At 57.8% G+C, this 54,328-nt stretch carries 60 protein-coding genes and 3 tRNA genes (2 of these 63 running past the window's edge); 31 read left to right on the forward strand and 32 right to left on the reverse strand.

The genetic code is table 11. From position 1 onward, the window contains the following. Both DXY38_RS03470 and DXY38_RS03475 read right to left on the reverse strand, forming a co-directional pair. Positions 1-77: the 5' end (the start) of a DUF3181 family protein gene (locus DXY38_RS03470; protein ID WP_006853691.1), read on the reverse strand. The gene continues 214 nt to the left of window position 1, outside the view; only the first 77 of its 291 coding nucleotides appear in the window; it begins with the start codon at positions 75-77; the stop codon falls past the left edge of the window. After that, the gene (locus DXY38_RS03475; protein ID WP_006853690.1) at positions 74-340 is read right to left on the reverse strand and encodes a hypothetical protein; all 267 of its coding nucleotides are present in this window, start codon (positions 338-340) and stop codon (positions 74-76) included. Before DXY38_RS03475 ends, DXY38_RS03470 begins: the two co-directional genes overlap by 4 nt. A gap of 91 nt (positions 341-431) precedes the next feature. Between DXY38_RS03475 and DXY38_RS03480 the strand changes: the two genes are divergently transcribed. The 7 genes from DXY38_RS03480 to DXY38_RS03510 all read left to right on the forward strand — a co-directional run bounded on the left by DXY38_RS03480 (position 432) and on the right by DXY38_RS03510 (position 7,108). Further along, a tRNA-Arg gene (locus DXY38_RS03480) sits at positions 432-505 on the forward strand. Between the two features lie 94 nt (positions 506-599). Then, the gene (gene glyA / locus DXY38_RS03485) at positions 600-1,889 is read left to right on the forward strand and encodes a serine hydroxymethyltransferase (RefSeq protein ID WP_115070473.1); all 1,290 of its coding nucleotides are present in this window, start codon (positions 600-602) and stop codon (positions 1,887-1,889) included. A gap of 89 nt (positions 1,890-1,978) precedes the next feature. Beyond that, positions 1,979-3,103, forward strand: coding sequence for a glycosyltransferase family 4 protein (locus DXY38_RS03490; protein WP_115070474.1), 1,125 nt, complete (start codon positions 1,979-1,981; stop codon positions 3,101-3,103). After that, positions 3,087-4,394, forward strand: a complete 1,308-nt coding sequence (locus tag DXY38_RS03495; RefSeq protein WP_371410984.1) for a competence/damage-inducible protein A — start codon at positions 3,087-3,089, stop codon at positions 4,392-4,394. Before DXY38_RS03490 ends, DXY38_RS03495 begins: the two co-directional genes overlap by 17 nt. 70 nt (positions 4,395-4,464) lie before the next feature. After that, positions 4,465-5,871 (forward strand): 3-isopropylmalate dehydratase large subunit, encoded by a 1,407-nt coding sequence (gene leuC, locus DXY38_RS03500; protein ID WP_115070475.1) that lies wholly within the window; start codon positions 4,465-4,467, stop codon positions 5,869-5,871. Between the two features lie 73 nt (positions 5,872-5,944). Beyond that, a complete protein-coding gene (gene leuD, locus DXY38_RS03505; protein WP_115070476.1) occupies positions 5,945-6,580 on the forward strand; it encodes a 3-isopropylmalate dehydratase small subunit in 636 nt (211 codons plus the stop codon). A gap of 36 nt (positions 6,581-6,616) precedes the next feature. Next, positions 6,617-7,108 (forward strand): pentapeptide repeat-containing protein, encoded by a 492-nt coding sequence (locus tag DXY38_RS03510; RefSeq protein WP_115070477.1) that lies wholly within the window; start codon positions 6,617-6,619, stop codon positions 7,106-7,108. A 9-nt stretch (positions 7,109-7,117) separates the two neighbouring features. On the opposite strand, the gene DXY38_RS03515 is transcribed toward DXY38_RS03510, so the two are convergent. Both DXY38_RS03515 and DXY38_RS03520 read right to left on the reverse strand, forming a co-directional pair. Next, positions 7,118-10,246 carry a DUF3769 domain-containing protein gene (locus tag DXY38_RS03515; RefSeq protein ID WP_115070478.1) on the reverse strand — a complete coding sequence of 1,043 codons (3,129 nt, stop codon included), beginning with the start codon at positions 10,244-10,246 and terminating at the stop codon, positions 7,118-7,120. A gap of 93 nt (positions 10,247-10,339) precedes the next feature. Continuing rightward, positions 10,340-10,459: a photosystem II reaction center protein I gene (locus tag DXY38_RS03520; RefSeq protein ID WP_006042333.1), complete on the reverse strand. Its 120-nt coding sequence runs from the start codon at positions 10,457-10,459 to the stop codon at positions 10,340-10,342. A 61-nt stretch (positions 10,460-10,520) separates the two neighbouring features. Between DXY38_RS03520 and DXY38_RS03525 the strand changes: the two genes are divergently transcribed. After that, positions 10,521-13,526, forward strand: coding sequence for an alpha-mannosidase (locus DXY38_RS03525; protein WP_115070479.1), 3,006 nt, complete (start codon positions 10,521-10,523; stop codon positions 13,524-13,526). Here the strand turns inward: DXY38_RS03525 and psbN are convergent. Further along, positions 13,514-13,654, reverse strand: coding sequence for a photosystem II reaction center protein PsbN (gene psbN / locus DXY38_RS03530; protein ID WP_006853681.1), 141 nt, complete (start codon positions 13,652-13,654; stop codon positions 13,514-13,516). The two genes, DXY38_RS03525 and psbN, sit on opposite strands and share 13 nt — an antisense overlap. 86 nt (positions 13,655-13,740) lie before the next feature. Between psbN and psbH the strand changes: the two genes are divergently transcribed. Genes psbH through DXY38_RS03550 form a run of 4 tightly spaced genes read left to right on the forward strand, consistent with a single transcriptional unit; the run spans position 13,741 to position 15,138 of the window. After that, positions 13,741-13,947, forward strand: a complete 207-nt coding sequence (psbH, locus tag DXY38_RS03535; RefSeq protein ID WP_006853680.1) for a photosystem II reaction center phosphoprotein PsbH — start codon at positions 13,741-13,743, stop codon at positions 13,945-13,947. 9 nt (positions 13,948-13,956) lie between these two features. Then, the gene (locus DXY38_RS03540) at positions 13,957-14,253 is read left to right on the forward strand and encodes a TatA/E family twin arginine-targeting protein translocase (RefSeq protein WP_115070480.1); all 297 of its coding nucleotides are present in this window, start codon (positions 13,957-13,959) and stop codon (positions 14,251-14,253) included. A 4-nt stretch (positions 14,254-14,257) separates the two neighbouring features. Further along, positions 14,258-14,881: an aminoacyl-tRNA hydrolase gene (gene pth / locus DXY38_RS03545; protein ID WP_115070481.1), complete on the forward strand. Its 624-nt coding sequence runs from the start codon at positions 14,258-14,260 to the stop codon at positions 14,879-14,881. Next, entirely contained in the window at positions 14,881-15,138 is a 258-nt protein-coding gene (locus DXY38_RS03550; protein WP_006853677.1) for a DUF3146 family protein, read from the forward strand. The genes pth and DXY38_RS03550 overlap by 1 nt, the downstream gene beginning before the upstream one ends. Here DXY38_RS03550 and DXY38_RS03555 read toward each other — a convergent pair. The 4 genes from DXY38_RS03555 to rph all read right to left on the reverse strand — a co-directional run bounded on the left by DXY38_RS03555 (position 15,116) and on the right by rph (position 18,284). Beyond that, positions 15,116-15,568 carry a resolvase gene (locus tag DXY38_RS03555; RefSeq protein WP_115070482.1) on the reverse strand — a complete coding sequence of 151 codons (453 nt, stop codon included), beginning with the start codon at positions 15,566-15,568 and terminating at the stop codon, positions 15,116-15,118. The genes DXY38_RS03550 and DXY38_RS03555 overlap by 23 nt on opposite strands. After that, on the reverse strand, positions 15,565-16,695 hold the full coding sequence (locus DXY38_RS03560; RefSeq protein WP_115070483.1) for a DUF3084 domain-containing protein: 1,131 nt from the start codon (positions 16,693-16,695) through the stop codon (positions 15,565-15,567). Before DXY38_RS03560 ends, DXY38_RS03555 begins: the two co-directional genes overlap by 4 nt. A gap of 51 nt (positions 16,696-16,746) precedes the next feature. Continuing rightward, complete coding sequence (gene ntcA, locus DXY38_RS03565) at positions 16,747-17,481, reverse strand: global nitrogen regulator NtcA (protein WP_115070484.1); 735 nt, start codon at positions 17,479-17,481, stop codon at positions 16,747-16,749. A gap of 77 nt (positions 17,482-17,558) precedes the next feature. Next, complete coding sequence (gene rph, locus DXY38_RS03570) at positions 17,559-18,284, reverse strand: ribonuclease PH (RefSeq protein ID WP_115070485.1); 726 nt, start codon at positions 18,282-18,284, stop codon at positions 17,559-17,561. Between the two features lie 134 nt (positions 18,285-18,418). Between rph and DXY38_RS03575 the strand changes: the two genes are divergently transcribed. Both DXY38_RS03575 and dcd read left to right on the forward strand, forming a co-directional pair. Next, positions 18,419-19,027, forward strand: coding sequence for a cob(I)yrinic acid a,c-diamide adenosyltransferase (locus tag DXY38_RS03575; RefSeq protein WP_038013989.1), 609 nt, complete (start codon positions 18,419-18,421; stop codon positions 19,025-19,027). Next, a complete protein-coding gene (gene dcd, locus DXY38_RS03580) occupies positions 19,027-19,620 on the forward strand; it encodes a dCTP deaminase (RefSeq protein WP_006853671.1) in 594 nt (197 codons plus the stop codon). The genes DXY38_RS03575 and dcd overlap by 1 nt, the downstream gene beginning before the upstream one ends. 11 nt (positions 19,621-19,631) lie before the next feature. On the opposite strand, the gene thyX is transcribed toward dcd, so the two are convergent. Both thyX and DXY38_RS03590 read right to left on the reverse strand, forming a co-directional pair. Then, on the reverse strand, positions 19,632-20,357 hold the full coding sequence (gene thyX, locus DXY38_RS03585; RefSeq protein ID WP_006853670.1) for an FAD-dependent thymidylate synthase: 726 nt from the start codon (positions 20,355-20,357) through the stop codon (positions 19,632-19,634). Between the two features lie 34 nt (positions 20,358-20,391). Continuing rightward, complete coding sequence (locus DXY38_RS03590; RefSeq protein ID WP_115070486.1) at positions 20,392-20,937, reverse strand: thioredoxin domain-containing protein; 546 nt, start codon at positions 20,935-20,937, stop codon at positions 20,392-20,394. Positions 20,938-21,083: 146 nt separating this feature from the next. Between DXY38_RS03590 and DXY38_RS03595 the strand changes: the two genes are divergently transcribed. Next, positions 21,084-21,581, forward strand: coding sequence for a hypothetical protein (locus tag DXY38_RS03595; RefSeq protein ID WP_244278989.1), 498 nt, complete (start codon positions 21,084-21,086; stop codon positions 21,579-21,581). On the opposite strand, the gene DXY38_RS03600 is transcribed toward DXY38_RS03595, so the two are convergent. Continuing rightward, positions 21,555-23,630 carry a transglycosylase SLT domain-containing protein gene (locus DXY38_RS03600; protein ID WP_115070488.1) on the reverse strand — a complete coding sequence of 692 codons (2,076 nt, stop codon included), beginning with the start codon at positions 23,628-23,630 and terminating at the stop codon, positions 21,555-21,557. The two genes, DXY38_RS03595 and DXY38_RS03600, sit on opposite strands and share 27 nt — an antisense overlap. 25 nt (positions 23,631-23,655) lie before the next feature. Here DXY38_RS03600 and DXY38_RS03605 point away from each other — a divergent pair, with 25 nt between their 5' ends. Then, positions 23,656-23,859, forward strand: coding sequence for a hypothetical protein (locus tag DXY38_RS03605; protein ID WP_115070489.1), 204 nt, complete (start codon positions 23,656-23,658; stop codon positions 23,857-23,859). A gap of 43 nt (positions 23,860-23,902) precedes the next feature. After that, positions 23,903-25,294, forward strand: a complete 1,392-nt coding sequence (gene glmM, locus DXY38_RS03610) for a phosphoglucosamine mutase (RefSeq protein ID WP_115070490.1) — start codon at positions 23,903-23,905, stop codon at positions 25,292-25,294. 42 nt (positions 25,295-25,336) lie between these two features. Here glmM and DXY38_RS03615 read toward each other — a convergent pair whose 3' ends face one another. The 4 genes from DXY38_RS03615 to DXY38_RS03630 are packed head-to-tail and all read right to left on the reverse strand — an operon-like array spanning position 25,337 to position 29,547. Next, the gene (locus tag DXY38_RS03615) at positions 25,337-26,269 is read right to left on the reverse strand and encodes a BadF/BadG/BcrA/BcrD ATPase family protein (RefSeq protein ID WP_115070491.1); all 933 of its coding nucleotides are present in this window, start codon (positions 26,267-26,269) and stop codon (positions 25,337-25,339) included. Further along, positions 26,266-27,585: an IctB family putative bicarbonate transporter gene (locus tag DXY38_RS03620; protein WP_115070492.1), complete on the reverse strand. Its 1,320-nt coding sequence runs from the start codon at positions 27,583-27,585 to the stop codon at positions 26,266-26,268. Before DXY38_RS03620 ends, DXY38_RS03615 begins: the two co-directional genes overlap by 4 nt. Continuing rightward, complete coding sequence (trmB, locus tag DXY38_RS03625; protein WP_115070493.1) at positions 27,578-28,291, reverse strand: tRNA (guanosine(46)-N7)-methyltransferase TrmB; 714 nt, start codon at positions 28,289-28,291, stop codon at positions 27,578-27,580. The genes DXY38_RS03620 and trmB overlap by 8 nt, the downstream gene beginning before the upstream one ends. Continuing rightward, positions 28,291-29,547 carry an FIST N-terminal domain-containing protein gene (locus DXY38_RS03630; protein WP_115070494.1) on the reverse strand — a complete coding sequence of 419 codons (1,257 nt, stop codon included), beginning with the start codon at positions 29,545-29,547 and terminating at the stop codon, positions 28,291-28,293. The genes trmB and DXY38_RS03630 overlap by 1 nt, the downstream gene beginning before the upstream one ends. A 70-nt stretch (positions 29,548-29,617) precedes the next feature. Between DXY38_RS03630 and DXY38_RS03635 the strand changes: the two genes are divergently transcribed. Together DXY38_RS03635 and DXY38_RS03640 are read left to right on the forward strand one after the other, a co-directional pair. Next, complete coding sequence (locus DXY38_RS03635) at positions 29,618-30,229, forward strand: DUF3177 family protein (protein ID WP_038014073.1); 612 nt, start codon at positions 29,618-29,620, stop codon at positions 30,227-30,229. Further along, a complete protein-coding gene (locus DXY38_RS03640) occupies positions 30,219-30,530 on the forward strand; it encodes a hypothetical protein (protein ID WP_115070495.1) in 312 nt (103 codons plus the stop codon). The genes DXY38_RS03635 and DXY38_RS03640 overlap by 11 nt, the downstream gene beginning before the upstream one ends. A 3-nt stretch (positions 30,531-30,533) precedes the next feature. Here the strand turns inward: DXY38_RS03640 and ileS are convergent, their stop codons facing one another. Beyond that, entirely contained in the window at positions 30,534-33,440 is a 2,907-nt protein-coding gene (gene ileS, locus DXY38_RS03645) for an isoleucine--tRNA ligase (protein ID WP_115070496.1), read from the reverse strand. A 25-nt stretch (positions 33,441-33,465) separates the two neighbouring features. Next, positions 33,466-34,203: a hypothetical protein gene (locus tag DXY38_RS03650; protein ID WP_115070497.1), complete on the reverse strand. Its 738-nt coding sequence runs from the start codon at positions 34,201-34,203 to the stop codon at positions 33,466-33,468. 58 nt (positions 34,204-34,261) lie between these two features. Between DXY38_RS03650 and DXY38_RS03655 the strand changes: the two genes are divergently transcribed. Together DXY38_RS03655 and crtR are read left to right on the forward strand one after the other, a co-directional pair. Next, positions 34,262-34,343 (forward strand) — tRNA-Leu (locus tag DXY38_RS03655). 55 nt (positions 34,344-34,398) lie between these two features. Beyond that, the gene (gene crtR, locus DXY38_RS03660) at positions 34,399-35,418 is read left to right on the forward strand and encodes a beta-carotene hydroxylase (RefSeq protein WP_115070498.1); all 1,020 of its coding nucleotides are present in this window, start codon (positions 34,399-34,401) and stop codon (positions 35,416-35,418) included. A 45-nt stretch (positions 35,419-35,463) separates the two neighbouring features. On the opposite strand, the gene gatC is transcribed toward crtR, so the two are convergent. From gatC to DXY38_RS03675, 4 genes are all read right to left on the reverse strand, one after another. Further along, a complete protein-coding gene (gene gatC, locus DXY38_RS03665; RefSeq protein ID WP_115070499.1) occupies positions 35,464-35,757 on the reverse strand; it encodes an Asp-tRNA(Asn)/Glu-tRNA(Gln) amidotransferase subunit GatC in 294 nt (97 codons plus the stop codon). Further along, positions 35,754-36,542: a creatininase family protein gene (locus tag DXY38_RS03670; RefSeq protein ID WP_115070500.1), complete on the reverse strand. Its 789-nt coding sequence runs from the start codon at positions 36,540-36,542 to the stop codon at positions 35,754-35,756. Before DXY38_RS03670 ends, gatC begins: the two co-directional genes overlap by 4 nt. A 41-nt stretch (positions 36,543-36,583) precedes the next feature. Further along, on the reverse strand, positions 36,584-36,727 hold the full coding sequence (locus DXY38_RS13635) for a hypothetical protein (protein WP_006853653.1): 144 nt from the start codon (positions 36,725-36,727) through the stop codon (positions 36,584-36,586). Between the two features lie 88 nt (positions 36,728-36,815). Continuing rightward, positions 36,816-37,562: a queuosine precursor transporter gene (locus DXY38_RS03675; RefSeq protein ID WP_115070550.1), complete on the reverse strand. Its 747-nt coding sequence runs from the start codon at positions 37,560-37,562 to the stop codon at positions 36,816-36,818. A gap of 152 nt (positions 37,563-37,714) precedes the next feature. On the opposite strand from DXY38_RS03675, the gene DXY38_RS03680 reads away from it, so the two are divergent. Next, positions 37,715-38,338 carry a DNA-3-methyladenine glycosylase gene (locus tag DXY38_RS03680; RefSeq protein WP_371410986.1) on the forward strand — a complete coding sequence of 208 codons (624 nt, stop codon included), beginning with the start codon at positions 37,715-37,717 and terminating at the stop codon, positions 38,336-38,338. Then, positions 38,335-39,384, forward strand: a complete 1,050-nt coding sequence (locus DXY38_RS03685; protein ID WP_115070501.1) for an aspartate carbamoyltransferase catalytic subunit — start codon at positions 38,335-38,337, stop codon at positions 39,382-39,384. The genes DXY38_RS03680 and DXY38_RS03685 overlap by 4 nt, the downstream gene beginning before the upstream one ends. On the opposite strand, the gene DXY38_RS03690 is transcribed toward DXY38_RS03685, so the two are convergent. From DXY38_RS03690 to DXY38_RS03710, 6 genes are all read right to left on the reverse strand, one after another. Further along, the gene (locus tag DXY38_RS03690; RefSeq protein WP_115070502.1) at positions 39,324-40,838 is read right to left on the reverse strand and encodes an NAD(P)/FAD-dependent oxidoreductase; all 1,515 of its coding nucleotides are present in this window, start codon (positions 40,836-40,838) and stop codon (positions 39,324-39,326) included. The genes DXY38_RS03685 and DXY38_RS03690 overlap by 61 nt on opposite strands. A 70-nt stretch (positions 40,839-40,908) precedes the next feature. Beyond that, positions 40,909-41,250: a DUF565 domain-containing protein gene (locus tag DXY38_RS03695; protein WP_115070503.1), complete on the reverse strand. Its 342-nt coding sequence runs from the start codon at positions 41,248-41,250 to the stop codon at positions 40,909-40,911. Positions 41,251-41,435: 185 nt separating this feature from the next. Beyond that, positions 41,436-41,636: a hypothetical protein gene (locus DXY38_RS03700; RefSeq protein ID WP_006853639.1), complete on the reverse strand. Its 201-nt coding sequence runs from the start codon at positions 41,634-41,636 to the stop codon at positions 41,436-41,438. 53 nt (positions 41,637-41,689) lie between these two features. Continuing rightward, positions 41,690-41,842, reverse strand: a complete 153-nt coding sequence (locus DXY38_RS13640) for a hypothetical protein (protein WP_159098310.1) — start codon at positions 41,840-41,842, stop codon at positions 41,690-41,692. A 149-nt stretch (positions 41,843-41,991) separates the two neighbouring features. Beyond that, positions 41,992-42,687 carry a putative 2OG-Fe(II) oxygenase gene (locus DXY38_RS03705; protein WP_115070504.1) on the reverse strand — a complete coding sequence of 232 codons (696 nt, stop codon included), beginning with the start codon at positions 42,685-42,687 and terminating at the stop codon, positions 41,992-41,994. Between the two features lie 502 nt (positions 42,688-43,189). Beyond that, positions 43,190-43,262 (reverse strand) — tRNA-Ala (locus DXY38_RS03710). Between the two features lie 45 nt (positions 43,263-43,307). Between DXY38_RS03710 and DXY38_RS03715 the strand changes: the two genes are divergently transcribed. The 7 genes from DXY38_RS03715 (at position 43,308) to DXY38_RS03745 (ending at position 50,291) form a co-directional block, all read left to right on the forward strand. After that, positions 43,308-43,538: a DUF2555 domain-containing protein gene (locus DXY38_RS03715; RefSeq protein ID WP_006853636.1), complete on the forward strand. Its 231-nt coding sequence runs from the start codon at positions 43,308-43,310 to the stop codon at positions 43,536-43,538. Beyond that, entirely contained in the window at positions 43,528-44,838 is a 1,311-nt protein-coding gene (coaBC, locus tag DXY38_RS03720) for a bifunctional phosphopantothenoylcysteine decarboxylase/phosphopantothenate--cysteine ligase CoaBC (RefSeq protein ID WP_115070505.1), read from the forward strand. Before DXY38_RS03715 ends, coaBC begins: the two co-directional genes overlap by 11 nt. Before the next feature lie 186 nt (positions 44,839-45,024). Further along, positions 45,025-45,846, forward strand: coding sequence for a photosystem II manganese-stabilizing polypeptide (gene psbO, locus DXY38_RS03725; protein WP_115070506.1), 822 nt, complete (start codon positions 45,025-45,027; stop codon positions 45,844-45,846). Between the two features lie 103 nt (positions 45,847-45,949). Then, positions 45,950-47,119, forward strand: coding sequence for a sulfate adenylyltransferase (sat, locus tag DXY38_RS03730; protein ID WP_115070507.1), 1,170 nt, complete (start codon positions 45,950-45,952; stop codon positions 47,117-47,119). A 45-nt stretch (positions 47,120-47,164) separates the two neighbouring features. Continuing rightward, positions 47,165-49,018, forward strand: coding sequence for an ATP-dependent zinc metalloprotease FtsH3 (gene ftsH3 / locus DXY38_RS03735; protein WP_006853632.1), 1,854 nt, complete (start codon positions 47,165-47,167; stop codon positions 49,016-49,018). After that, positions 48,993-49,643, forward strand: coding sequence for a bifunctional 4-hydroxy-2-oxoglutarate aldolase/2-dehydro-3-deoxy-phosphogluconate aldolase (locus DXY38_RS03740; RefSeq protein WP_115070508.1), 651 nt, complete (start codon positions 48,993-48,995; stop codon positions 49,641-49,643). Before ftsH3 ends, DXY38_RS03740 begins: the two co-directional genes overlap by 26 nt. 39 nt (positions 49,644-49,682) lie before the next feature. Beyond that, positions 49,683-50,291: a hypothetical protein gene (locus DXY38_RS03745; RefSeq protein ID WP_115070509.1), complete on the forward strand. Its 609-nt coding sequence runs from the start codon at positions 49,683-49,685 to the stop codon at positions 50,289-50,291. 14 nt (positions 50,292-50,305) lie between these two features. Here DXY38_RS03745 and aroC read toward each other — a convergent pair whose 3' ends face one another. The 4 genes from aroC to DXY38_RS03765 all read right to left on the reverse strand — a co-directional run bounded on the left by aroC (position 50,306) and on the right by DXY38_RS03765 (position 53,674). Then, on the reverse strand, positions 50,306-51,394 hold the full coding sequence (gene aroC, locus DXY38_RS03750) for a chorismate synthase (RefSeq protein ID WP_115070510.1): 1,089 nt from the start codon (positions 51,392-51,394) through the stop codon (positions 50,306-50,308). Positions 51,395-51,485: 91 nt separating this feature from the next. Beyond that, positions 51,486-51,962: a cupin domain-containing protein gene (locus tag DXY38_RS03755; protein ID WP_244278990.1), complete on the reverse strand. Its 477-nt coding sequence runs from the start codon at positions 51,960-51,962 to the stop codon at positions 51,486-51,488. Between the two features lie 5 nt (positions 51,963-51,967). Further along, positions 51,968-52,828, reverse strand: coding sequence for a methyltransferase domain-containing protein (locus DXY38_RS03760; protein ID WP_115070512.1), 861 nt, complete (start codon positions 52,826-52,828; stop codon positions 51,968-51,970). Between the two features lie 3 nt (positions 52,829-52,831). Continuing rightward, the gene (locus DXY38_RS03765; protein WP_006853626.1) at positions 52,832-53,674 is read right to left on the reverse strand and encodes a class I SAM-dependent methyltransferase; all 843 of its coding nucleotides are present in this window, start codon (positions 53,672-53,674) and stop codon (positions 52,832-52,834) included. Positions 53,675-53,949: 275 nt separating this feature from the next. Here DXY38_RS03765 and DXY38_RS03770 point away from each other — a divergent pair, with 275 nt between their 5' ends. Further along, a protein-coding gene (locus DXY38_RS03770; protein ID WP_115070513.1) for a glycine betaine/L-proline ABC transporter ATP-binding protein crosses the window boundary here: on the forward strand, positions 53,950-54,328 show its start. It continues 761 nt past the right edge of the window; only the first 379 of its 1,140 coding nucleotides appear in the window; it begins with the start codon at positions 53,950-53,952; its stop codon lies off the right edge, out of view.

A 54,328-nucleotide genomic window follows, 5' to 3' on the forward strand; every position in this document is an offset into this window, starting at 1 on the left:
CATCCAGCCACTTGGATGTAAAGACGGTCCGCCAGTGTTGAGGTGAGGGCCCGTAGATCAGCTGAGTCCAGAGTCATCTTTCGTTTGTGTCTGTATCGGTGTCTGCATCTTTGCCTGGGCGCAAACGGATCACCACCAGCAGGTGAACAATCAAGACCCCAAGCCAAGCTTCAGTCCATAGGTCGAGATGGCTCCAGGGGTGACGCATCTCTTGCACAAACCAAAGGCCGCTGCTGACAGCGGCAAATCCCCCGGCGTGGAGGCAGAAATTCACCACCCTGTTGAAATGCCTGTAGGTGGCATTGTTGGGATCGGCGGGTCCGTACCAGCGGAGCGGCATGGGATGACCCTCGTGACTTCATTGATTTTGACGTGTTGATGTCCGTTGGTTGACGAAGGGTGCCTTGATACGGTCAGATGGTGGCTTCCAAGCGCTTGTAGCTCAGCGGATTAGAGCATCTGACTACGGATCAGAGGGTCGGGAGTTCGAATCTCTCCAGGCGCGCTTCTGAAAACTGCCGATAAGGCAGTTTTTTTTTGAAGATTCGTATGGGCAAGGGACCTATTCCCTACGATTCGTGCACTGATGTCTGAAACGCATGACAGATCGCTCCGCAGCCTCGATTAATGCATCTCTGAAGGCTGCAGACCCTGCCATTGCTGGTTTGATCGATCAGGAGCGGATGCGTCAAGAGACGCATCTTGAGTTGATCGCATCGGAGAACTTCACCTCCAAGGCGGTGATGGAAGCTCAGGGCTCTGTTCTGACGAATAAATACGCAGAGGGGCTACCTCACAAGCGTTATTACGGCGGTTGCGAGCACGTGGATGCCATCGAAGAATTGGCCATTTCAAGGGCGAAGGACCTCTTCGACGCGGCTTGGGCGAATGTTCAGCCCCACAGTGGCGCTCAGGCGAACTTCGCGGTGTTTCTTGCCTTGCTTCAGCCCGGTGACACGATCCTTGGGATGGATCTCAGCCATGGTGGGCACCTCACCCATGGCTCTCCAGTCAATGTGAGCGGCAAGTGGTTCAACGTGGTCCAGTACGGCGTTGATAAAGAGACGCAGCGCCTCGATATGGAGGCCATTCGCCAGCTGGCTCTCGAGCACAAGCCCAAATTGATTATTTGTGGCTATTCGGCCTACCCACGCGCCATTGATTTTGCTGCGTTCCGCTCGATTGCGGATGAAGTGGGTGCGTACCTGTTGGCAGATATGGCCCATATCGCCGGCCTCGTGGCTGCTGGGGTGCATGCCAGTCCGGTCCCTCATTGCGACGTGGTGACCACCACCACGCACAAAACGCTGCGCGGCCCCCGTGGTGGTTTGATCCTTTGCCGCGATGCTGAATTCGCGCGCCGATTCGACAAGGCGGTGTTCCCAGGGTCGCAAGGTGGACCGTTGGAACACGTGATCGCGGCCAAGGCTGTGGCCTTCGGCGAAGCTTTACAGCCCGGTTTCAAGGCTTACAGCCAACAGGTTGTAGCCAATGCTCAGGCCCTCGCCTCCCGTCTTCAGGAGCGATCGATCGATGTGGTGAGTGGTGGTACTGATAACCATGTGGTGCTTTTGGATCTGCGCAGCATCGGGATGACCGGCAAGGTGGCTGATCTTTTGGTGAGTGATGTGCACATCACGGCCAACAAAAACACCGTTCCCTTTGATCCTGAGTCTCCCTTCGTGACGAGTGGTTTGCGTTTGGGAACGGCGGCCCTCACTACCCGCGGCTTCGACGAGAAGGCCTTCCATGAGGTTGCTGATGTGATCGCTGATCGGCTTCAGAACCCTGAGGATGACGCCATTCAGGCGCGTTGTTTGGAGCGAGTGAGTGACCTCTGCAAACGGTTTCCGCTCTATGCCCCTGCTCTGGAACCAGCTCTTGCATAACCGCCTGAGGTGCCGTGTCCCTCGGCCTATTTCTGCCTAATATTTGTTCTTAAAAGATTCTTTTTGGTGTCGTTCCGCCGGAGCTTTGTGTGACGTTTGCGAGCACTCCTCTCGCAGTCGCTTCGGCGAGTCTGGTGGTCGCGGCCGTCATTACGACGTTGCTCGTCCCCCTCGTGCGGCGGCTGGGGTTGAAATTGGGTCTTACAGATCAGCCCGATCCCCGCAAACAGCACACCACCCCCATGGTCCGATTGGGGGGCATCGCCTTGGTACTGGGTTTTTGTTTGTCCCTGGTGGTGACTTGGTGGATGGGCGGTTTTGGGATGTTGGCTCCAGCCCGTGACCAGCTCATTTGGACCACGCTTGCGGGGTCTCTCTGCTTTTTTGTGATCGGACTTGCGGACGATCTGTTTGCCCTGTCTCCTTGGCCTCGCTTGGCGGGTCAGATCGCTGTTTCGGTGGTTGTTTGGTCCCAGGGAGTCCGTATTGGAGCGATTGATCTGCCCTGGTTAGCGAGCAGCTCCGAAGCCTTGCTGCTCCCGGATCTGCTCAGCTTGCTCGCCACGGTGATCTGGTTGGTGGGGATCACCAATGCGATCAACTGGCTCGATGGTCTTGATGGCTTGGCTGCAGGTGTGGCTGGAATCGCTGCGGTTGGCTTGGTGTCCGTGAGCTTTTCGCTTCATCAGTCAGCGGCTGCTTTTCTTGCTGCCGCGTTGGCTGGAAGTTGTCTTGGCTTCCTCCGTCACAACTTCAATCCAGCGCGCATTTTTATGGGCGATGGCGGATCGTATTTTTTGGGATTCACCCTGGCCGCTGTCAGCATTGTTGGCCCGGCAAAAGGGCTCACAACCGTGAGCTTGTTGCTGCCGTTATTGATTCTTTCCTTGCCCTTAGCCGATATGTCGGCTGTGATCATGGGGCGTCTCAGCGATGGTCACTCCCCTTTTTATCCGGATCGCCGTCATCTCCATCACCGACTTCTACGTGCTGGGTTTAGCCATCGACGCACGGTTGTCTTGATCTATGTGTTCACGCAGTGGTTGGCGTCCTTGGCGATGGTGGTTGCCAACGTGGAAATGCGTTTTCTCTGGCTTGGATTGGCGACAGCCATCCTCGTTGCCACGGTCGTGACCATCAACCGTCAGCGTCATCTTGAAGCGGTCACCGAGCCATCAGACCTGGAATCTTCAGCCAATGACCGCCATCGCTGATCGCTCGAAGCGCTCGGGTGTTGAGATTCTCTGCGTTGGGACGGAGCTTCTGCTTGGCAACATCCTCAATGGCAACGCGCGTTGGTTGTCGGAGGAGCTTGCTTCTCTTGGTCTCCCTCATTTTCGCCAAACGGTTGTGGGAGACAACCGTGATCGCCTGATTGCGCTGGTTCAGGAAATCGCGCAACGCTCCAGCGTGTTGATCGTGACCGGTGGGCTTGGACCAACCCCGGATGACCTCAACACGGAGGCGATTGCCGCTGCGTTTTCTGTTCCTTTGGAAGAGCGAGCCGACGTTTGGTCTGACATTCAAGACAAGGCCCATAGCCGCGGTCGTACCCCTGGCCCTGAAACTCGCCGTCAGGCGCTCTTGCCAGTTGGGGCCGAGGTTCTATGGAATCCAACGGGAACGGCCCCCGGCATGATCTGGACCCCGGTGCCTGGATTCACAGTGCTCACGTTTCCCGGTGTGCCCAGTGAGATGAAGGCGATGTGGAAGGCCACGGCCGCGCCCTGGTTCCGTTCGTCCGGCCTCTCGAAGGGTGTGTTTGTGAGCCGTCTCCTTCATTTCTGGGGAATTGGTGAGTCCACGTTGGCTGAACAGGTTTCTGATCTATTGGAGGGGGTGAACCCCACGGTTGCTCCCTATGCCGGTCGTGGAGAGGTCAAGCTCCGGATTACGGCCTGCGCTGATGAGCCGGCGCAGGCTTGGACGCTGGTGGATCAAACCGAGCAGGAGTTGCGTCAGCGCACGGGCAACCTGTGCTTTGGCATGGATCAAGATTCATTGGCTTCTGTTGTGTTGAAGTGGCTGGGGCAAGCCGGCCAAACCCTGTCTGTGGCGGAATCCTGCACGGGTGGCGGGTTAGGTGCTGAGCTCACAGCGGTGCCCGGCGCCTCTTCCGTGATGCTTGGTGGGGTGATCTCCTATGCCAATGCCGTTAAGCGAGATCTGTTGTCCGTGCCTGAAGCGTTGCTCGAGCAGCACGGTGCCGTCAGTGCGCCAGTGGCGGAGGCGATGGCGCTGGGTGTTCGTCGTCTCACCGGATCGGACTGGGCGCTTTCGGTCACGGGAATCGCTGGCCCTGATGGCGGAACGCCGGAAAAACCCGTGGGATTGGTGTTTGTTGCTGTCGCTGGACCCGATGGATGCAGCAGTCAGCGGTTGCGCTTGGGGAACACTCGCGGCCGGGAGTGGATCCGGACCGTCAGTGCTGGGGAGGTTTTGAATGCCCTGCGCTTGCGCTTAATCGCCAACGCTGAGAACGAGTGCTCGGAGCGGGAACCCTGAAAAGCGAGATCCAGCGGATTGGATTGAACGCCATTTGCCTCTAGGGTTTTGAGTGAATTGTCGAGTGGGAATGAGCAGCGGAACCCTGTACGACAAGGTTTGGGATCTCCATCGCGTTGCGGAACTCTCTGGCGGCTCTACCCAGCTGTTGATTGGGTTGCATCTGATCCACGAAGTCACGAGCCCTCAGGCGTTTGTGGCCCTTGAAGACAAGGGGTTGAACGTGCGTTGTCCGGAGCGAACGGTGGCGACCGTGGACCACATCGTTCCCACGACCAATCAGGCCAGACCCTTTGCTGATCCGTTGGCGGAGGAGATGCTCAGCACTCTGGAGCGCAACTGCAGCAAGCATGGAATCGTGCTCAATGGGATTGGCAGCGGTCGTCAAGGAATCGTGCATGTCATTGCTCCGGAGCTGGGATTGACGCAGCCCGGCATGACGGTGGCCTGCGGGGATTCACACACCTCGACGCACGGGGCCTTTGGGGCGATCGCCTTTGGGATCGGCACCTCTCAGGTTCGTGATGTGCTGGCCAGCCAAAGCTTGGCGATGAACAAGCTCAAGGTCCGCCGTCTGTGGGTTGAAAATCAGCTGAGTCCTGGGGTGTTTGCCAAAGATTTGATCCTGCATGTGATTCGGTCGCTTGGGGTCAAGGCTGGGGTTGGCTATGCCTATGAGTTCGCCGGACCGGCGATCGATGCTCTCTCGATGGAGGAGCGGATGACCCTCTGCAACATGGCGATTGAGGGGGGAGCCCGTTGCGGGTACGTCAATCCCGACCAGACGACCTTTGACTACTTGGAGGGCCGTCCGTCCGTACCGACTGGTGAGGCTTGGCACCGGGCGACGCGGTGGTGGAGGTCACTGGCATCGAATGCCGATGCCGTCTTTGACGACGAGCTGCACTTCGATGCAGCGACGATTGCCCCAACGGTGACCTGGGGGATCACACCCGGTCAGGGGATCGGCGTCGATGAGCAGGTTCCAATGCCTGAGCAACTGGATCCTGCCGACCGACCGATTGCTCAAGAGGCTTATCGCTACATGGATTTAACGCCGGGCCAGGCCATCGCCGGCGTGCCGGTGGATGTCTGTTTTATCGGCAGTTGCACCAATGGTCGCCTCAGTGACCTGCAGGCCGCCGCCGCTGTGGCCCGGGGCAGGCAGGTGGCTGCTGGGATCAAGGCCTTTGTGGTTCCTGGCTCCGAGCAGGTGGCGCGTGCCGCTGAGGCTGAAGGCCTGGACCAAGTGTTTCGCGATGCGGGGTTTGAGTGGCGCGAGCCTGGCTGCTCGATGTGCCTAGCCATGAATCCTGACCGCCTTGAGGGGCGTCAGATCAGTGCGAGCTCCAGCAACCGCAACTTCAAGGGGCGTCAGGGATCTGCTAGCGGTCGTACGTTGCTGATGAGCCCTGCCATGGTTGCTGCTGCTGCCGTGACCGGCCATGTCAGCGATGTTCGCTTGCTCGAGGTCTGATCTTCGGCTGTGGCGGCAGGGTGCCGCTCCGTTTTGCGTGTTTTGGTTGCTGTTTTCTTCCTTTTGATCCTTCATGTCGCAAACCCACGATTTCCCTCAAGGCCTGATTACCAAGATTGAAGGCCGCGCCCTTGTCTTGCGGGGTGATGACATCGATACCGACCGGATTATTCCGGCTCGATTTCTGAAATGCGTGAGTTTTGAAGCGCTCGGAGCGCAGGCGTTCGCTGATGATCGCAAGGAGCTAGAAGGACGCCATCCCTTTGACCTCCCTGAGCATCAGGGAGCCTCGATTTTGGTGGTGAATGACAACTTCGGTTGTGGATCGAGTCGTGAGCACGCGCCTCAAGCCTTAATGCGTTGGGGGATCCGGGCGCTGATTGGGGTGAGCTTTGCTGAAATTTTTTACGGCAATTGTTTGGCCTTGGGAATCCCTTGTGCGAAGGCCAGTCAGGACCAGGTGCGCGCTTTGCAAGATGCCATGGCCCAAGCCCCCTCAGCAAATTGGACCTTTGACTTGGAGACCTCAACCTGCAGCAGTGATCTGGGGCAATGGTCGATTGAAGTGGATTCGGGCCCGCGCGACATGCTCCTCTCCGGTCGTTGGGATGCGACGGGGCAGCTTTTGGCTCGGGATACCGAGCTGCAGAGCACGCTCGATCGGTTGCCTTACTTGAACGGGTTTTGCGTGGATGCGGCAGACACTTGATTTAGTGTCTATGAAGGAAGAAGCGGCATCGACGTCATGACAGTTCTTCTTAAGCGCATCTGGTGTGCTTTTGGCTCGATGGCCCTGGTGCTGGGTCCCTCTCCCGTCGTCGCAGGCTCCGTCACAGCGATTGCCGTGGAGCCTTTTGGCACCCCGCTTGAACGCTTGCTTGAGAGTGGCGCTTGCCAGGGATGTGATTTACGGGATGCGGATCTCCGCGGCCATCATCTGATCGGGGCGGATTTGCGTGATGCTGATTTGCGCGGGGCCAAGCTCCATGGGGCGAACCTTGAAGGAGCGGATTTGAGTGGTGCCAGGCTTGATGGTGCTGGCCTGCAAGGGGCGATGCTCAGCAATGCCGATCTCTCAGGCACTGATCTGCGCCGTGCCGATTTGCGCGATTCGGTTGTGATCAATGCCTATGCGCCTGGGGTGCACACCGAGGGAATGCAGTTTGCAGGCTCGGATCTCACCGGAAGTCATTTGATCTATGGCGGTGGTCCTGATGACGAAGCCATTGATTTTTAGAAAGAGGGTTTAAAAGGGTCGGTTGTCGAGCTCGTTTGAAGGGTTGTAGGGGACAAAGGGAACGCCAGTTCCCGTGAAGTTGAAATCATTGAGGCGGAATCGGAATCCGCCGACCCCTTGATAGGGATTGAAGTAGAAGCCAAAGTCGTAGGCACGACGTTGCCAGCGCAACTCAATATTGGAATCAATCACATCACCGTAAAACGGTGATGTGGGATCAATATTTAAGCCAAGACCTGCATTGATCACCAAGGGTCCTGCGATCTGTTGTGTGACCCCAAGGCCCAAGGTTCCGAGGTCAATGGCTTGGTCAAAATCGAACGGACTTGAACCTTGCCTGAGAGTGCCACCACCCGTAACGGATAGCTGGGTGTAGTCCAGGAACGGTTTGCTAAAGGTGCCTAATGTGAGGCTGGGACCTCCGCTTAGGCTGATCGTGGTTTGACGTTCACCATCTCCGTAAGCGGCTAAAAGTGTGTTGATGTTGGTGTTAAATGTCAAGCCTGGAACGATGGCAACTGGAGAATAGCGATAGGCGGCTTGAGGCGTTAACGCCGCGTGGTTACCCCTCCAGATTGGAAAACTGCTATTTAAAGAACCATAAAAATTAGCTCGCCACAAATCCGTAAGATTTTCACTTTCAAATTGTTCGGCTTGATAATTTCCAGCTCCGATGCGCCAAACGTAGTTATTGGTAAGCTTGCCAACATTGAAATCTCCCCTTTTTTCGAGGAAGCTACCAAAAGCGGAATAGACATCCGTTTCTCCTAACGAGCCGTTGTAGGCCTTGTAGCGATAAGCGGAAAAGAGCCTGGCCTGGATGTCGCCCAGAAAAGGAAGATCGATGGTCTTATTTAGTTCACCCCAGAAGCGACTGCCATTTGCGAAGTTTTCAGGATTAAACGTACTGATATCAGCATTGACTTTTGCTGTCCATCCCATGATCTCACTGGAGACTTTCGCTTCTAGGCCAAATAAATCGCCAGCTGTTGTTGGTTGACTGATTTTTTCGCTGCCAATTGATTTCCCTGGGGCGATATAGCTATCAGTAGTGCCATCAACAGCTCGTTGCACAAGAAGTTGAGGTTGGAGGCTTAATAAAGTCTTTTGGTTGAGTTCAATCGGTTTGAGTGATCTCCCGATAAAAAATCCGTCCCTGTCATCATTGTCGATTCCAAATTCCCAGCGGTTTTCAACTTCCTCTTCCTTTGTGATTCGTTGGGTGCGGCTCACCGGGATAGGGAGACGCTCTTCCACGATCAATTGATTGCGCGAACTCTTGATCAAAATGTCGCCATTGGGCTGTTCCTTCGCGACAACGTTTTCGGTGTCGATTCTGGTTTGTGCCGGTGTATATGGGTCATTGGTGAATCCCATGCGATCGGAAGTCCATCCTTCAGGTGTGATCGCAACTTGGGCTGCTTGGATACGCCAACGACTGATTTTCCCGTCAATTAGCTGCGTTTTTCCATAAGAAGGAAGCTGTCTTGGCCGAACTTTTCCATATTTTGTTTGTGCTTGGAAGTCACTATTTGATAGGTCTACAAACTCATCGTTACTGCCAAACCGACGATCGATCGTGAACCTTTGCTGGAGCTGGATGCTGCTAATCCTTTGGTCGATCATGGCGATCGATTGTTCGCGCAGCGCCTCCTGTTCCGCTGGTGACATCCCTGAGAAGCGCGACTGGGCCAGGGGTTGAACGGTCTGAGCTGATTGCTTCCCGCCTGTGCCGAGCGTGATTTCTTCGAGTTCCTCGTTAAGCGTGAGTAGGGGCTGGCGCGTGGCGCGATCAGGATCGGGGCAGCCCAATGGAGGCGGAACCACGGCGATTTTGGGAGCTACGGGATCCTCACCCCAGCGGTAGCGCAAGCCGAGAAGGTACGCATTGCTCCCTTCCTTGACTCCGCTGTAGGTGCCGAACGCACCAGAACGGTGGTGAATCCTTCCAACAAAGGAGAGTTGATCAGAGACCGAAGCTTCGAGCTCGAAGGCCAAGTAGTTCAGCAGTTGTGCGTAGTTCTCTCGATAGGTGCGTTCGTAGTTACTCACCGTGGAGTTAAAGCTGACTCCTTCCACAAACCCAAAGCTCAGCCAAGGCTGCAGCCAGAGTCGTGCACCCAGTCCAAGGATGGCTTCTCCGAACTGTTGGTCTGGTGTGTCGGCATTGGGAACATCCTGGTTGAAAGGCCCACCGGGTTGCTTGAACGCCTGATGCCCGAACAGGTCGGCCTCCAATTCGATCGCAAAGGGACCAGCACGCCAAATCCGCTTTTGCATGCTGACCCCTAAGAGATACTCCTCTCGCATCCGCCCGTTGAACAGGAAGGTGTCTCCAAAATTGGAATCAATCATTTGGCCGCCCCACGCGGTCACCGCCCAAGGGTGAGGGTGCCAGTCAGGGATCGGTGGAAGCGGTACCGGACAGGCCATGCCAGCGTCGTCCGTTGACGTCGATGCGTTGGCTGCTCCGTCCGGGACTTCCCAGGTGGGCGTTGGCGCGAGCTCTGTGTCCCAGATGCTGTCTCCACTCGGCTGATTACTCATCCGGCCAGCAGTCCTGCCACCTAGCTCCATATCAAGAGCCGTTGGGAAGCCAAGGCCTGAACTCTCGAGCACAGGAAGGGTCTGTTTGGACGGTGGCTCTACAGCCTGTGCTGAGGATTGGAAGCCTTCAGACAGCTCGTCAAGCTCAAGAACGCCATAGACGTCTTTGAGTTCACCGCTGTTTTGAATCAGGCTGTAGCGGAAGGTGCTCGCTTGGAAATACTGCGATCCACGGCGTAGACGCACGCTGCCGCGGGCGAAAAGGGTATTGAAATTGGAGTCAAATTCAATGCGATCGGCCTGAAGCAAGCCCCCTCGAAGCGAGGCTCGGACGTTGCCTTCGGCGACAAAAACTCCACGGCGCGCATCAAATGATTGGAGATCAGCCTTGAGGCTGATTGCTTCTGGAGGCTTGGGAGACTCTGCAATGGGTTCAACATCAAGAGCGGTCTGTTCCGTGACCGCATCAGTGACCGCATCGGTCTCATCAGCCAAAGAGTCCACACGCTGAGAGTGGACGGGAACTCCCGTCAGCGCAGCGGCAACAGCCAGAGATCCAGCGATCCTGGTGATGGGGCTAAACGCCGACAAAAGAATGCAGCAGTGGCCGGTGATCCTGCCATGTGCAAAGGCTCTTGAACGAGAGGGCTAACCAGTGCGAGGCGTGACCCTATTGATGCGTGATCAATCTTCGAGATCTTTCCGGCTAGGGGTGCGGCTTGGGTCGCTGGCAAGGAAGCCAAAGACAAAGATGCCGAGAAAGAAAAAGACGACGGAATAAACCGAAATCTTGAGGGCAAGCATGGCAACCGACCGGCGTCTGAAATTTGATAGCCATCCTATGGCGGAATGATGAAATATCACGATGGAGAAGCCTCTGCAAGCCCCGGGATCGGAGTGGATTGAAACGTTTCGATGTCGGAGTCGCGTTGATCTGCACCCCGGGTGGTGGCGACGTGGCGATCAGGAACGGCGTCCAGTACTGGCCGATCCATGGGGGCGTCATCACCGTCCTGATTGGGCTGAGCGAGGACTTTTGATTTGGGCGCGAGGGGGCAACTGGTTACGCCTCGAGCAGACCCTGGTCTGCCCAAGCCCTTGGATGCAGGCCAGCGCGTCCTGCGAGCGACTGGTGCTCAGCTGGTGGGCTGATCACGTTCGCCTCCGTATTGATGGGGTCCTGGTGCATGAGGGAGACCTCTTCGATACCCGCTGCCGTTGGCTCCTCCCCGCCGATTGGAGGGGGCGAGGGGGCCTGCGCATCCAGCTGGATTTACGAAGCCCCTGTCATGACGATGGGGCGCTGATTGAAAGCGCACTTGTCCAGGAGCCACTGATCCCCACCTGCGACGCGGACCGGGCCTTGCTTCCTGAAGCCTTGGCCCTGTCCTGGGCCAGCGGAACGACGCTTCCGGATGCGCTGTTGTCTTGCGACCCCATGGGAGCAGAGGCTGTTGGCTTGGTCGACCGCCACTTGGCGACATGCCCTAAGCCCGCAGGTGTGGTGCATTGGCTGGGCCACGCCCATCTCGACCTTGCCTGGCTTTGGCCCGTGGCAGACACCTGGCAAGCGGCGGAACGCACCTTTTGCTCTGCCCTCGATCTAATGGAGCGATACCCGGAGCTGCACTTTGCGCACTCCACCCCGGCTCTGTATGCCTGGGTGGAACGCCATCGGCCCGCCTTGCATGCGCGCATTCAGCAGGCCAGTCGTGAAGGCCGTTGGGAGCCGATCAATGGCCCTTGGGTCGAAACCGATTGTGTGTTGGTGAGTACGGCATCGCTCTCGCGTCAGTTCACGCTTGGTCAGGAGGACAGCCAGAGGCGTTTCCCGGAATGGCGGCATGAGTTGGCTTGGTTGCCTGACAGCTTTGGGTTCGCCGCCGGACTTCCCGCCGTCGCGGTTGCCAGTGGAGTGCGCTGGTTCTGCACGCACAAGCTGGCTTGGAATGCCACCAACCGCTTTCCCCACCGTTTGTTTCGCTGGCGCAGCCGCGGAGGCGCTGAGGTTTTAGCGCTGATGCTGCCAGCGATTGGCACCGATGCTGATCCTGTCGCGATCGCAAAAGAGCAGCGCGCTTTTCAAGCTGCAACTGGGGTGGAGCAGGCGATTTGGCTCCCGGGTGTTGGAGATCACGGTGGCGGTCCCACTGCCGAGATGCTGGAACAGCTCAGGCTTTGGGAGGGCCAGCCGCAGGCAGTGACCCAGCAGCCTGGAACGCTGCGCGCCTACCTCGATCACTTGGAGCCTTGCCGCTCCGCCTTGCCGGTCTGGCGGGATGAGCTGTATCTCGAGCTGCATCGGGGTTGCGCGACTAGTCGGCCTGATCAGAAACGGCATAACCGCAGCCTGGAAAGGCTTCTTCGTGAGGCTGAACTGGCTGCCGCGCTGCTTGGGACTCGGGCTGATCAGCTTGTGCCCAACCACGCCCAGGACAGCGATTGGCGCCCTCTGTTGTTCCAACAATTTCATGACATCCTTCCTGGCACCTCGATCCCCGAGGTGTTTGAGCAGGCTGAACCGATCTGGTGTGAGGCTCGGCGGCGTGCGGTGCGCTGTCGAGACCAGCTTTTAGGCCATCTGCTTACGTCCCATCAGGAGGTGTTGGATTCCGATCCCCATCGCTCTCGTTGGACTTGGTGCGGCTTGCAGCCCCTGGCGCATTGGTCACCGTTGCTGCGCCTACCCAAGGGGCATTGGTCCAGTGGTGGGCAGAGTCTTCCTGGGCAGGTGGCGCCTTCAGGCGGTGTTTGGGTGCAACTGCCCTGTAGTGAGGGCGTTTGCGCGCTCCCTCTGCAGCGCAGCCGTGAGCCTTTGGGCTCTGCCTTGCCCGTTCGTCATCCGGTGAGCGTGGAGGTGGTGTCGTCGGGACTGTGGAGGTTGAGCAACGGGCTGGTGACGGCGGATGTCGGCGTCCACGGCCTGGTTCAGCTGCGCGACGGCAAGGGGGTGCCACAGCTCAGCGAACCCCTGAGATTGAGGCGCTTTTCCGATCGAGGGGAGTTTTGGGATGCTTGGGATCTTGCCGCTGATTACCGCCAACATGCGCTGCCGATGGCCGAACGTTGGTCGTCAGAATTGGTGGAGTCGGGCCCTCTCACCGCCCGAATGGTGCTGCGCACGATGGCTGGACTGAGCAAGGTGCGCTTGGACCTCATGCTGCAAGCCGATTCCCCCTGGCTTGAGGCCCAGCTAAGCGTCCAATGGCAGCAGACCCATGAATTGCTGAGATTGGAAGTGCCGTTGAAGCGCCCTGCGGTGCGTTGGGCGGCCGATACGAGTGGTGGAGTGATCGAGCGACCAGCACAAGCCTGCACTCCTTTTGAAAAGGAGCGTTGGGAATTGCCTGTGATTTCATGGCTGGCCGCCGAAGCGGAGGCTCCTGGGGGTGGGATGGCTGTCTTGCTGGATGGCCCCCAGGGGGTCGATGCCAGCGATCACCATTTAGGGGTGTCGCTGCTTCGAGGTCCAACCTGGCCGGATCCCTCTGCGGATCACGGATGGCATCGGCACCGCTTGGCCTTGATGCCAGCGGTGCTCGGTTGGAACCGCAGTGGTGTGCCCCAGGCAGCGATCCGATTTAGGGAGCCGGGTTGGCTCGGTCCTGTTGCGCTGGATCATCGCTGGCAAGGGCTTCCCGCTTTGCCCATCGGTCTGGTGCCGGTTTCAGTGCGATCAGCCCAGGGTGACGGACTCAGCGATCAGGCCGTTCAAATTGAGTTGCTCAATGCCGGACCAGCGCGTCAGCCATGGTCGCCGGGGAGCGATTGGAGGCTGAGCGGCGTCACGTTGAACGAGCGAAAGACGGTCTGGGAAGTCCAACCTGGCCAGCTCATCAGCTTGGTTTTGGAGCGCGTTCAATCCTCGTGATCATCAAACGGATCGTCGAGATTTTTGGATGGCGGTCCAAAGGCGGTGTAGACCCCCAATCCTGTTAACCCAAGCAGGGCCGCCAGCACCGCAATCGCCACTGACATGGCCGGGGACGAACTTTCCATCACAACTCTCCACAGGATCGACGCCTTTACGGGTCGTAGCCCCTACAGTATCGAGACTTAATTCCACCCGAGACTTCAGCGCTGCCATGGCTCAACGCACCCGTCTGGGAGATTTGCTCCGCCCCCTAAATTCGGAATACGGCAAGGTTGTCCCTGGCTGGGGAACAACACCAGTGATGGGCATCTTTATGGCCCTCTTCCTTGTGTTCTTGCTGATCATTCTCCAGCTGTACAACAAGTCGCTGATCCTCGAAGGAATCAATGTCAACTGGAACGGCTTGGGCCTCGGCTGATCTCAGCGAATGAATGTTTTCGGCATTGGCCTGCCAGAGATGGCCGTCATCGCGGCGGTCGCTCTTTTGGTGTTTGGCCCTAAACGGCTTCCCGAGTTCGGTCGCACCTTGGGAAAAACTTTGAAGGGTTTTCAATCGGCCTCCAAAGAGTTTGAGCGCGAAATTAATAAGGCCATGGCCGACCCTGAACCTGTGGCAGATCAGGCGAAATCGGTAGATCAGGTAACAGTTTTAGAGGCATCCGTAGAGGCCGCTGTTACGCCTGCGGTTGCGCCAAAATCAGAGCCGACACCCCCCTCCGATTGATTTGATGAATCGAGGTGATCTCCGCTTGGTGGTGGGGTTGGGGAATCCAGGCAATCGTTATGCCAACACCCGCCACAACGTGGGCTTCATGGCCTTGGAGCGGCTGGTCTCTCGCGAGGGTGGTGGTTTTCGTTCGACGCCCAAGCTCCAAGGTCAGCTTGCTGATCTGGGCTCGGGAGATCGGCGATTGCGCTTGTTGATGCCCCAAACGTTCATGAACGACAGCGGTCGCTCGATTCGGGCTGCGCTCGATTGGTTCGGGTTTGAGCTCCATCAGCTATTGGTGCTCGTGGACGATATGGATCTGCCGCTTGGTCGTTTGCGTTTGCGCGCCCGCGGCTCTGCTGGTGGCCACAACGGCCTGAAAAGCACCATCCAGCATCTCGGCACCCAGGATTTTGCGCGTCTGCGGATAGGCATTGGTGCACCCGGGCAAAATCCCAGTGAGCGCAAGGCGCGAACGGTGTCGCACGTTCTGGGAAGTTTCAGTCGTGAGGAGGAGCCCCTGCTCGACAAGGTGCTGGTGGAGGTGGTCGATGGTTTGGAGCGGATTCAGCAGCAAGGTCTCGACCTCGCCGGCAATCACATCAATGGGCTTCAGTTGGCTCCCACCAACCCTGAGGCGTGATGGCAGCGCTCCCCGTTACCACCGCCCACTTACGGGTTCAACGCCAGAGTTTTGCAGATCAATGTTTGGAGGGAGACGTCCAGGCCGGAGGCTTCAATTGGCAGTTCAGCTGGTTTTTTGATCGTGGCGAGTTGAGTGTGGAGCCGTCCTTGGGGCGCGCGTTGATTCAAGACGCGCTGCTTCGCTTTCTTGTGAAATCTGACTATGACCTGGAACCTGGAGGGGACTACACCTTCACCGTGAGAGCCCGGTTCTGAGGGGATCGGGACCCGGCCATTGCAATGGTCGATCGAGATGGTCCTCGAGGATGACGAGCGCAGCGATGGCATCGAGATCGCCCGATGGGATGCGTAGGCCTTTAGGAAGCAAGCGTTTCCAGCCCCGTGCCGGCCACAACTGCCAGTAACGCTCTCTGGCTCGCAGGGTGGTTCCCGTTTCGTCGACGACGCGGACCGGCAGGCTTGCAGGCAGTTGTTGTTGCCAGATCATGCTGCTGGTGCCATCCCCGATCACCAGTTCAGCAATCTGGGCGGTGTCCCCCTGAGTGTCCGCCATCCAGACGCGAAGCTGATCAAGGACGTCAGCGCTGGGGATCACCATCCCTTGAAGCACGGTGTTCGTGGCGGTGTCTGCGAGGAGCAATCCGCATTTGCTTCGGCCAGGATCCATGGCGACAACGCGAGTCATCGGCTGAGACGCAGCTGGATGGCGATGGGGTCTGCTGTTTCGCTGCGGCGTAAAGCCACCGCTTCCAGCCCCGCGAGTCCTCCGTTGCGGTCGATCAGCTCTTGGCCAAGCGCATTGATGGCATTGCCATCAAACTGCAATCCCTTGCTGAGAGAACCGCGTCTTTGCACCTCGGCCAATGTGGAGGCGAGGAGAAGGTTCAGCCGATTGCGTACGGCTTCAGGGTCGCGTTCATTGCTCGCCAGGGTGGTGCGTGCCAAGACCTCACCCTCCCTGGTCACCGTGACATTGGGAAGCACTTCAGGGAAGGCGTAGACAACGGTTTCGCCCAGCAGCACATTGGCGGCTGAACGGATGTTCACAACCCAGGTGCCAGGTTTGCGAATCGTTTGTTCCAAGCGCTTGATGTCAGGTCGCGGAACCAGCAGGATCTGACGCTCTGCCGGTTGGCCAGGCAGGACCTGTTGATAGGCCTGCAGATTGGCGTCTCGGAGCAACTGATCGATCACCGTTTTTGCCTGATCGGGGCGTTCGAGCTTCAGGGTCACGGTGGCAAGCGGCTGCCCGCTGCTGATGGCGACGTTGCCGCGCCGCAGCGCGAGGAGCGTGTCTTCCAGTTGATTGAGTTCTTTCTCGCCATCGCGAATTTGCGTGCGCACGGCAGAGAGTTCCTGTTCGGTGCGTTGGATCTCGATATCTTTGGCATCCACGTCTTGGCTCAAGCGCTGTCGCTCCGCTTCCAAGGATCGGGTTTGTTCCTGGAGGGGCTTGAGGGTGCGACGCAGTTCTGTCGCCCGTTGTTGGGCCGTTGTGAGCTCCTTGCTGGCTTGCTCCTGAGCGCGTTTGCTGGTTTTGAGATCGGCGCGACTGCTCCTTAATTTGGCTTCGAGAGCATTCAGTTCAAACAGCCCGACCCTGAGTTGCCGACTGACCAAGAGCAGGAGTCCAAGGGAAAGCGCACTAATCAGACTGCCGGTCAACACCGTGATCACCACGGCTGTGCGCTTGGGACGCAGTCCAAGCAAGCTCAGCCGAGCTTTCCCCACGCGAGAGCCAAGGCGGTCCCCCAGGGTTGAGAGCACGCCTCCAAGCACAAGCAGGGCGAGAAGTAGAAACCAGCCGGTCACGGAAAATGAAGGATCAGAGTTCGGATGGGAGCTCCATCTTCACCTGCATGGTCAGCTGAACCGCTTGGCGAGAGCGATTGGATCGAGAACAGTGATCTTTTTGCGATCGATATCGACAAGGCTCGATGACTTGAGGTCCCCCAGGAGACGCGTGATCGTGACGCGTGTGGACCCGATCGCCTCGGCAATGGCTTGGTGGGAAAGGCGTAAATCGATGGTGATCCCCCGTTGACCAGGCACACCGAAATCTCGACAAAGCACCAGCAGAAAGCTCACCAGTCGAGACGACATGTCCCGATGGGTGAGGGTTTCGATCATCGTTTCGGTCTGGAGAATCCTGCTGGACAGCCCCTGCAACAACAGCAATCCCACACTGGTGTCGTCTTCAATGGCCTGCCGCACGGATGTGGCTGGAGCCGTCACCATCTCCACCCTTGTGAAAGCGATTGAGTGATAAAAGCGATCGGAGCGGTGACCTGTCAGCAAGGACAGAACGCCAAACAAACTGTTTTCTCGCAACAGGGCAACAGTGATTTCCTCGCCGGATTCATAAACCCTGGAGAGGCGGACGGCACCTCGACGAATTAGATAAACCTTCTCAGCGGGGTCGCCGGGGAAAAAGATGGTTTTCCCGCGCTCCACCATCTCGGTATTAGCACCATCGAGACCACGAATGACGTCTTGAAGGGTGCGGGTGGCTGGAGCCGTTGGAGTTCCGAAATTCAAGCCCACCGGGCGGATGGTGGGAGGGGCGTATCGGCTGAAGCCGCGGCTGACTTCGGCCATGGTCTCTACTCGTGTTCCGGGATGCTATGGATCAGCACCCCCTGTTCATGTAGCAAGGAACACGAAACCCCGCATTTTCACCTAGGGGAGAGAGCCGAATTCTGATCCTGCATAATTTGCTTGAGCCCAGGCTCGGCAAGGTCCAGTAGGTCATTGAGCTGGTGACGACTAAAGGGAGCGCCTTCCGCCGTTCCCTGCAGCTCCAGCAAATGCCCCTCTCCGTTCATCACGACATTGAGATCCACATCGGCTTGGCTGTCTTCGCTGTAGTCGAGATCGAGCAGGGGCCGATTGTGAATCACACCCACGGAGACGGCTGCCACCTGGGATTGGACAGGGTTGCTGGTGAGGACCCCTTGTTGAACCAGCCGCTCACAGGCCCGCTGAAGGGCGACCCAAGATCCGCTGATCGCGGCGGTGCGGGTGCCCGCGTCCGCCTGAATCACATCACAATCAATTTTCAACGTGTTTTCGCCGAGAGCCTGCATGTCGAGGGCTGCGCGCAGGCTGCGGCCAATCAGACGCTGAATCTCCTGGGTGCGTCCGCTCAGTTTGAGGAGTTCACGGTTCTGTCGCTCTGGAGTGGATCCAGGCAGGAGTCGGTATTCGGCGCTGAGCCACCCCTGGCCTTGATCTTTGCGCCAGCGAGGCACGCCTTCTTGATGACAAACGCTGCAAAGAACGGCGGTGCGTCCGCTGTGGATGATCACTGAACTCAGGGCAAATCCCATCGGATCCCAGCTGATCGAGAAGGGGCGAAGTTCGCCCGGCTGACGTCCGTCATTGCGAGAGGTGCCAGTCATGAGCCCACGGTGCGGAGATGCTTTGAGCCTGCCAGGTGGCTAGGCACACCATGGATGGTGTCAAAACACTTGTGTCTTGGACTTTCACCGCTAGATTCATCCACATCCGGATTTGCCGGACATCGGCGAATGTGATGACCGTCAGCCTCAGCCCTACCCATCATTCCCGTGAGTCGCGGACAGTTGACCACAGGACTCTCGAGCAAGCAGGACTCAGGCGACTCCCCTCTGTGGAGGTTCGTCCACCGCTGCATTTGGTGGCTCCGGAAGGTCAGCTTCAGGTGCATACCGCCTCCTTTCGGGGGAGTTTTTCTGGTGTTCTGAGCCAGGCGCTGCGCACGGCAGGCCTGGGGAGTCATGTCTTAATTGCTCAGTTTCTTAAGGGTGGAGTGGGCCAAGGCCCTCAAAGCAGCCTCACCCTCTGCGATCGGCTGAGATGGTTGCGCCCTTCCGTGACGGAATGCCTTTCAGATGCTGCTGATAGCCGCGATGACGAGGTCAAAGAGGCGGTTCAGGCGGTTTGGCAGATCTGCAAAACCCATCTTTTAGAAGGCACTTTGGATCAACTCGTGTTGGATGAGATTGGCTTGGCGATCGAGCTGGGCTATCTGAGTCATGAGGATGTCTTGTCAGTGTTGGAGCAACGGCCATCCGCCATGGACGTGATTGTGACGGGGCCCGCGATCCCTGCAGAGATGATGGAGATGGCTGATCAAGTGACGGAACTGCGTCGAGGTTTTTAATGCTGAAGAACGATCGCTGGATTACGGATCAAGCAGATGCAGGCATGCTTGAGCCTTTTCAAAATGGGTTGGTACGCCACTTGGATCCGGATCAACGCCAAGGTCCGGTCCTGAGTTTTGGCTGCTCGTCCTACGGCTACGACCTAAGGCTCTCGCCAAAGGAGTTTTTGATCTTTCGCCACGTCCCAGGCACGATCATGAATCCCAAGCGATTCAACCCTGACAACCTTGAATCAACGCCTCTTCATCATGATGAGGATGGCGACTATTTCATCCTTCCAGCCCATTCGTATGGCTTGGGTGTGGCCCTTGAAAAAATGCGCGTGCCACCCAATATTACGGTGATTTGCCTTGGTAAGAGTACGTATGCCCGTTTAGGCATCATTGTGAATACAACTCCGGCTGAGGCTGGATGGGAAGGACATCTCACCTTGGAATTTAGTAATAGTTCTGGCGCTGATTGTCGGATTTATGCCAACGAAGGGATCTGTCAGTTGTTGTTTTTCGAGGGTGATCCTTGTGAAACCACCTATAGCGACCGGCAAGGGAAATATCAGCATCAGCCAGAGCGGGTAACGCTGGCCAAGGTTTGAATGAATGGTTGTTAGGGAGCAAGCCTGGCTTTATGCAGTCTTGTTTTTTCGTACCAATCGGCAAATTCCGGCGTCCAAGCTTTGAGATGGGGCCACATCAAATCGCAGAGTTCGCGGATTTCTTGCTGGGCATCAAGCTTGGCGCGTAGGTCCATGAAATGCAGGAAGGCCCTGAGCGTGAAGCTCACCACAAAATGTTGCCGGTAATCGAAGGGGAGGATGCCGCGGGCATGTTCTTCCGCAAACCCAGCCTGAAGCAATTCCTGATAGCGAGCGGCACTGATTTTGCAGTGGTTTAAATCTTTTTGCCGCTCAGCTTCGCTGTAAAGATATTTTTTGCCTTTTCGGTCGCTGTACTCGCCGACGGGGCGCAAATAAAACACTTCTTCGAGATCGAGTTCTCCGAGGGCAGCCCTGCAGATGCGATCGCCTGTGTAACGCATGGATTGAACATCAAAACTGACGCCCACCCGGTGCGTTCGTGCCTGTTGCATCACGGAATGGGGAAACCAGCCCACGTTCAACACAATCTGGGCATGCTCCATCGGTCCGTAATGGCCCCGCTCTCCAGCCAGGAGGCGTTTGACGCAAATTTCGCCAGCTTTGGTTTCATCGGGCCATTGCGCGCGATCGGCTGCCACAAAGCCCTCGCTGTAGTCCTGGTGCATTCCCACGTACACGCACTGTTGCGGATTCGGGGTTGCGGCGATCAGGTCAACTCGAAAACGAGAGTCCATGGGGGTCGTCTGCGATGAACTGTTCATGCTTTGTCTAGCTGTGGCTGCGGGGGCCTGGGCTTGAAACCGTCTCCGCAGGGGGCACGCTGCTGGTGGAACCAACTCCAGCCAGCGCAGGCAACGGCGAATTGTCGATCAAGGCAACCGCCAATGCTTCCAACTCGTCTGCTGTTCGCGCCCCAAGCGAACGGCCGCGCATCACAGCGTCGGCTGAAAATAAATTGAGCTGTGGAATCCCTGTGACGTCATACAGGTTGATCAAATCGAGCCAGCGTGGATTATCGATATTCACCAAAACCACATCCAACTGATCGGCGTGTTTTTGTTCCGTCTGAAGCATCGCTGGCGCCATCGCTTGGCAGGCCTCACACCAATCGGCGTAAAACTCCAGCACGGTGGGCCGAGAGTTGTTGAGAGCGATCTCCGGATCGAGGGATTGCCTGGCCAGCTGGTCGAGAGGGGCTTCCTGGTTGAGACCATTGCGCAGCAGAAATAATCCAGCGGCGAGGACCAGTGCCGTGATGAGCAGCAACCCCTTTTGCAAGGGGGTCAAGGTGGCGGGGGCGGAACTGCCGGTCATGCCGGGGAAAATGGTGAGCCTTCACTTTGGCAGGCTGATGGGTGCGCTGTTGCTAGCGTTTGAAAGCCAATACCGTTGTTGTGATCAGCTTTCTCGCTGATTTCATTTCCAGCTGATTTCATCAGTCGACCGTTGGCTGCATGCTGATGTCTCTTTTTCGTTTTCTCTCACTGCCACTGCGGGCTCCCCTGCTGCTTGTGCTGTTTGGTGTGGCCATTTTTCTGGGTCATCACTGGTCGATTGAGAGTGAGCATTTGATTGCTCTGCAAAAAGTGCCGCCCAGCTTGTTCTGGACGGTGGAGGTGTTGCAATCGCTCGTGATTGTGCTGATCTGCACGATGCCGGATCTTCTCCTGCGTCAGCTGTCGATGCTGATGGCCTCCAGCCGCGTGCTCAGCCTGATCGCGACCCTCTTGCTTGTGATCATGGTGGGCCTTTATTTGCTCAGTCTGAGTCTGCTTTCCGATGTGCTGATCTTGGCGTCTGCCACCTTGCTGGCCCGGTTGGACCTCACCCGGATCAAGGTGATGCCTCCGCCTCAAGTCATGGCTTTTTGGTTGGCGGCGGTGGTGCTGGTGGGCATTTGGTTGGGTCAGGATTTGCCGAACCCGCTGGCTTCAGCTGTCGCAGTGGTCGCTACCTGATCCGAGATAGGCCCAGAGATTTCCTAGGACTTTTTTGGTGTAAAGACGCGTTTCTGGGTAGGGGATGCGCTCCACCCATAATTCTGGATCTTGCTTCAGATCGGGGGTCACCCACCGACTGGCGGCGCCTGGCCCAGCGTTGTAGCTGGCAACGGCCAGCACAATGTTGTCCTGCCATTGCCCCAGCAATTGACGGAGGTAACGCGCTCCGAGCTTTGCATTGCGTGTTGGCTCGCGTAGCTGCTCCTGGCTAAGGGAATCGCCAGCCAGTTCTTCCGCCGTGGCTGGCATCAGCTGCAGCAATCCAATCGCTCCGACGGGTGAGCTCACGCTTGGGGAGAAGCGGGATTCCTGCTTGGCGATCGCCATGAGCAGTTCAGATCGCACCGCCTCCTGTTGGGAGGCGGTGTCAAACACCTCCGAGAGCAGACGGGGATGCTGGCTGCGGTGCAGGAGCTGACGCTCCTCGCAGGTTTGATTGACAAGTCTCAAACTGGCGCGCCAAAGGCGACTCAGGCCTGTCCATGCGTCCCCCACGGCCACCCGAAGGCGACCTTCCACAAGCTTTTGGCTTGGATTGGATGGCTGATCGGATGGGGGCTGTTGATTCCGCCAGGTTTCCCAGGCTTCCTGGGTTTGGCCGAGGCGCCAGAGACGATCCAGGAATGGATCGCCACTTTTCAATGGCTCCCAGTGCGCTTGAAACGCATCGCTGAGATCTGCCGAGCGAGCGGTGGAGGCTTGATCAAGATCTGGCAGGTCTCCCCGTCCCAATCTCACCTCGGCGCGCCAGGTGTAATAACTCCTCGGATGGGTTTTGACCAATCGCTCCCAGATTTGTTTGGCTTGCGCTGGTTGGTTTTGCTTCGACAAGGTGAGCCCCAGCCAGAACTGCTGCCTTGCGGCCAAAGGTTCAGGAAGATCTGCGCTCGGAATGGCGTTCAGGAGTGCTTCTGCACGCTCCCATTGGTCTTTCAACAGGGCCTCGCGAGCCAGGTCCCACTGCAGTTGCCAGGCGGCTGGGCTGGTGGGCCAGCGCCTCAGAACGGCCATGGCATTCGTTAAGTCACCGTTCGTTGCGTCAGCAAGGCGCACCCGGGCTGCTGCAACATCAGCGGAGCGTTGTTGCAAGGCTTTCGGCAGGGCATCCAATAGCGCCGGGTCGGGTCTCAGCGGTTCGCTGAGCAACGCTGCGGCCTCGAGGGCTTCCGGATCGTCTGGGTGGTTGATGGCGAGCTCGAGCAATTGCTGCTTTCCACGCGCTTGCTGTTCAGCGTTCCCTCGGAGCAGGACCCGACCAATGGCCAAGGCGCTGGCTGGAGTGGTGGGTGTGCCCTGGAGGCAGGCTTCCGCAGCACGGCTATCTCCAAGGGACGCGAGCCCTTGCGCAAGCGAGAGTCGATCGGTTTGGTTCAAGCCAGCGCCGCTGATCCTGTTGCAGGCTTCCCTGATCTGAATGGCAGCTCCTGGCCAGCGGGCACCCCAGCGGGCTAGGTGCAAGGCGGCGATCGTTTGCTTGGGTGAATCCTTGTTGGTTTCTGCTGCTGCTGCCAAGGCGGCCGGATGGCCGGGGTGTTGTTGAAAAAGCTCTGTGTGGAGCGCTGGGTTGGCTTGCCCGAGGTGATAGCGGGCATCGGCACTGGCGGCACTTTGGGGGAAGCGTTGGAGCAAGTCCTGCCAGCGTTGCTGTGTCTCTGCAGTGCGCCCGAATTTGGCTGCAATTAACGCCTGCTGTTTCAGCGTGACGGCCGCCAGAGGATCGTTGCCCCAGCCTTGATTGGCCAGCAAGCGCTGGGATCTCTCCGCTGAATCGGGGCTGCGTGCTGCGAGCAAGAGAGCGGCTTCCCTCCGCTCGCTGGGATTGAGCGACCAGCGATAACGGGTCCAGAGCTCAGCGCTCGAAAGCGATGGTGTGAGTGGAGTGTGCAGGCGGCGCAAGACCGTCTGTCCGCCGAGGACGATCGCAACGGTAAGGAGTGGAGTTCCAGCCAGAAGCAGAAGGCCACGGGAGTTTTGAACGGTCAAGACTCGGCCGGAAACTGATGGCATTCTGTTCCCAGCGCACGGCATTGAGATGGCAAAGGGGCAAGGGCCGCGGCGCCCAGGGAGCGAGCAACGCCGTCGCTGTGCGATCGCCTGTGGCTTGGCTTTGCTGCTGTGGGGATTGCGTTGGCTTTGGCTCCTCCAGTTCGTGCCTGGCTGGCTTGTGGCAGGACTGATGGCGTGGGCGTTGTTGGAGGTGGCAGCCCTGTTGCTAGCCCCGCGTCGTTGGCTTTAGGACCAGCGGCCCCGCTTAAGATTGCGTTCAGAATTGAGTTGTCATGGCTGAAGCTGCCACCCATCCTTTGGGGCAACTCCCGAAGCCATCGCAGATCAGCTTTGGGACGGACGGCTTGCGTGGTCGGGTCGACACCATGCTCACCCCGGCTTTGGCCCTTCAGGTGGGGTACTGGTGTGGACGGGTGCTTCAGGCAGAGGGACCTGTGCTGATTGGCATGGATTCGCGCAGCAGCGGCAGCATGTTGGTCGCCGCACTCAGCGCTGGCCTCACGGCATCTGGCCGAGAGGTGTGGACCTTGGGACTGTGCCCCACGCCGGCTGTGCCCGGTTTGATTCGCCGTTACTCAGCTGCCGGTGGCTTGATGGTTTCGGCGAGCCACAACCCTCCTGAAGACAACGGGATCAAGGTGTTTGGCGCCACTGGCAGCAAGTTGTCCCCTGAGCGTCAGCAGGTGATTGAAGCCGGTCTTTGTAATGGAGACGGTTCTGGGATCGCGTTAGCGGCATCCGGAGTGGCCCGTCATCGCCCTGAACTTCTCGACGACTACCGCGCCAGCTTGTTGTCCAGCGTTGGGTCGCATCGACTCGATAGTGTTCCGATCGTGCTGGATCTCTGCTGGGGATCGGCAACAGCCTGTGGTGCAGAGGTGTTTTCTGCCCTCGGCGCCGATCTCACGGTGTTACACGGTGATCCGGATGGCACCAAGATCAATCTGAATTGTGGTTCCACCCACCTGGAGCCTCTGCGCCGAGCGGTGATCGAAAAGGGGGCCGCCATGGGCTTTGGTTTTGATGGCGATGCCGATCGCATGTTGGCGATTGATGGCCAAGGACGTGTGGTGGATGGTGACCACGTCCTCTACCTCTGGGGGTCGGTCTTGCAGGCGCAGGAACAACTTCCGGATCAGCGCTTGGTGGCCACGGTGATGTCGAATTTGGGTTTTGAGCGGGCTTGGCAAGCGCGTGGTGGCCTGTTGGACCGGACACCGGTGGGAGACCAGCATGTGCATGCCGAGATGGTCCGTACGGGGGCAGCCCTCGGCGGCGAGCAATCAGGTCACATCCTGTCTTCCGTGAATGGGTTGGCCGGTGATGGTGTTTTGACCGCTCTGCAGCTGGCAAGCCTTTGCCATGCCCAACAGTTTTCTTTGGCCGAGTGGGTGGATCAGAGCTTTCAGGCCTATCCCCAGAAACTGGTGAATGTGCGCGTCGAGAATCGTGAGCGCCGAACGGGTTGGGAGGACTGTGCTCCGCTCTATTCCTTGGTTCAAGAGGCGGAGGCTTCGATGGCGGAAGACGGTCGCGTCCTGGTGCGGGCGAGTGGGACAGAACCCCTGCTGCGCGTGATGGTTGAGGCTGCCGATCAAGCGGTGGTCGATCACTGGACCTCCCGCTTAGCTGCCGCAGCAGATCAGCATCTCAATGCTGCTTGATCAGGACGTCTTGATCAGGACGTCTTGATCATTGCCTCTCGATCAGCAGCTTTCCAGGGCCAGGGTGAGCGCTCCATCGCAGGCGTCTCCACTCCGGTCGTCCCAGTGCGCCTCCAGCTGACGCTGGCGTAAGGACGCATCCACGGCCTGCTGAAGAGGCGCGAGATTCAGCAGTGCTCCGCCCCTGGCGCAGAGCACTGGTCGGGTCAGCCCCAGGGATGAAGCCACGGCTTGAACGGCTTCGGCAAGCGCAGCGCCGGAGCGGTCGACAATGGCCGCGGCCTCCGCATGGCCCGCCTCTGCGGCGGCGGAGACGATCGGGGCCAATTGGGCCAGCTGGGCTGGTTGGTAATCGGGCTGCACAACGAAGGCCTTGATCTCTGCCGCTGTGCGGCACCCCAGCACTTGCCACAACTGGTTGCGCAGTGGTCCGTCCGGGAGTCGGCCATCGGCCATGCGCAGGCTGAGCTGCAGCCCCTGATGGCCGAGGTCAAAGGCAGCCCCTGCTCCATCCAGTTGCCATCCCCATCCGCCACAACGCTTTTCAAGGCCGCTGTTGTTGCGTCCAACCACGATCATTCCAGTGCCGCTGATCAGCACGATGCCGGCATCGCTTGGAAAGGCTCCCCGCAGGGCGGTGCGTTCGTCGCCAGTGGCGATGCAGTGCTCTTTTGGTAGCTCAAGACCGGTGGCTAAGAGCTCTCTGGCGCGGTCCTGAAGCGCTGTGCCCTGCTCCACGCCGCTGGCACCAACGGCAGCAGCGGCGATCTTCCAGCCGCTGGGATTAGCGGCCTGCAGGCTGCTGCGAATGGCCTCCAGGAACCGTGTTTCGCCTCCGCTGGCTTGGAGGTGGCTCACGCCACTGCCCTTGCCTTCTCCAAGGGCTTGCCAGTGCCCGTTGTGCCATCGGCTCAGCTTGCAGCGGCAATGGGTTTGGCCAGCATCGAAACCAGCCAAAATCAGGGCATCCCTCATCGGTCGGCCTGGGCGGTCTTGGTGGTCTGGCCGACCTGACTCAGGGTTGCCAGGCAAAACCAACCGATGATTTGCACTTCTGGCCGGAAGAAAATGGTGTCCGTGGCGCCTTGGATGAGCAGCCCGGCGATCGCGGCAAGGCATCCCAGCCAGGGCAACGCCAGAGCAGACGTTGAGCGCAAAGCCTTGAGGCCGTTGCGAACGCTGGCTCCAGCCAATCCAAGAGCGGCGATCAGGCCTGGAATGCCCGTTTCAACAAGGAGTTCCAGGGGAACGGAATAGGCGCTGAGGGCATTGAACTTGGGCTGTTGGTACAGGGGGTAAATGGCATTGAATGCGGCGTTGCCTGGCCCGATGCCCAGCCAGGGGCGGTCTTGAATCATCTCGATTGCGGCCAACCACACGTTGATGCGGAAGTTGTTGGAGCTATCGCCTCGTCCAGCCAGCAGGCTGGCGACCCGCGTGCGGACGGGCTCCACCTGCGTGACTGCGATAGCCAAGCTCAAACCAGCCAGCACAAGCAGGGCGATGGGGACGAGACGTCGCCACAGGGTTGGCCAGCTGCGGATGGCACGCAACACGAGCAGCAGCACCAGCACGCCCAGGGCCGCGAGCATGCCTAGCCAGCCACCGCGGCTGTAGGTGAACAACGTGGCTGCTGCTCCTAACCCCAGGGCCACAGCGGCGTAGCAGCGTGCTCCCCAGCCCCGCCAGCGGATCAAGGCAATGAGCGCCAACGGCAGGATGGGAACCAGGTATCCCGCCAGCAGATTGGGGTTGCCTAGGGGGCCGTAGATCCTGATCGTGCCGGCTGTTACGGAGTTGGGATCGGCCCAGCGTGCGAGCTCCTCGGTGGTTCCGTAGAGCTGGCGTAAGGCGATCACACTGGTAAGCACTTCGCCGCCCAGCATGGCGGCCACGAGTCGGTCCCACCACTCGGGACGCTCGGCCAGCAGCTGTCGCATCAGGGCGTACACGCCAAGGTAGCTGAGCAGCTTGATCAAGCCTTTCGCTGCAGCAACCGGAACAGGAGAGAAGCCCGTGGCGAGCACGGCGATGCCAAGAAAGACGAGCACCCAGGCGCTGATCGCCCCGATTCGCTGCGGTTGGCTCACGCTGGACCAAAGGATCCACAGCGCTCCGCAGGCGAGGACCACCAATCCCAGCCCCGTTCGGGTGAGGAAGGGAAGTCCAGTGAGGAGAACCATCAGCAGGATGCTTGCCAACCAGCTCAGGCGACGGCGCTGCTGATCACTAGCGGGCAGGAGTCCTTGCCAGCGCAGCAACAGAGGTGGTGGGGCCTGAGCCTCATCCATGAGGTGTGGGTGCAGCGGCTTTGGAATTATCAACCTGTTGCCAAGCCATCTCCAGATCTCTCAAGGCGGGAAGGGCGGCGTCCGTGCGCTCAAACAGCACGCGATAGGTGGGTTGTCCTTGCTCCTGGACGTAGCGCTCCCGTTCCGTGGCCACGGGCAGTGGGTTGCTCCTTCGCCATGGTTGTGGATCGTCTTTGGGGCGGGCAAAGCCGTTGGAGAGTTCCACCAGGGCCACCATCGGTTCGATCACAGCCAACACATCACTTTGCAAAAACAGATGTCGCCCTGGATGGAGCGCTGAGGCGATGGCCAGCAACAGGGCGGGTTGCAGCACGCGGCGCTTGCGATGGCGCTGTTTAAACCAGGGATCTGGAAACTGAATGCTTACCAGCTGCAACTGGTCTGGTGGCAGCGCTGCCATCCAAGCCTCGAGACTGATATTGGCATTACAAAATAAAAAATGGAGGTTGTGCTGCTCCTGCCGGTCGCGATCGCGTTGGGCGGCTTGCACCAGGGGCCGGCGGATCTCCACTCCCAGATGGTTTCGCTCGGGTTGCATCGCCGCAAGCTCCAACAAAAAGAAGCCTCGAGCGCAGCCAATATCGAGATGGATCGGCAGGTTGGGATTCTCGAACAGCTCCTGCGGTGCCGGTAGTTCCAGCGGCAATTGAAAGAAGCGGCTGAGCGGATTGACGTGCTGGCGCATCAGTCCTCAGGTGAGGCGACAAGAGGTGCATGGCGGAGCAAGCCCCAGCAAGCGGTGTACCCATGCAGGTAGGTGGTGTTGCTTAAGGGACCGATCTCGCCATTGCAAAACGCACCGGCGATTGGAAGATCGGGGAGCACGTCGCGGGCGATCGAAACATCGCCGTTGGCCTCTCCAAACAACCCGCTCCCTCGACCAAGGCAGGCAAATAGCAGACCACACAGTGGTGGCAATGGGCAACGGTCTTGGCTGGCCTCCAGCAGCTGGCGAGCTTCCAGCCTTGATGATTGCGCTTCTCGGAGCTGGAATTGCACGTGCTGGCCTGGTCGGACCCGCTCAGCCACGGCGACGGCACCATTGCGTGGGTCAACGCCGATGAGGTTGCGGACCAGGAAATCGCTGGGGCACTCCTGCATCAGATTGCGACGCTCCACGCCAAGGAAGAGAGAGTGCTGCACCAGCTCTCTGTCCTCCGCATTGAGACCGGCCAGCACGCGTTGCAAACAGGCCACAGGCGTGTCGCGACGATCGCCATCGCTGAGTTCCAGCAGAACGTTGCGTTGGGCTTGTTCGATCGCAAACACGGGACCAATCGGGCGGCAGCCCTGGGCCACAACTGGATCAAGAACCCAGTCCCCGCCGATGCTCACCCCAGCGGCACCATTGATGATCTGACCATCGAGGAGCAGCGAGCCATGACTGGCGTTGTGGGGTGCCGCAATTCCTCCAATGATCGCTGCGTTGGGGTAGGCGTAATCCAGGCCGCTGATCAGGTCGTTGATCGCTCCACAACTGGGATCGATGAACAGCAGCAGGGAGCGGCTGTCGGCTGGATCCACGCTGACCCAGTCCTGCCAGTTTTGAACCGGTCCATCAAGATCCGGGAGTGCCCCGGTGTCGAGCTGAAACGGCTTCAGCTGAGCCCCGGGGAGATTCAGCAGGGTCACGCTCAGGGCCGTGGTCTGCTCTAGCTCTTGCGACCGTCCGGCACTATCGGTTCCCACAACGCCGCCCCCCACGAAGCCGATCCAGTGTTCGGCCTGGAGTCTTTGGCTTAAAAGCGGAAGCAACCGCGGCAGATCGCTTGCGAAATGGCTGGAAACAAACACGAGGGCTAAGTCGCCTTTTTCCGAGCCGAGTTGATTGGTGACATCTTTCGTTGCCTCTTCCAAAGAGGCACAGCCACTGAGTGCTGTTCGGCACTTGGCCTGGGTTCCGGAGCCTCGGAACCAATCGAGGGGGTTGAACGGAACCATGTGTTGGACCCTACCAATCTCGAGGGCTAGGTCGATGGCATCGATAATGGCTCCAACTCGAACCTCCCTGGTGCCCGATCTCCCTTACCGCAGTTTGGTTTGGCTGACCTATCGCTTAGGGGCAACGTTTGCCCTGGGTGTTCCGCTCGTTCTGCTGATCTGGGCAGGGGTGCGGCGTGAGCCAGCGATGGTGCGCTTGCTGGGTCTGTATTGGAAGGTGGCAAGCCTGTTGCCCATCAGCGTGTTGCTGCTCACCGATCGGCGTCCGATCGGCTACGTGATGGCCTTCATCGCACCCGTGCTGATGGCGGTTTCGGTGTGGTTTTGGGTGGATCTCAATGAAGAACTCGCCGACAGTGCCCCGGGGAGTGCTCTCCCCCTCACCGTTCGTATCTGGCGCTGGGCCCTCACTGGATTCGCCTTGCTTGCGGCGGGGATGTCGGCCACCGCGTTGCGCTGTGCGGATCAACTGCGTGGTGCTGAGTGCCTGGCCTGGCTGGAAGGTCCCCAGGGCTTGCATCGCGTAGCGGAGCGTTTGTTCGACTTCGTTTTTGGGGGGCAGTGGAGTGAGGCGGTTGCCGCATTCATCGGCTATGTGGCCTTAGTGGCGTATGTGGTGGGGCTTCTCCAGTGGCTCCTCGTGCGCCTGCCGCGTCAGGGGCGGGTGGCTGGTGAGTTCTGATCCGTTGTTGCCGGCCCTTGAAGCGATCAGTCGTGATCGTCCCGATCGCGTCGTGCGACTGCGCGGAACGGTGCAGTCCGCTGAACGTGCGGAAGAAGCTCTGGAAGTGTTGATTTTTCGGGGCTTCAGCAGTTGCACCACCCATCCCACGGATTTTGATCCGGACCGCACCGTGCTTCCCGAGGGGGCGACCGTCGAAACCGCTGAATTGCTGCGCGGTCCACTCAACCCTCAACAGGAGGAGCGCCTGCTCGGGCCCCTCCCTCCTGAGCAATTGACCGAAGCAGGCCGCTGGATCTGACGCTTAGCGCCGTTCCAGTACGGCAACGCAGCGACCGCAGAGGCTGGGGTGAGCACTGTGCTGACCGATGTCGCTTTCATAGTGCCAACAGCGCTCACACTTCTCACCTCGAGACAGGGCCACTTCGATCACGGCGAGTTCGTTGTCATCACTGGCCAGCAATTCGGCCCAGGGCTCGCCTCCAATCTGCAGCTGGGAGACGAGCAGCCAATCGCGCAGGCCATCCACCTCTTGATCCCCCTTGCTTTGCAGCCAGTGAAGGGCGTCTTGAAGTGCAGGGGTGCGCGCTTCGAGGCGAACGGCCGCTTCCAGCGAGGCTCCCAGCATGCGTTTGCTTCGGCATTCCTCCAGCACCTTGTTCACCGCGGCACGCAGTTCGCGCAGCTCCTGCATGGGGGCTTGCAGGCTGTCATCGCGCCAGTCCTCCGGCACCGTGGGCCAGCCGCTCAGAAACACCGACTCGGTCTCTGTTGGATAGGGGATGTTCTGCCAGATGTCTTCCGCCATGTGGCAAAGCACCGGGGCGATGGCCGCGGCCAGGCGCTCAATAATCAGCGCCATTACGGTTTGGCAGCTGCGGCGACGCTTGTCGGTGGGGGCGCTGACGTACAGCCGGTCTTTGGCGATGTCGAGGTAGAAGTTCGATAAATCGGCAACGCAGAAGTTCTGCAGAAGCTGGAAGAAGCGGAAGAACTCATAGCGTTCAAACGCTTCACTGATCTGGTCGAGCACGGTTGCTGTGCGCTGCAACATCCAGCGATCGAGCAAGGGCAACTCACGGATGGCGATCGCATCACGACTGGGGACGAAATCGTGCAGATTGCCGAGCAGATAGCGCGAGGTGTTGCGCACTTTGCGATAGACGTCTGAGAGCTGCCGCAGGATGCCTGCACCGATCGGCACGTCGGCTGAATAATCCACAGAACTCACCCATAGGCGGAGCACGTCAGCGCCATAGGCGGGTTCTTGTTTTTGATTTTTACCTCCCTCGATGATCACCATCGGGTCCACCACATTGCCGAGGGATTTGCTCATCTTTCGGCCTTTTTCATCCAAGGCAAAGCCATGGGTGAGCACGGTTCGATAGGGGGCCGTGCCGTTCACGGCCACCGACGTCAACAACGAGGACTGGAACCAGCCGCGATGCTGATCCGATCCTTCTAAGTAGAGATCGGCGGGGTAGCTGAGACCGTCGCGTTGGCTCGATACAGAGGCCCAGCTGGAGCCGGAATCGAACCACACATCCATGGTGTCGGTGCCTTTACGCCAGAGATGCGCTTCTGCGCTGTGGCTGGGAGGGAGGAGATCAACCTCGTCTTTTTCCCACCAAATGTCGGCGCCGTGTTCTGCGATCAGCGCTTTGACATGGGCGATGGAATCGGCATTGAGCAGCACTTCGCCGGTTTCACGCTGATAAAACACTGGAATAGGAACACCCCAGGTGCGCTGCCGCGAGATGCACCAGTCGCCCCTTTCGGAGACCATCGACTCAATTCTGTTTCGGCCCGATGCGGGTAGCCATTGCACGCCATCAATGGCGGTTAGTGCCTCCGTGCGGAAGCCCTCCACGGAGGCAAACCACTGCTCAGTGGCCCTGAAGATTGTGGGCTTTTTCGTGCGCCAGTCGTAGGGATAGCGATGGCTGTAGTTCTCTTGCAGAAGCAGGGAACCGCAGTCCTCGAGCGCCGTGATGATCACGGCATTGGCATCCTTGAGCACGTTCAAGCCTTCGAATCGGCCAGCTTCTGCGGTGAGGGTTCCAGCTTCATCTACTGGGCAGAGCACGGGTAGGCCATGCTTCCGTCCGGTGTTGAAGTCATCGACGCCATGGCCTGGGGCCGTGTGCACCAAACCCGTCCCCGATTCCGTGGTGATGTATTCCCCACCAACAACGATGGCGCTGCGGCGCTCGAGTAGGGGGTGGCTGTAGGTGATGCCAGCAAGATCGGCCCCCTTCACGGTGGCTTTGGCTTGAAGCGGGCGTTCAAGCTTGGAGGCGATGGCGTCGCAGAGTTCAGCTGCCACGATTAGGAGCCGCCCGTTGCCGTCATCTGCCAGGCAATAGTCGAGGCGTTCGTTGACCGACACCGCCAGGTTGGCGGGCAGGGTCCAGGGGGTGGTGGTCCAGATCGCCACCTGTAGGCCCTCACTTAGGGCGTTGCTCTCTGCGGGTAAGTCCAAACCCTGCTCGTTGAGTTTGCTGCGTAGGCCTTCGGGGAGATCCACCACAGGAAAGCCCACGTAGACGCTGGGACTGGTGTGTCCGTCGGGATATTCGAGTTCGGCTTCCGCCAGGGCTGTGCGTGAGCTGGGGCTCCAGTGCACGGGTTTGAGCCCTCGGTAGATGTGGCCTTTCAGCGCCATCGTCCCAAAGACGTCGATCTGAGCGGCTTCGTAGTCCTTTTGGAGCGTGAGATAAGGGTGTTCCCAGTCGGCCCAGATGCCCCAGCGCTTAAAGCCGGCCATTTGGCCGGCAACTTGCTTATGGGCGTAGGCCGCAGCCTTTTTGCGCAACTTGATCGGGGTGAGCGCTTGACGCTGCTCCTGGCTGATGGCCTGGAGCACTTTGAGCTCAATTGGGAGACCATGACAGTCCCAGCCAGGGACAAAACGCACCTTCCGGCCCTGCATCAGACGGTGCTTGTTGATGATGTCCTTGAGCACCTTGTTTAAGGCGTGGCCCATGTGCAGGGCGCCGTTGGCATAGGGCGGGCCGTCATGCAGGGTGAACATCGGCCCGGGATTGTTGCGTCCCAACTCCAGGTCGATGCCTTTGTCTTTCCAGAAGGCTTGAAGTTCCGGTTCGCGGTGGATGGCATTGGCACGCATTCCAAAGCCCGTCTCCAGCAGGTTGAGGGTGTCTCTGTATGACGGGCGCTTATCAGCGTCCTGGCCTGTCTGCTGGGTCACGTTGGCGCTGTAGCAAAGAGAATTATCAGTCTTCGTCGGTGCGATCCGTGCTTGCCTCAGCGCTGGTTTCGTTCAGGGCTTCATCTGGGGCTTCATCCGCAGCTTCATCGCTCTTGGACGGTGAAGGCGCCTCCTCAGCTTCCAGGGATGGTTCTGGGCTGTCTGGACGGACCCAGCGCTTCGGGCGTTTTGGCGTGGTGACTTGTGCTTCCGGTGTGACGGCGTCGTTGCTGTCGCCATCGCCACTGCTGTCGTCGTTGTTGTTGGCTTCTTTTTTTTCAGCCGTTCCAGTTGTTTCCTTGATCTCGCCACCGGCAGGGGCGTCTAGGTCTGCCCCTGTGGATGACTCATCAGGGCGGACCCAGCGTTTGTTGGTTCCAGTTTTTGCGGCTGGTTTCAGGCTTTTGAGCGTGTCTGCCGTTGCGCTCACAAGGCTGGCCAAGACGGTGGTGAGTTGTTGCAGGCTGGTGGTCCAGCGTTCCCGGGAGCCAAGTCTTTGTCGTTCCTCATCACTGAGTTGTTGCCAGCGGGCCTGACCGACTTCCGCTCCGAGGCGGCTGATGAGCAAGCCAGCGCAGGCCACTCCCAGCATGGGAGCGCCCCGTAGTCGATCACTGCTGGTCACGAGGACCAGGCCAAGCAGAAGAATGATGGCTCCCCAGGCGCCATCGCGGGGACGACTGAGTTCCGTGGCGAGCAGTGGCAGCAGCAGAACGGCGAGCCCCGCCAGCAAACAGAGATCTCCAGTAAGAGTGGCCAGCATCGATGGATGTGGGGACGACGTTGTCCTCATTCTGGGTCGATGTTTAGGATTCGCTTCTGCCCATCTGGCGGAATTGGTAGACGCGCTGGTTTTAGGTACCAGTGACTTCGGTTGTGCGAGTTCAAGTCTCGCGGTGGGCATTCCTTTTCCTAGATTGGTGTTGCTTGTAGCAGCAGGCAACACAGGAATTTTTCGATGACTCAGGCACTCGCACAACCGGAGAGCTCGGGATCGACGCCCCGACTTCGGTCAGTGCCTAAGGAGTTTGTCGATCCACCGTCTGAGTGGAACCCCACCGTTGGCCTGTTCTTGGGCGGGTACGGCTTGGCAGCTTTGACGACTTGGGGTTGGTTTGTGGGTGGTTGGCCATTGCCCCTGCTGCTGATTGGCGGATTTTTAGCGCTCCATTTGGAGGGCACCGTCGTGCACGATGCCTGTCATAACGCGGCTCATCCTGTTCCTTGGGTGAACCAATTGATGGGGCACGGCTCAGCCTTGCTGTTGGGATTCAGTTTTCCTGTGTTTACACGGGTGCACTTGCAACACCATTCACATGTGAATGATCCCAAGCATGATCCTGATCACATTGTGAGTACGTTTGGTCCTCTCTGGTTAATTGCTCCCAGATTTTTCTATCACGAGTTTTTCTTCTTTCAACGAAAGCTCTGGAAGCGTTGGGAGTTGATGCAGTGGGGATTTGAGCGCGCCATCTTCTTTACGATCATTGCCGCAGCGATTCGGTTCGACTTTCTGCCTTTTATTTTTAATTGTTGGTTTGCTCCCGCGCTGATGGTGGGAGTCACGCTCGGTTTGTTTTTCGACTATTTGCCCCATCGCCCCTTCCTTTCGCGGAATCGTTGGCAGAACGCTCGTGTGTATCCGGGGCGTACGATGAATTGGCTAATTATGGGCCAAAATTATCATTTAGTGCATCATCTTTGGCCTTCTATTCCCTGGTTTGAATATAAACCTGCTTATGAGGCAACAAAGCCACTGCTTGATGCAAAGGATTCTCCGCAAAGGCTAGGAATCTTTGAGACGCGGTCTGATGTCGTCAATTTCTTCTACGACATTTTGATTGGCGTGCGCAGTCACAAGCCGCGGGGAAGCAAGATGCGGCCGGTCGCCAAGCTTTTGCCCAGTAGGCGCTTGAAGAGAGCCTGGCTTTCGCTGTTGCGACGCACAGCCGTCACTCCAGCACGTATGCGTTTCTAGCTCGTAACGCATACGTGCCGCTTGTGTGGTTGTGGGTTGTGCTGCTTAGTCGGCGAGGATCTTGGGTACGCGGAAGAAGTCTCCTTCTCGCTGGGGGGCCTGATCGAGCAGTTCTTGGCGCACATCTGTGTCCACAACAGTGTCTTCACGCGTTGCATTCACCACTTCTACAGCGCGCGTTGTGGGTTGAACCCCTTCGGTATCCACCGCTTGAAGTTGATCCACGTAATCGAGAATCCGTTCCAGCTGCCCCGTATAGGTGGCGATGGTGTCTTCAGGTAGGTCAAGGCGGGCAAGTTTGGCCACCTTGCGAACGTCATCGGCGGTGATCTTGCTCATGCAGCGGAGAGAAAGGTTTCAAGATCCTCGCGCAGTGCCGAAACCGCCGTGTCCAGCAACTCTGCTCCATGTTCTGGTGTCGCGAGATAGGGGTCAGAGCCCATGCGGCCATCGGGGTAACGTCGCCGAAAATCGGCTGGGCCGTGAATGGCTCCGCATGGGGCGGGCTCAGGTAGAGGCCTTTGCTTGGTGATCAGGCTGTCGTGAAGATGAAGGGTGACGGCGATTTCACTGGGGGTGGCATGTTGGCCTTCGCGATCGCCATACAGCTCTCGGGCTTGGCGCATCACAGGCCCTGCCATAAACCAGTTGGAAAGTCTGCAGCGCAGTTTGGAAGCCACCGGAAGTCCTCGGCTGGCGGCCGTTCCATAGGCCTGGGCAAAGGCTGCTTTGGTTGTGGCCATGTTGCCTCCGTGGCCATTCACCACAAAGATTCGCTCGAATCCATGGGTGGCTAAGGACAACACGAGGTCATGCATCACCGCCATCAGGGTGGCTGGTTGAAGACTCATCGTGCCCGCAAAGCCGAGATGGTGTTCGGCCATCCCATAGGCCTGAGCAGGAGTGACAAGCACTCCGCTGCGACGACCGAGCTCAAGCGCTACAGCTTCTGCTGTGAGCGCGTCAGTCCCAATCGCACCTGTGGGTCCATGCTGTTCTGTGGAGCCAAGCGGAATAATGATTCCTTTGCAGCCTTTCAAGTAGGCCTCAACGTCTGGCCAACTCTGAAGAGCCAAACGAATGGCTTCGGTGTTGGCCGCGGGGCCAGGCAGGGTGGCGTTCATGCCATCTCGATCAGTGGCTTGATGATCGCTCAGCTCGCGCCTTAGTGCGCTGTGCCGTTGCCGTCGTACTTGTCGGTGTTGTAGTAGCCGCCTCTGGTCCCGAAGTAGAAGGTGGCAATCACGAACAGTCCGCTGCCAAAGACCAAGACGGTCCCGAGATTGAAGCCAGAGAGGGCGGCGTCCATGGTTAGAAGGTCAGTTCATTAATCATGCCAAGGACTTGCGCACTGAGCTTTATTGGTGCGCTGATCGTCACCGGAGTGATGGTTGATCTCAGAGCGTGATCTCCTTGCCATCGCCCTGAATATCCAACCAATCGCGCAACCAGGCGGTGAGCCAGATGAAGGGAAGGGTGTCAGCAAAAGCGGCAAGGGCTTTGAACAAATATCCACTGGCGATGAAAGCTCCCAGCTGAGGAAGAACGGCCTCTCCGGCTCGAATCGGCAAAACATGGGCTGCGTAGTGACTGATCAACACCACGGCACTGGTGTCTACCAATTGGCTCACCAAGGTGGAGCCGTTGTTGCGGAGCCAGAGGGCTTTGCCATTGGTGCGTTCCTTCCAAAAATGAAACAAGCGCACGTCTACGAATTGGGCCGTGAGGTAAGCCACCATCGAGGCTCCGATGGACCCAAAGGCCAGGCGTTGAATCTCAAAAAATGTGGATTCAGGGGCGCCGTACAGGCCTGGCATCAAACCACCAACCCACAGAATCAAAACCACCCATCCATTGAGCAAGAGGCCAACCCACACCAGCTGAGTGGCTCTCTCCTCACCCCAAAGCTCACTAATGAGATCGGTGCATAAAAAGGTGACGGGATAGGGGAGGGCGCCAACGGCCACCACGATGGGCCAGGATCCAATCTTGCCAAGTGCCAGAAATCGTGTCAGGCCAAGGATGTTGAGCATCCCCAGGGTGCCCAAGAAGAGTCCGGCCAGCACAAGAAACACCAGGTCACGCCTCGCTTGGATTTGGCTTGTGGTGGTTGTGGCTGATGCCGACATGGGGTCGTCGGTCATCATTGGCGACCTAATAGTTTGATCATCGATTGTTGTTGATGAGCCATCTGAGATGGCGAGGTTGGATTGCCTTGTCTTGAGCAAACTGGATCGTGCTGAGTGCTCTTTCCCCATGGATTATCCCCTCAGCGACTCCCATAGCTATCCAGTTCATCTCCAAGGATTTCCCAGCTCTGCCCCACGCCTTCTTCTGTCGTCCAGCAGAGGAGGTTGCCCCTGCTCTGGTGGGGTGCAGGTTGGTGAAACGCCAGAGCGATGGAAGTTTGCTGTGGGGCGTGATCGTGGAGACAGAGGCGTATTCCCAGGAGGAGCCTGCCTGCCACGGCTATCGCCGCCGTTCACCGCAAAACGAAACGCTATTTGGTGAGCCTGGGCGGTTTTATGTGTATGTCAGCTATGGCATTCACCACTGCGTGAATGTGGTGACGGATCGCAGTGATTGGGCCAATGGGGTGTTGCTTCGCGCTGTTGCCATGCCTGGCAAGGCTGAACGGATAGCGGCAGGGCCTGGGTTGCTGTCTCGGCATTTTGAAATCAGCCGACGCCATGACAACAGCTCCGCCTGTGGCGAGAATGAACTGTGGTTGGCCCCCAGGCCCTCCGTTCTCAACATCCCTGAGCTTGTGACCACCACACGGATCGGAATCTCTCAGGCCCAGGATTTGCCTTGGCGTTGGTATCTGAAGGCCTCCCGCAGCGTGAGCCGGCGTGCCAAAGGTGATCGGATGCCTGCTATTAGTCAGGCCTCCATTCCAACCCTGGAGTGCAAGCGATGAGTGGGTGGTCGCACCGGCATGTGCTCGATTTAGCGGCGTTCTCGCGTGACGATTACGCCACCGTGCTCGAGCTTGCCCATCGTTTTCGTTCGATGCCGGTGACGGGCGCTCGCAAACTCCCGGCGTTGCAGGGCCGATTAGTGGCCACCTTGTTTTTTGAGCCCAGCACGCGCACGCGCAGCAGCTTTGAGCTGGCCGCTAAGCGGTTGTCTGCTGATGTGCAGAGTTTTTCCCCGTCGAGCAGCTCTCTGAGCAAAGGCGAATCCCTGCTCGATACAGCGCGCACCTATGTCGCGATGGGGGCGGATGTGCTGGTGATCCGTCATCGCTGCACGGATGTCCCCGCCCAGCTGGCCCATGAGTTGGATCAAGCCGGCGAGCGCACCGTTGTGCTGAATGGGGGGGATGGTCAGCACAGCCACCCCAGCCAGGGCTTGCTCGATCTCTATACGCTCGCGCACCATTTCGATCCCCATCGTCCTCAACCCGAGGCCTTGCAGGGCAAGCGCATCGGGATTGTTGGCGATGTGTTGCATTCGCGCGTAGCGCGCTCCAACCTCTGGGCTCTCAGTGCATGCGGCGCGGATGTGATGCTGTGCGGGCCGCCCAGTCTTGTTCCCGATGCCTTCGCTGACTTCTTGGAGGCTCCGCCGCCTGGGCAAGCGGTTGATCCTGTCCTTCAGCGTGGAAGGCTGCAGATCAGCCGCAACCTGGATGAATGCTTGTCGGGTGCGGACGCTGTGATGACGTTGCGTCTACAACAAGAACGCATGACCGATCATCTGCTCACGGATCTGGATCGCTATCACCGTGACTATGGGCTCACCCATGATCGGTTGCGACGCTGCTCTTTTTCAGGCCCTGTGCTGCATCCAGGCCCTGTGAATCGTGGGGTTGAAATGAGCGGTGCCCTCTTGGATGACCGCTCGATCTGCTTGGTGGAGGATCAAGTTCGCAATGGAATCCCGATCCGGATGGCGCTGCTTTATTTGATGGCGGCGTCTGATCCTGTGGCGGATTCATCGCGGGCTGCTTCGCCATCCTGAACACGCACACCAGACACGGACTTGGAGTAGTAATCCATGGCTGCTTTCAGTGCCGCATCTGGAGCGGCAATCGAGGGGCCACTGCCGCTGTTCATTGGGAACGGTGCGTCTGCAGAGTCGAGACCGATGTGCTGACATGGCATGCCTGTGAGCAGCATCGATGAACGTTGCTGTGACAGAACCGCAAACATCCACTTGATCAGCAAGGACCAGCGATTTTCTCGATCGGGCATGAAGGCCAGGTGTGCGGCTGCCCAAACCGCCCAACCTGGGCTCCCGCTGAATTTGAAGCCGCGGAGATCAGCAACGGCCGCAACACGATCCAGCACAGCCATGCTGCCGAAATCAAACCATTTGAAGTTCGGGCGCTGGCGTCCACCGATGATCGCGGCGATGTCCTTGCCGACGAAGCCCCCAGCTTGCGTTGCTGGTCCGGCCATGCCCGGTAGGGGATTGCCCTTGGAGGTGTGTTTGTAGCTGCAGAGATCGCCCACGACCCGAATCTCTGGATGATCTTTCACGCTGAAGTCGGGTTCAACGATGACCCGACCGCCACGATCCAATGCACAATCGATCGAGGCTGCAAGGGTCTTGCCAAGGTGAGACGGGCGCACCCCGGCCGTCCAAATCACGGTTGCCGCTTGGATCGTTTGCTCTCCATCTGGAGTGCCAACGGTGACCTCTCCTGGCTGCATGCTCTGAACGCGCCCTTTGAAGAGGGTCTCTACCCCAAGAGATTCCAGTGTCTTTTGGGCAGAGGCCGATAGCGACTCAGGCATCGCCCTCAGCAAGCGATCGCCCGGGTCGATCACGATGATTCTTGAATCATCAGGATCGAGCTGTTTGAACTCACGGCGCATGGCATTGCGCATTAATTCGGAGGTGGCACCTGCCATTTCGCACCCCGTAGGGCCCCCTCCCACAATCACCACGGTTTGAAGAAATTTGCGCGCCGCTGGATCAGGTGTTTGCTCTGCCTGCTCCATGGCCATCAGCAAGCGACGACGAATCTCCTGGGCATGCTCAAGAATTTTCATCGGTGGCGCAAAGGTGCGCCATTCTTCATGGCCGAAGTAGGTGCTGCCTGAGCCCGATGCCAGCACTAAGTGGTCGTAGCTAACGACCTTTTCGCTGAAATTGATTTGTCGCTTCTTGGCATCTAATCCCTTCACTTCCCCGAGCAGGACCTGAACATTGCGCTGCTTGCCAACGAGCTGTCGTAGGGGTGTTGCCACATCTCCGGGAGCGACGAGCCCCGTTGCCACTTGATAGAGAAGCGGCTGGAACAGGTTGAAATTGCGCTTGTCGATCAAGGTGATGCGCACCTCTGCCTGGGCAAGTGCTTTGCAGGCGCGAATTCCAGCAAATCCTCCTCCCACGATCACCACATGAGGGGCGTTGCGAAGACGTTCTTCTGGTGGTTCGAGCTCGAGGAAGAAATGCTCAGCAGCCATGGTCCACCCAACAGCAGAACTAAAGTCAGGCTATGAATCCCCATCAAAATTGTCTGGATTTGTCCGTTCTTTAAAGCAACTTGAATCCTTCCAATAAAAGGCCGTACAGCAAGCCAATGCGTGCCATATCCAACAGATCACGTCCCAAATGTTTTTGTTGATCTCGCGCCCAATGCCGTCTGGTTCGAACCATGAGCTCCCAGATCGCCACAGTGATGACAGCGGCCACTGGATCCATCAAGGCCAAAGCACCAGCAATGGCTCCAATGCTGTTACCTAAAGCAAAACTGGCACCAAGAGCGATCAGCATCAACGATGCTCGCCGCCATGGATTTTCAGCCCACCGATCAAGCCTTGAAGTGGCTTCTCCGAAACTGATTTGAAGTCGAGTCTTTTGCAGTCGAGCGGTCATGAATGGAACCCCTCAAGCCTCGTTATCACAGGTGTGCCACCAATTGATCCCCATCACCCGGCCGGCAACCTGCCAACACCCAAAATACTCGATAATTATTAGTTTCCTGTATCAATTGCTGGTTTTTTGAGCATTTCCTGTTGAATCAAGATTTGCTTCAAGTTGGCCACCCAGCAGGATCGCATTCAGTCGGAATCTGCTTTCGCTTTGCGAGATGATTTGCCCTCCAGAAGCTCAAGCAAGGCCTCCATCTGGGCCATGACCCCTCTTACCTCACCGGCTTCAGGGAGGAGTCCGTCTTCCATCACGCCTTGATGCATTTCACGCAGCTCTTGGCGGATATAGCGCAGGTGGCTAACCACCTGTTCTCGTTTGGATTGCGACATCGTTTATAGGCTCAGCTCACATCCCTTTTACCGCATGGTCGTTCCGACTGGCGTCAGCGACGGCCCAGCCCACCAGCCAGCGCGATCAGGCCATAGGTGATCAAGGCACTGGGTCTGGCTAGCGTCGAGGCCAAAACAAGAACAAAAAGGCCTGCAAACAGGGGCAAATGTCTTGTGAATTGAGTGCTTGTCGGGAACATCAGCAAGACTCCAGCGCAGAGGGCTGGACGTCCTGTACGCCTATAGCCCTCACGATGAATGGATGCATGTCAAGGCCCCAGGCCATGGCTGTCCTTGGCATGGCTGACCCTGAAACTGGAGTGAATCGTAAGGCAATTTTCTGAGAGGCTGTCCGTCAGAAGCCTCTCGCTCTTGGTCGCTGACTCGAAAGAGAAATGTTGGGATTCTGGTCAGGGGGCTGTGGATGCGAGGAAACGGGCTGAGCAACGACGTTAAAGGCGAGAGACCAGCGTTCTCCTGCGCCTCGGAAGGGCATGACGGAATGCGGTTGCCATGCTGGAAAAATATAAAAGTCGCCCGGTTTGGGAAGCACATACTTCGCCATTCCTGTGCGGAATGATTGAAGGTGATAGTCCTCCGGACCGTGAAAACACAGTTGCCCGTCAAAACTGCTTCCGTTGATCTGTGGGGGGACTTTTAAAAAGACAACTCCCGAAAAACTTCCTCCATGGGTGTGCATGGGGTTGTAATCGCCCTCTATTTGGCAATTCAGCCAGATGTCAATCAGTTTGAGTTGGTAGCGACCTGGCACCCATGGGCCGCGCCCTTGAGGCGGTTGCTGGTCAATCACGTGCCGGATCCAACGCTCGCAGCCTTCGAGGAGGACGGATTCACAAAGTTCTCGAATGGCCGGTTGGGTGAAATCCAGTTGTAGCTGTTTGCTGAGCTGTCCAGCTAGGCGCGTTGAAGCGTCAGGATTTGATCCTGGATTGAGCAGAACATCCTCACAATGGAGATGCACGTGATGAAGGAGTTTTTGGTCAACTTCCCCTTGCACAATGGAGCGTGGAAAGAGGTCAATAACGTCCATGTTCTGATTGATTGATGAATCCTTTGAAGCTTTTTGATCTTGGATGAATCACTCTTGTGCTCAATACTGTTCTGAGTACTGCACCCTTGAAATGCAGAGATCGTTCTGTCTAAAAGGAACGTCGGTTCTGGGTTGTTTCTTTTGCTACAGCGGCTGGGGCGTTGTCGTCTCGCCAATGCATCGGCACGTATTCGTTTCCAGCATTTGAGTCAAGCCCTCCTGCGCCCCAGCTTCTCTTTGCTTTCAAGCTTTGCTTTCAAGATTTGCTTTCGCCAAGGGGATGTTAAGGGGCTTGTGTAACGCTCTTTTTTGATTGTTGTTGTTGCTGGCCATCAAGGGTTGTCTTTAAAGTGACATGATTAGTCTTCGCAAGTGAAAGCTGGGGAGGTGAAAAGTCTTCGTTTTGAAGCTATTCCCCGTGATTAATCTATGGCGCACAAAGTTGCCCTGAAAGAGCTCATTCTTTTTGCTTAAAGCTGAAAATGAAGCCTTTTCTTGACGATGGAGACTAGGGGATTCGAACCCCTGACCTCTGCGGTGCGATCGCAGCGCTCTACCAACTGAGCTAAGACCCCGTCGCTCGAAACTTAGCGTCAGCTCTAACGCTTGCCCGAGGCAGAATGGGGTCTTCGCTTCAGGGAACCAGCATGCCGATCACGCCGGAATCTCTGGACGCGTTTGATGACGACAAGGTGGCTTTGCTCGCGCAGCGCCTGGAAGACGACGATTACCCCACTCCTTTTGATGGCTTGAGTGATTGGCATCTGTTGCGTGCCTTGGCGATCCACCGGCCGGAGCTCACCGGCCCATACGTTCACTTAGTTGATCAGGAACCATTCGATGAAGATTGAGGCCCCACGGCCTCTGGAGGGGCGTCGCCTCCTCGTCGCCGCATCGGGAAGCATCGCTGCGGTGAAGACGCCTCTTCTTGTGAGTGCCTTGGTGAAGGCGGGGGCCGAGGTGCGTTGCGTTATTACCCCAAGCGCCTCACGCCTTGTCAGCCCTGTGGCACTCGCAAGCCTGAGTCGTCACCCCTGTTTGCAAGATCAGGACCAGTGGGCGCCATCGCAACCTCGGCCGTTGCATGTGGAGCTCGCGGAATGGGCGGATCTAGTGGTGGTGGCTCCCTTAAGCGCTACAAGTTTGGCCCGCTGGACTCAGGGACTTGGTGATGGATTGCTGGCCTCCTTGTTGTTGGCCTGCGAACGGCCTGTGGTGGCAGCCTCAGCGATGAATACAGGGATGTGGGGCAACCCTGCAGTCCGGCGCAATTGGGAGCTTTTGCAACGGGATGAACGGGTCCTCTGTCTGGGGCCGGAGCCTGGTTTGTTGGCTTGTGATCGAATCGGAGAGGGGCGAATGGCTGATCCCGCTTTGATTCAATTGGCGGTTGTCCATGCGCTTCAGCAGGGGAGCGAGAAAAGGATGTTGGCGCGTGATTGGAGTGGTCGCTCGCTCCTCGTGACCGCTGGCCCAACGGTGGAAGCTCTGGATCCTGCCCGGATCATGAGCAACCGCAGCAGCGGGCGCATGGGCGTGATGCTCGCTCAAGCTGCCCGTTGGAGGGGCGCCAGGGTTGACTTGATTCACGGTCCGCTTCAGGTGCCAGACGCCTGGCTTGAAGGCTTGTCTTGCCACCCTGTGGAGTCGGCGCAAGCGATGGAGTGCGCACTCACTGATCTGCAACCGGGAGTGGATGCGGTGGCGATGGCGGCGGCGGTGGCCGATCTGCGTCGTCGTGGTGGAGCGCTGCCTCACAAACAGGCGAAGGCCGCCTTGGCCAGTGTTCTTGGGGCCGAGATGGAGCCTGTCCCCGATCTGTTGGCCGGTTTGGCTGAGCGCCGACCCCCTGGTCAAGTGCTGTTGGGATTTGCGGCTCTCAGTGGGCAGGCTAATTCGCTTCTGGAACGCGCACGTCAAAAACTTCTTGCCAAGCAATGCGACCTGTTGTTTGCCAACCCCATTGATCAGCCCCATCAAGGGTTTGGCTCTCACCTCAATGGTGGCTGGTTGCTCAGACGCGATGGCAGCCAAGAGCAGTGCTTGCCCCAATGCAAGCTCGAGCTCGCCAATCGCTTGCTGGATGAGATCTTCACGCAACTGCCTGGCCTGGATGCCCTTGATTTGCCGGGCGATGTCTCAAACGGGTAATTCTCTGAGAGTCGCCTCTGTCACTGTTTAATGTCGCCGTTGATCGGTTTCGAGACGCCTCCTTTGGGGCCCGCAACGCGAAGGCTTGTTGAGAGCTGCAAAAGGCTTGCCGGAACGCACGTTTTCGCCTTGTAAGATCGAAAAATCGGTGGATACCGTCCTCGTCCGGCTAATCAGTCTTCTTCTATGCGCATCCGTCCCCTGCTGGCCATGGTGCTAGCCCTCTGTCTCTTTGTTGTAACCGCCTGCAGTGGTGGTGCTGAGGCCATAGACCGATCCAACGTCACCTATGACGACATCCGCAATACGGGCAAGGCCAACGACTGCCCCAGCCTGCCTGACTCCGCCCGTGGCTCCATCAGCCTGACGGCTGGCTCGGCTTACGAACTGCGTGGGATCTGCATGCATCCCTCCCAGGTCTTCGTGAAAGGCGAACCAGCCAATAAGCGTCAAGAAGCCCAATTCGTTGAGGGCAAAATCCTCACCCGCTACACCTCAAGCTTGGATGAAGTCTTTGGTGATCTCATCGTTGGTGAGGACGGCCTGAGCTTCAGCGAAAAAGGAGGGATCGATTTCCAGCCGATCACCGTTTTGGTTCCTGGTGGTGAGGAATTCCCCTTCACCTTCTCAAGCAAAAACCTTCAAGCCACCGCTGAAGGTTCTGCACTCACCACCAGTACCGACTTCAGCGGCACTTACCGCACACCTAGCTACCGCACCAGTAACTTCATCGATCCCAAGGGTCGTGCGTTGACAACTGGTGTGGACTATCCCCAGGGCCTGATGGCATTGGGTGGTGACTATGAGGAGCTTGAGAGCGAAAACGTCAAGCGCTACATCGATGGCACTGGCATCATGAGTTTCTCAATCACCAAGGTGGACCCCGACACGGGGGAGTTCGGCGGTGTGTTTACAGCGATCCAACCCTCTGACTCCGATATGGGTGGCAGGGAGATCGTTGACGTGAAGATCAGCGGAGAGGTCTTCGGTCGTCTTGAGGAGGCTTGATCCTTCTGTTCAGACGCATTGATGCAAAAGGAGGGCCTCAGCCCTCCTTTTTTTCTGTCTTCTGGGAGAATCTCGCCATCCCTGATCCAGACACGAATCGCCGATGACTGCCAGTTCCTCTTCCTCGCAGCGCTCCGGGGTGATTGCTCCTTACGGAGGCACCTTGGTGGATTTGATGGTGTCTGCCACGGAGCATGTCGCGCTGAAGGCCTCTGCCACCACAAGCATTGAATGTTCCGATCGCAATGCCTGTGATGTTGAGCTGCTTGTGGTGGGTGGATTCTCTCCAGAGCGAGGATTCATGCATCAGGCCGACTACGACTCCGTGGTGGCCGGGCACCGCACCACATCTGGCTACCTGTTTGGCTTGCCGATCGTGATGGATACCGACCGTGAGGACGTGGCGGTTGGAGACAAGGTGTTGTTGACATACAAAGGTCAGGACCTCGCTGTTCTCACCGTTGGCGATAAATGGGAACCCGACAAGGTTGTTGAGGCCAAAGGTTGTTACGGCACCACCTCGCTAGAGCATCCGGCGGTGCGCATGATTGCCACAGAGCGCCGTCGTTACTACCTCGGTGGTTTGATTCAGGGCTTGCAGCTTCCGGAGCGTGTCTTCCCCTGCAAGACGCCTGCTGAGGTCCGAGCCGGGCTCCCTGACGGCGAAGACGTGGTGGCATTCCAGTGCCGCAACCCCATTCATCGCGCTCACTACGAGCTCTTTACCCGGGCCCTGCACGCTCAAAACGTCAGTGAGAACGCTGTCGTGTTGGTGCACCCCACCTGCGGCCCCACCCAGCAGGACGACATTCCTGGCTCCGTTCGCTTCCAGACCTATGAACGCCTGGCAGCAGAGGTGGATAATTCGCGCATTCGTTGGGCCTATCTGCCCTATGCCATGCACATGGCTGGTCCGCGCGAAGCCCTGCAGCACATGATCATCCGCCGGAACTACGGCTGCACGCACTTCATCATTGGCCGCGACATGGCTGGATGTAAATCCTCTCTCTCAGGGGATGATTTTTACGGTCCCTATGACGCGCAAAATTTCGCCAAAGAGTGTGCTCCTGAACTAACGATGGAGACCGTTCCCTCCTTAAACCTCGTCTTTACCGACGAAGAGGGGTATGTCACTGCGGAACATGCGGAGGCCCGCGGTCTGCATGTCAAAAAGCTCAGCGGCACCCAATTCCGCAAGATGCTGCGCAGTGGCGAGGAGATCCCGGAGTGGTTTGCGTTCCGCAGCGTGGTTGAGGTCCTTCGGGCCTCCTGATTTTTTCGATTTCTATTAACATTCCTTCATCAGAGGCGAAGAACCTTGAACAAGCGTTGGCGCAATGTGGGGCTTTACGTCCTGCTCGTAGTGGTAGTGATCGTTGTAGGTACGGCGTTCCTCGACCGTCCCGACCCTGCAACGGCAGCTCGCACGCTGCGGTACAGCGATTTTGTTGAGTCTGTTCAGGAGGATCAGGTCAGCAGGGTTTTGCTTTCCCCTGATCGTGGAACCGCTCAGATCGTTGAGACCGATGGCCGTCGTGCGGAGGTCAACCTCGCTCCAGACAAGGATCTGTTGAAGATGTTGACTGACCACAACGTTGATATTGCCGTGCAGCCATCTCGCCAGCCAGGTGCCTGGCAGCAAGCGGCGACCAGCTTGATCTTCCCGTTGTTGCTTCTCGGAGGTCTTTTCTTCCTGTTCCGCCGTGCTCAGGGCGGTGGTGGCGGCGGCGGCAACCAAGCCATGAATTTCGGCAAGAGCAAGGCCCGCGTTCAAATGGAGCCCACCACCCAAATCACCTTTGGAGATGTGGCCGGAATTGAAGGCGCCAAGCTTGAGCTCACCGAGGTGGTTGATTTCCTCAAGAATCCCGATCGCTTCACCGCCGTAGGTGCGAAAATCCCCAAGGGTTGCTTGCTTGTGGGTCCTCCAGGTACAGGCAAAACGCTGCTTGCCAAAGCCGTAGCCGGCGAAGCAGGAGTGCCCTTCTTCTCGATTTCAGGTTCTGAATTCGTTGAGATGTTCGTTGGTGTGGGTGCCAGCCGTGTTCGTGACTTGTTTGAACAGGCCAAAAAGAATGCACCCTGCATCGTGTTCATCGATGAGATCGATGCTGTAGGTCGTCAGCGTGGTGCCGGCCTTGGCGGCGGCAATGACGAGCGCGAGCAAACCCTGAACCAGCTCCTCACCGAGATGGATGGTTTTGAAGGAAATACCGGCATCATCATCATTGCGGCCACCAACCGCCCTGACGTCTTGGATTCAGCCTTGATGCGTCCAGGTCGTTTCGACCGTCAGGTCACGGTTGATCGTCCTGATTACGCCGGTCGTCTTCAAATTCTTGGAGTTCACGCCCGCAGCAAAACCCTGTCGAAGGATGTGGACCTCGATAAGGTGGCTCGCCGGACCCCTGGTTACACGGGTGCCGACCTGGCCAACCTTTTGAATGAAGCGGCCATCCTCGCTGCCCGTCGCCAACTCACCGAGGTGAGCAACGACGAGATCAGTGATGCCATCGAGCGGATCATGGTGGGCCCCGAGAAGAAAGATCGGGTGATGAGCGAGCGACGCAAGCGCCTTGTGGCTTATCACGAGGCCGGTCACGCCCTGGTGGGTGCACTGATGCCTGATTACGACGCCGTCCAGAAGATTTCGATCATTCCCCGCGGCAATGCGGGTGGTTTGACCTTCTTCACGCCCAGCGAAGAGCGGATGGAATCTGGCCTTTATTCACGCACCTATCTGCAGAACCAAATGGCTGTCGCGTTAGGCGGTCGGGTTGCAGAAGAGATCGTCTACGGAGAAGACGAGGTCACAACGGGTGCCTCCAACGATCTCCAGCAGGTGGCTTCAGTAGCCAGGCAGATGGTGACTCGCTTTGGAATGAGCGACAAGCTTGGCCCCGTAGCGCTTGGCCGTGCCCAAGGAGGCATGTTCTTGGGGCGTGACATCGCTGCTGAGCGAGATTTCTCAGAAGACACCGCAGCCACGATTGATTCCGAAGTGTCTGATCTTGTTGATGCGGCCTATCACCGTGCCACCAAGGTGCTGAACGACAACCGTTCCGTTCTGGATGAACTCGCTGAAATGCTCGTTGAAAGCGAAACTGTTGATTCCCAGGAACTTCAGGATCTCTTGATCCGACGCGATGTCCGAATTGCTGAGTACGTCTGATCGTCAGCAGTGGTTGATGGCCTCTCTGCGCCGTCAGCCACTCATCATTGTTTTGCGGCCCAGGGAGAGTGATCTCCTTGGGCCGTTTTTGCAGTCATTGTTGTGTCAACGCCTGGATCAGTTGGTCGATCTTGGCGTCCAGCACATCGAAATTGCCTGGGTGGATCATGCTCGCTGGAGTGCCCTGATTGCGGCGATTCGTCTTCGCCATCCAACCCTTCAGCTGGGAGTGGCGTCTGTGACGTCTCAACGCGGGCTCCAGGCCGTGATCGATCTCGATCTTCCCTATGCGATGTCTCCACTGTTGGATCAGGGCCTGGTCTCGATGGCTCATCAACACCACTGTTGTCTCGTCCCTGGTGTGATGACGCCAACCGAAATTCGGCAGGCATGGGTTCTTGGTTGCCATGTGGTGAAACTGTTTCCAGCGGTGGTGCTGGGCCTCGATTACTACAGGCAGATTTCGGCGCCGATGGGAGATCTGCCCTTCATGATTGCCGCCGGTGGGTTGAGCGTGGCCGATTTGGATCCGTGGCTATCGGCTGGTTACGACGCGATTGCTCTCGGCCGTGCCGTCTTGAGCACAACGGACGCCATCGCCGAACTACGCGATTGGTTGATGTGAGTCTTGTCTGCTACAGATGGGATAGTGATTTGATTTCGGATGTCTCAGTTATCCATCAAGCTGAGCGACAAGGCGGATGCTCTGATCGCGCAATTGCAGAAAGAGATCTTCAATCGTCGCCGTAAAAAAGTCACGGCAGCTGGCGTTGTTGAGACGTTGGTTGAGAGTGGCGCGCGGTCTCAGTCCGACAAACGCTTTGCCACCTCTTGGGTCAATTTGATCGAAGACATTGAGAAGGCGGCCAAGCTGGCTACGGCGCACGGAAGCAAGCCCGCATCCCTAACGGATGAGGAATGGGTGATGGTGTTGAGTCATCGCAACCGCCAAGTCTCTAAACCGCGTCAAGCGAGCAAAACAGCGAAAACGAGCAAAGCTGCCAAGGCTGATAAGCCTGCTGCTGCCCGTACAACGACCTCAAGTAAAACCAAGCGAGCCTCAACGTCCACGCGGGTGGCGAAAGCTCGGGTGGCCAAGACATCGGAAACGTCTACTACCTCCTTGGCGTCCGTTGGAAAACCTCGTAAGGCGCGCCGTGCCCGTAAGTCGAGTGCTGAGTCCACGTCTGCTCGTTCCACGGCGGGTCGCATGGCCAAAGCGGCCGCACAGTTGGCGAGCAGCAATGGGATCCAGTCACCGGCCAGAAGCTGAAGCTGGGGGGGCGATCACCAAAGGCTGCACTGCCCTTGCTGTCTGAGCAGGTGATCGGCAAGCACCAAGGACACCATGGCTTCCACCATCGGAACGGCTCTTGGCAAGACACAAGGGTCGTGGCGTCCTTTCGCTGAGAGCGTGGTGGCCTCCCCTGCCGCGTTGACCGTTTGTTGCTCCTTGCGGATGGTGGCCGTTGGTTTGAAGGCCACGCGGATCACAATCGGTTCCCCATTGCTGATCCCTCCCTGAATGCCTCCGGAATAGTTGGTGGCCGTATGGAGGCTTCCATCCTGTGTGGGAAGGAAGGCATCGTTGTGGGCACTGCCCTTGAGGAGCGTGCCGGCAAAGCCCGATCCGATTTCAAAGCCCTTGGTGGCGGGCAGTGACATCACGGCTTTGGCCAGGTCTGCTTCCAGCTTGTCGAACACGGGCATCCCCAGCCCTGTGCTCGCATGCCTCACCACGCACTCAATCACCCCGCCGCAGGAATCTCCCTCCTGGCCGATCGCTTCAATGCGTTGGATCATCTGTTCTGCCATCGCTGCATCAGGGCAGCGCACGATGTTGCTTTCCACTTGCTCAGGTGTAACGGAGCTGGGATCCACGCTCGCTTCGAGGTCGTGGATGCGCTTCACCCAAGCGATGACTTCGGTGCCATTGGCTTTTCTGAGAAGTTGCCTGGCGATAGCCCCTGCCGCAACGCGTCCAATCGTTTCCCGCGCGGAAGCCCTGCCGCCGCCGCTGCGGGCCTGGATGCCATATTTCGCCTGGTATGTGGCATCGGCATGGGAGGGGCGAAAGGCCACTTCCATGTCTTTGTAGTCCTGAGGGCGTTGGTCCTTGTTGCGCACCACCATCGCGATCGGTGTGCCCAGGGTCACCCCATCGAGCAAGCCGCTGAGAATCTCCACTTGATCGGCTTCTTTTCTGGGGGTGGTGATCCGGCTTTGACCCGGTCGTCTTCGGTCGAGGTCTGCCTGAATGGCTTCCAGGTCTAATTCCAGCCTGGGCGGGCAGCCATCAACGATCACGCCCACGCCTCCACCGTGAGATTCCCCAAAGGTGCTGATGCGAAACAGTTTCCCGAAGCTGCTACCCATGCTGTCTCCCTGTTGGGATGAGCGTAATGAGTCGGGTTCACTGTTGAGCTCTTATGAGTTCTGCTGAGCTCTGCCGAGAGCTCAGATCAGATCAGATCAGATCAGCAAGCGCCGCGGCTGGGCGTTCGCTTTCTGGAAGATCTCTGAGCATGGTGAAATCTTCAAAGCTGAATCCAGGCCCAACACAGCAACTCACCAGGCTGTAGGGGCCTTCGGCCTTGGCGGCCTGCCAGTGATCCGCAGGAATCACTTGGACAGGGTTGTGCATCGACAACACCTCTCGAGTGGCCTGATCGGCCTCCTGCTTGAGGCACCACAGACTCAGAGGTGCTCCTTGTAGGTGCGTCCAAACCTCATCGGCATGGCTCACCCTGTGCCAGCGACTGAGCGATCCCGCATCTAAGAGATACAAGATTGTGCTGATGGCACAGCGTTGCTGCTGATCTGATCGAACCACCGGCAGAGAGCTGCGATGCAGCTCGCGATACCAGCCGCCTTCTGGATGGGGTTGCAGTGTCCATTCCTCCACCAGCTTCTCTACGACTTCCGATGGGTTGCGTTCGTTCATGGCCATCATTCTTCTGGTTTGCGATAGCGCATCAGGCCCCAGCAGAGCCTTCCGGCATTGCCTCCTTCAACCCAATGCTGGAGACCCGCGTCCATTTTTGCGAGATAGTTGGGGCTAATGCTCAGTTTCAACTCGTCCTGGCGCCGTTGGAGCTCGTCTCGAACACGGCTGTAGTGACGGATCAGCATGGGGGTGCGGTCATCCCAAACATCGCGTTGGAGCCCAGCGTTGTTCGCCCAGTCTTTGTATCGCTCTGGAGATCCCAGATCGGAGAGATGAATCCGTTCAAGGATGGCGGAGAGTGATGAAGACGGAACTCCGTCACTGGCCATCGGATCTGTCATCACCATCACGCCACCGGGCTTGAGCAGCCTTGCGGCCTCCTTCATCACCTGTTGGCGATCGCCCGAGTGGAGGATGGCATCCTGGCTCCAAACCACATCGGCGCAGGCATCCTCCAGAGGGACGGCCTCAAAAGAAGCGTCGTGCACCTGGATCTGACGGTCCAAGCCAGCTGCACGATTGAGTTCACGATGACGCGTGTTCTCAACGGCAGAGATATTGATGGCTTCCACCTTCACCAGGGGGTTTTGGCAGAGGTGGCGAGCGGCTCCGCCGTAGCCCGAGCCAAGGTCCACAACGCAAGAGCTCTCCTTAGGGCTATCTGTTTGCGGCGCTTGGATCAGTGCTGCCAGTGCTTCCACCGTGCGACGACTTGCGCTGGCAATGGGTTCATTCACCGCGTTGTAAAGGCCGATATGAATATCTTCTCCGCCCCAAATTTCGGCGTAAAAGCGGTCGGCATCGTTGCTGTCGTAATAACCGGCTGCAGTGGAAGCAGCCGTTGAAAAGGCAGAGTTGCTCATGCGTTAAATCGCAGTCATGTCGGTGTCAAAGCGGTATTCCTTTTCCGCAACATGCACATAGAAGTCAGGATCGTCATGGCCCTGTTGGTAGTCGCCAAAGGTATTGATTCGTTGAAATCCCACTTCACGCATCAGGCGCCTCACGTAGCCATGACGCAAAGGGAACATATTTAAGTGATAGGTACTCCCGTCGCTGAAGGCGTAGCGAAAGCGAGCGAGGCCATCGTCGACATGCTCAGGCCCAACCTCAACATCTTTGCCGCAGTACACATTGCTTTTGCCACTTTTGGAGTTTCCTTCCAGCAAGCGATCGTAATTTCTGTGATCCAAAATCAGTACACCGTTATGTTTCAGTACGGCGTAGTACTCCGCCAAAGCTTTGCGTCGATCTTGCTCTCTGAACAGGTGGGTGAAGGAATTGCCTAAGCAGATCACCGCATCGAAAACACCATGCACATCGCGGTTGAGGAAGCGCCAGTCGGCATGCACGGTGCGCATTAATAAGTCGCGTTCACGGGCATTCTTAAATGCACGCGCCAGCATATTTGGACTTCCGTCCACACTGACAACATCAAATCCTTCTCGTAATAAGCGAACAGAGTGAAATCCTGTTCCAGTTGCGACATCAAGGACGGATTTGGCTCCGTGCTGATGCAATAGCTTGATAAAGAAATCACCCTCTGCTTTTTCGCGCGCTTCCCAATCAATTAATCGATCCCATCGGTCAACAAATTGTTCAATATATTCCTGCTCGTAGTGATCGGTTTCACGAACCCGTTCGGGTGAATCTCCGAACCGTTGGGCATCACTCTGTTCAATGGCAGAGGGGTTCGTGAACGATGACATAGATGTCTTCTTGTTAAGGAACTGGAATTTCGAAGATCTGTTATCAGCGCATTGACAGATGCAGGCTCACTCCAAAAGCGTCCGAATTTTGGGTGGCTGTTTGATAGATCGTTTTTTAACGCTAACGCTCGTGATCGAAAATGTCAGCAAAATCCACCTTTTTGACTTGTGTCAGCAAGCGGTGGATTCTGCTTTCTGTCGTTCTCGTGAAGGAATGCTTTGAGATGCCTTTGTGGTGGCTAAGTTTTAGTCCTTAATGTTGGGACGGATCCGATATGAGTTCGGAAATCTGTCTCGATTCTCTTTGGAAGATATACGGAGGATCTGCAGATTTAGCGATCAAGCAACTGCGTTCTGGAATAGATCCGATTGATTTGTATCAGCAAGCAGGTCTTCGTGCTGCTGTTCGTGATGTCTCATTAGAGATCCAAGCGGGGGAAATCTTTGTTGTGATGGGCCTCTCAGGGTCGGGAAAATCCACCTTGTTGCGCCTTCTCAATGGTTTGATCAAGCCCTGTTCGGGTGAGGTGAGCGTTCAGGGGCGGCAGCTGTCTTTGTTGAACCCCATGGAGCTCAACAAGCTTCGCCGTGAGCAGATGGGGATGGTGTTTCAGTCCTTTGCGCTCTTTCCGCATCGAACCGTGATCGATAACG

The sequence above is a fragment of the Synechococcus sp. UW179B genome (assembly GCF_900474245.1).
Lineage (GTDB): Bacteria > Cyanobacteriota > Cyanobacteriia > PCC-6307 > Cyanobiaceae > Synechococcus_C.

Coding starts and splice junctions, on each gene's coding strand:
- DXY38_RS03475 (WP_006853690.1), bottom strand. CDS start 340: ATGCCGCTCCGCTGGTACGGACCCGCCGATCCCAACAATGCCACCTAC.
- glyA (WP_115070473.1), top strand. CDS start 600: ATGACAGATCGCTCCGCAGCCTCGATTAATGCATCTCTGAAGGCTGCA.
- DXY38_RS03495 (WP_371410984.1), top strand. CDS start 3,087: ATGACCGCCATCGCTGATCGCTCGAAGCGCTCGGGTGTTGAGATTCTC.
- leuC (WP_115070475.1), top strand. CDS start 4,465: ATGAGCAGCGGAACCCTGTACGACAAGGTTTGGGATCTCCATCGCGTT.
- leuD (WP_115070476.1), top strand. CDS start 5,945: ATGTCGCAAACCCACGATTTCCCTCAAGGCCTGATTACCAAGATTGAA.
- DXY38_RS03510 (WP_115070477.1), top strand. CDS start 6,617: ATGACAGTTCTTCTTAAGCGCATCTGGTGTGCTTTTGGCTCGATGGCC.
- DXY38_RS03520 (WP_006042333.1), bottom strand. CDS start 10,459: ATGCTTGCCCTCAAGATTTCGGTTTATTCCGTCGTCTTTTTCTTTCTC.
- DXY38_RS03525 (WP_115070479.1), top strand. CDS start 10,521: ATGGAGAAGCCTCTGCAAGCCCCGGGATCGGAGTGGATTGAAACGTTT.
- psbN (WP_006853681.1), bottom strand. CDS start 13,654: ATGGAAAGTTCGTCCCCGGCCATGTCAGTGGCGATTGCGGTGCTGGCG.
- psbH (WP_006853680.1), top strand. CDS start 13,741: ATGGCTCAACGCACCCGTCTGGGAGATTTGCTCCGCCCCCTAAATTCG.
- DXY38_RS03540 (WP_115070480.1), top strand. CDS start 13,957: ATGAATGTTTTCGGCATTGGCCTGCCAGAGATGGCCGTCATCGCGGCG.
- pth (WP_115070481.1), top strand. CDS start 14,258: ATGAATCGAGGTGATCTCCGCTTGGTGGTGGGGTTGGGGAATCCAGGC.
- DXY38_RS03550 (WP_006853677.1), top strand. CDS start 14,881: ATGGCAGCGCTCCCCGTTACCACCGCCCACTTACGGGTTCAACGCCAG.
- DXY38_RS03555 (WP_115070482.1), bottom strand. CDS start 15,568: ATGACTCGCGTTGTCGCCATGGATCCTGGCCGAAGCAAATGCGGATTG.
- ntcA (WP_115070484.1), bottom strand. CDS start 17,481: ATGGCCGAAGTCAGCCGCGGCTTCAGCCGATACGCCCCTCCCACCATC.
- rph (WP_115070485.1), bottom strand. CDS start 18,284: ATGACTGGCACCTCTCGCAATGACGGACGTCAGCCGGGCGAACTTCGC.
- DXY38_RS03575 (WP_038013989.1), top strand. CDS start 18,419: ATGACCGTCAGCCTCAGCCCTACCCATCATTCCCGTGAGTCGCGGACA.
- dcd (WP_006853671.1), top strand. CDS start 19,027: ATGCTGAAGAACGATCGCTGGATTACGGATCAAGCAGATGCAGGCATG.
- thyX (WP_006853670.1), bottom strand. CDS start 20,357: ATGGACTCTCGTTTTCGAGTTGACCTGATCGCCGCAACCCCGAATCCG.
- DXY38_RS03590 (WP_115070486.1), bottom strand. CDS start 20,937: ATGACCGGCAGTTCCGCCCCCGCCACCTTGACCCCCTTGCAAAAGGGG.
- DXY38_RS03595 (WP_244278989.1), top strand. CDS start 21,084: ATGTCTCTTTTTCGTTTTCTCTCACTGCCACTGCGGGCTCCCCTGCTG.
- DXY38_RS03600 (WP_115070488.1), bottom strand. CDS start 23,630: ATGCCATCAGTTTCCGGCCGAGTCTTGACCGTTCAAAACTCCCGTGGC.
- DXY38_RS03605 (WP_115070489.1), top strand. CDS start 23,656: ATGGCAAAGGGGCAAGGGCCGCGGCGCCCAGGGAGCGAGCAACGCCGT.
- glmM (WP_115070490.1), top strand. CDS start 23,903: ATGGCTGAAGCTGCCACCCATCCTTTGGGGCAACTCCCGAAGCCATCG.
- DXY38_RS03615 (WP_115070491.1), bottom strand. CDS start 26,269: ATGAGGGATGCCCTGATTTTGGCTGGTTTCGATGCTGGCCAAACCCAT.
- DXY38_RS03620 (WP_115070492.1), bottom strand. CDS start 27,585: ATGGATGAGGCTCAGGCCCCACCACCTCTGTTGCTGCGCTGGCAAGGA.
- trmB (WP_115070493.1), bottom strand. CDS start 28,291: ATGCGCCAGCACGTCAATCCGCTCAGCCGCTTCTTTCAATTGCCGCTG.
- DXY38_RS03630 (WP_115070494.1), bottom strand. CDS start 29,547: ATGGTTCCGTTCAACCCCCTCGATTGGTTCCGAGGCTCCGGAACCCAG.
- DXY38_RS03650 (WP_115070497.1), bottom strand. CDS start 34,203: ATGCTGGCCACTCTTACTGGAGATCTCTGTTTGCTGGCGGGGCTCGCC.
- crtR (WP_115070498.1), top strand. CDS start 34,399: ATGACTCAGGCACTCGCACAACCGGAGAGCTCGGGATCGACGCCCCGA.
- gatC (WP_115070499.1), bottom strand. CDS start 35,757: ATGAGCAAGATCACCGCCGATGACGTTCGCAAGGTGGCCAAACTTGCC.
- DXY38_RS03670 (WP_115070500.1), bottom strand. CDS start 36,542: ATGAACGCCACCCTGCCTGGCCCCGCGGCCAACACCGAAGCCATTCGT.
- DXY38_RS13635 (WP_006853653.1), bottom strand. CDS start 36,727: ATGGACGCCGCCCTCTCTGGCTTCAATCTCGGGACCGTCTTGGTCTTT.
- DXY38_RS03675 (WP_115070550.1), bottom strand. CDS start 37,562: ATGACCGACGACCCCATGTCGGCATCAGCCACAACCACCACAAGCCAA.
- DXY38_RS03685 (WP_115070501.1), top strand. CDS start 38,335: ATGAGTGGGTGGTCGCACCGGCATGTGCTCGATTTAGCGGCGTTCTCG.
- DXY38_RS03690 (WP_115070502.1), bottom strand. CDS start 40,838: ATGGCTGCTGAGCATTTCTTCCTCGAGCTCGAACCACCAGAAGAACGT.
- DXY38_RS03695 (WP_115070503.1), bottom strand. CDS start 41,250: ATGACCGCTCGACTGCAAAAGACTCGACTTCAAATCAGTTTCGGAGAA.
- DXY38_RS03700 (WP_006853639.1), bottom strand. CDS start 41,636: ATGTCGCAATCCAAACGAGAACAGGTGGTTAGCCACCTGCGCTATATC.
- DXY38_RS03705 (WP_115070504.1), bottom strand. CDS start 42,687: ATGGACGTTATTGACCTCTTTCCACGCTCCATTGTGCAAGGGGAAGTT.
- DXY38_RS03715 (WP_006853636.1), top strand. CDS start 43,308: ATGGGGTCTTCGCTTCAGGGAACCAGCATGCCGATCACGCCGGAATCT.
- coaBC (WP_115070505.1), top strand. CDS start 43,528: ATGAAGATTGAGGCCCCACGGCCTCTGGAGGGGCGTCGCCTCCTCGTC.
- psbO (WP_115070506.1), top strand. CDS start 45,025: ATGCGCATCCGTCCCCTGCTGGCCATGGTGCTAGCCCTCTGTCTCTTT.
- sat (WP_115070507.1), top strand. CDS start 45,950: ATGACTGCCAGTTCCTCTTCCTCGCAGCGCTCCGGGGTGATTGCTCCT.
- DXY38_RS03740 (WP_115070508.1), top strand. CDS start 48,993: ATGTCCGAATTGCTGAGTACGTCTGATCGTCAGCAGTGGTTGATGGCC.
- DXY38_RS03745 (WP_115070509.1), top strand. CDS start 49,683: ATGTCTCAGTTATCCATCAAGCTGAGCGACAAGGCGGATGCTCTGATC.
- aroC (WP_115070510.1), bottom strand. CDS start 51,394: ATGGGTAGCAGCTTCGGGAAACTGTTTCGCATCAGCACCTTTGGGGAA.
- DXY38_RS03755 (WP_244278990.1), bottom strand. CDS start 51,962: ATGAACGAACGCAACCCATCGGAAGTCGTAGAGAAGCTGGTGGAGGAA.
- DXY38_RS03760 (WP_115070512.1), bottom strand. CDS start 52,828: ATGAGCAACTCTGCCTTTTCAACGGCTGCTTCCACTGCAGCCGGTTAT.
- DXY38_RS03765 (WP_006853626.1), bottom strand. CDS start 53,674: ATGTCATCGTTCACGAACCCCTCTGCCATTGAACAGAGTGATGCCCAA.